This window comes from Candidatus Thiodiazotropha endolucinida, assembly GCF_001715975.1.
GTDB classification, from domain to species: Bacteria; Pseudomonadota; Gammaproteobacteria; order Chromatiales; family Chromatiaceae; genus Thiodiazotropha; species Thiodiazotropha endolucinida.
In genome coordinates this window covers 230,358-275,134 of record NZ_MARB01000002.1, presented here as the reverse complement: position 1 = coordinate 275,134, position 44,777 = coordinate 230,358, and the positions used below count along the sequence as shown (strand labels likewise).

43 protein-coding genes (1 of these 43 only partly in view) are annotated in these 44,777 nt (G+C 54.1%); 24 read left to right on the top strand and 19 right to left on the bottom strand.

The annotated features are described in order from the left end of the window. Positions 1 to 151: 151 nt before the first annotated feature. Together CODIS_RS02610 and CODIS_RS02605 are read left to right on the top strand one after the other, a co-directional pair. Positions 152 to 1,126, top strand: a complete 975-nt coding sequence (locus CODIS_RS02610; protein ID WP_154722983.1) for a hypothetical protein — start codon at positions 152 to 154, stop codon at positions 1,124 to 1,126. 404 nt (positions 1,127 to 1,530) lie between these two features. Beyond that, complete coding sequence (locus tag CODIS_RS02605) at positions 1,531 to 2,004, top strand: L,D-transpeptidase family protein (RefSeq protein ID WP_069121159.1); 474 nt, start codon at positions 1,531 to 1,533, stop codon at positions 2,002 to 2,004. Between the two features lie 114 nt (positions 2,005 to 2,118). Here CODIS_RS02605 and CODIS_RS21675 read toward each other — a convergent pair whose 3' ends face one another. The 3 genes from CODIS_RS21675 to CODIS_RS02590 all read right to left on the bottom strand — a co-directional run bounded on the left by CODIS_RS21675 (position 2,119) and on the right by CODIS_RS02590 (position 5,247). Next, positions 2,119 to 2,538: a putative iron-sulfur cluster-binding metallochaperone gene (locus CODIS_RS21675; RefSeq protein ID WP_162420091.1), complete on the bottom strand. Its 420-nt coding sequence runs from the start codon at positions 2,536 to 2,538 to the stop codon at positions 2,119 to 2,121. A 130-nt stretch (positions 2,539 to 2,668) separates the two neighbouring features. Beyond that, positions 2,669 to 3,595, bottom strand: coding sequence for a hypothetical protein (locus tag CODIS_RS02600; RefSeq protein WP_154722982.1), 927 nt, complete (start codon positions 3,593 to 3,595; stop codon positions 2,669 to 2,671). 749 nt (positions 3,596 to 4,344) lie between these two features. Further along, positions 4,345 to 5,247 (bottom strand): hypothetical protein, encoded by a 903-nt coding sequence (locus tag CODIS_RS02590; RefSeq protein WP_069121156.1) that lies wholly within the window; start codon positions 5,245 to 5,247, stop codon positions 4,345 to 4,347. Between the two features lie 710 nt (positions 5,248 to 5,957). On the opposite strand from CODIS_RS02590, the gene CODIS_RS02585 reads away from it, so the two are divergent. From CODIS_RS02585 to CODIS_RS02545, 9 genes are all read left to right on the top strand, one after another. Beyond that, complete coding sequence (locus CODIS_RS02585; protein ID WP_069121155.1) at positions 5,958 to 6,800, top strand: alpha/beta fold hydrolase; 843 nt, start codon at positions 5,958 to 5,960, stop codon at positions 6,798 to 6,800. A 252-nt stretch (positions 6,801 to 7,052) separates the two neighbouring features. Next, positions 7,053 to 7,805, top strand: coding sequence for a ceramidase domain-containing protein (locus tag CODIS_RS02580; RefSeq protein ID WP_069121154.1), 753 nt, complete (start codon positions 7,053 to 7,055; stop codon positions 7,803 to 7,805). A 192-nt stretch (positions 7,806 to 7,997) separates the two neighbouring features. Beyond that, positions 7,998 to 8,423 carry a thioesterase family protein gene (locus CODIS_RS02575; protein ID WP_069121153.1) on the top strand — a complete coding sequence of 142 codons (426 nt, stop codon included), beginning with the start codon at positions 7,998 to 8,000 and terminating at the stop codon, positions 8,421 to 8,423. A 74-nt stretch (positions 8,424 to 8,497) separates the two neighbouring features. Next, positions 8,498 to 8,812, top strand: a complete 315-nt coding sequence (locus CODIS_RS02570; RefSeq protein ID WP_069121152.1) for a hypothetical protein — start codon at positions 8,498 to 8,500, stop codon at positions 8,810 to 8,812. Between the two features lie 162 nt (positions 8,813 to 8,974). Continuing rightward, complete coding sequence (locus CODIS_RS02565; RefSeq protein WP_069121151.1) at positions 8,975 to 9,361, top strand: hypothetical protein; 387 nt, start codon at positions 8,975 to 8,977, stop codon at positions 9,359 to 9,361. A 224-nt stretch (positions 9,362 to 9,585) separates the two neighbouring features. Beyond that, a complete protein-coding gene (locus tag CODIS_RS02560) occupies positions 9,586 to 9,963 on the top strand; it encodes a VOC family protein (RefSeq protein WP_069121184.1) in 378 nt (125 codons plus the stop codon). A 71-nt stretch (positions 9,964 to 10,034) separates the two neighbouring features. Then, a complete protein-coding gene (locus tag CODIS_RS02555; RefSeq protein WP_069121150.1) occupies positions 10,035 to 11,054 on the top strand; it encodes a metal-dependent hydrolase in 1,020 nt (339 codons plus the stop codon). Positions 11,055 to 11,199: 145 nt separating this feature from the next. Then, the gene (locus CODIS_RS02550) at positions 11,200 to 11,622 is read left to right on the top strand and encodes a hypothetical protein (RefSeq protein WP_069121149.1); all 423 of its coding nucleotides are present in this window, start codon (positions 11,200 to 11,202) and stop codon (positions 11,620 to 11,622) included. 9 nt (positions 11,623 to 11,631) lie between these two features. After that, positions 11,632 to 12,138 (top strand): GNAT family N-acetyltransferase, encoded by a 507-nt coding sequence (locus CODIS_RS02545; RefSeq protein WP_083220508.1) that lies wholly within the window; start codon positions 11,632 to 11,634, stop codon positions 12,136 to 12,138. A gap of 287 nt (positions 12,139 to 12,425) precedes the next feature. On the opposite strand, the gene CODIS_RS02540 is transcribed toward CODIS_RS02545, so the two are convergent. Both CODIS_RS02540 and CODIS_RS02535 read right to left on the bottom strand, forming a co-directional pair. Next, positions 12,426 to 15,647 carry an efflux RND transporter permease subunit gene (locus CODIS_RS02540; protein ID WP_069121148.1) on the bottom strand — a complete coding sequence of 1,074 codons (3,222 nt, stop codon included), beginning with the start codon at positions 15,645 to 15,647 and terminating at the stop codon, positions 12,426 to 12,428. Continuing rightward, positions 15,640 to 16,689, bottom strand: a complete 1,050-nt coding sequence (locus tag CODIS_RS02535) for an efflux RND transporter periplasmic adaptor subunit (RefSeq protein ID WP_069121147.1) — start codon at positions 16,687 to 16,689, stop codon at positions 15,640 to 15,642. The genes CODIS_RS02540 and CODIS_RS02535 overlap by 8 nt, the downstream gene beginning before the upstream one ends. Before the next feature lie 177 nt (positions 16,690 to 16,866). Between CODIS_RS02535 and ubiD the strand changes: the two genes are divergently transcribed. Then, the gene (ubiD, locus tag CODIS_RS02530) at positions 16,867 to 18,333 is read left to right on the top strand and encodes a 4-hydroxy-3-polyprenylbenzoate decarboxylase (RefSeq protein ID WP_069121146.1); all 1,467 of its coding nucleotides are present in this window, start codon (positions 16,867 to 16,869) and stop codon (positions 18,331 to 18,333) included. A gap of 46 nt (positions 18,334 to 18,379) precedes the next feature. After that, positions 18,380 to 19,006, top strand: a complete 627-nt coding sequence (locus CODIS_RS02525) for a nucleotide-binding protein (protein WP_069121145.1) — start codon at positions 18,380 to 18,382, stop codon at positions 19,004 to 19,006. 193 nt (positions 19,007 to 19,199) lie between these two features. On the opposite strand, the gene CODIS_RS02520 is transcribed toward CODIS_RS02525, so the two are convergent. Next, positions 19,200 to 20,060, bottom strand: a complete 861-nt coding sequence (locus tag CODIS_RS02520; protein ID WP_069121144.1) for an SDR family oxidoreductase — start codon at positions 20,058 to 20,060, stop codon at positions 19,200 to 19,202. Positions 20,061 to 20,196: 136 nt separating this feature from the next. Between CODIS_RS02520 and CODIS_RS02515 the strand changes: the two genes are divergently transcribed. Continuing rightward, positions 20,197 to 21,222: a CDP-6-deoxy-delta-3,4-glucoseen reductase gene (locus CODIS_RS02515; protein WP_069121143.1), complete on the top strand. Its 1,026-nt coding sequence runs from the start codon at positions 20,197 to 20,199 to the stop codon at positions 21,220 to 21,222. A 6-nt stretch (positions 21,223 to 21,228) separates the two neighbouring features. On the opposite strand, the gene CODIS_RS02510 is transcribed toward CODIS_RS02515, so the two are convergent. Continuing rightward, the gene (locus CODIS_RS02510; RefSeq protein ID WP_069121142.1) at positions 21,229 to 21,687 is read right to left on the bottom strand and encodes a rhodanese-like domain-containing protein; all 459 of its coding nucleotides are present in this window, start codon (positions 21,685 to 21,687) and stop codon (positions 21,229 to 21,231) included. Positions 21,688 to 21,809: 122 nt separating this feature from the next. Between CODIS_RS02510 and CODIS_RS02505 the strand changes: the two genes are divergently transcribed. Both CODIS_RS02505 and CODIS_RS02500 read left to right on the top strand, forming a co-directional pair. Continuing rightward, a complete protein-coding gene (locus tag CODIS_RS02505) occupies positions 21,810 to 22,148 on the top strand; it encodes a TraR/DksA family transcriptional regulator (protein WP_069121141.1) in 339 nt (112 codons plus the stop codon). Between the two features lie 77 nt (positions 22,149 to 22,225). Next, positions 22,226 to 22,699 carry a discoidin domain-containing protein gene (locus CODIS_RS02500; protein WP_069121140.1) on the top strand — a complete coding sequence of 158 codons (474 nt, stop codon included), beginning with the start codon at positions 22,226 to 22,228 and terminating at the stop codon, positions 22,697 to 22,699. A gap of 178 nt (positions 22,700 to 22,877) precedes the next feature. Here CODIS_RS02500 and CODIS_RS02495 read toward each other — a convergent pair whose 3' ends face one another. Continuing rightward, the gene (locus tag CODIS_RS02495) at positions 22,878 to 24,002 is read right to left on the bottom strand and encodes a class I SAM-dependent methyltransferase (RefSeq protein WP_069121139.1); all 1,125 of its coding nucleotides are present in this window, start codon (positions 24,000 to 24,002) and stop codon (positions 22,878 to 22,880) included. Positions 24,003 to 24,268: 266 nt separating this feature from the next. On the opposite strand from CODIS_RS02495, the gene CODIS_RS02490 reads away from it, so the two are divergent. Continuing rightward, on the top strand, positions 24,269 to 28,111 hold the full coding sequence (locus tag CODIS_RS02490) for an ATP-binding protein (RefSeq protein ID WP_069121138.1): 3,843 nt from the start codon (positions 24,269 to 24,271) through the stop codon (positions 28,109 to 28,111). Between the two features lies 1 nt (position 28,112). On the opposite strand, the gene CODIS_RS02485 is transcribed toward CODIS_RS02490, so the two are convergent. The 9 genes from CODIS_RS02485 to CODIS_RS02445 all read right to left on the bottom strand — a co-directional run bounded on the left by CODIS_RS02485 (position 28,113) and on the right by CODIS_RS02445 (position 37,602). Further along, complete coding sequence (locus tag CODIS_RS02485) at positions 28,113 to 29,795, bottom strand: sensor domain-containing diguanylate cyclase (protein ID WP_069121137.1); 1,683 nt, start codon at positions 29,793 to 29,795, stop codon at positions 28,113 to 28,115. Next, positions 29,792 to 30,445, bottom strand: a complete 654-nt coding sequence (locus CODIS_RS02480; RefSeq protein WP_069121136.1) for a c-type cytochrome — start codon at positions 30,443 to 30,445, stop codon at positions 29,792 to 29,794. The genes CODIS_RS02485 and CODIS_RS02480 overlap by 4 nt, the downstream gene beginning before the upstream one ends. 244 nt (positions 30,446 to 30,689) lie before the next feature. Beyond that, on the bottom strand, positions 30,690 to 31,973 hold the full coding sequence (locus tag CODIS_RS02475) for a heme biosynthesis HemY N-terminal domain-containing protein (protein ID WP_069121135.1): 1,284 nt from the start codon (positions 31,971 to 31,973) through the stop codon (positions 30,690 to 30,692). Beyond that, the gene (locus CODIS_RS02470; RefSeq protein ID WP_069121134.1) at positions 31,970 to 33,139 is read right to left on the bottom strand and encodes a uroporphyrinogen-III C-methyltransferase; all 1,170 of its coding nucleotides are present in this window, start codon (positions 33,137 to 33,139) and stop codon (positions 31,970 to 31,972) included. Before CODIS_RS02470 ends, CODIS_RS02475 begins: the two co-directional genes overlap by 4 nt. A gap of 79 nt (positions 33,140 to 33,218) precedes the next feature. Further along, positions 33,219 to 33,980 (bottom strand): uroporphyrinogen-III synthase, encoded by a 762-nt coding sequence (locus CODIS_RS02465; protein ID WP_069121133.1) that lies wholly within the window; start codon positions 33,978 to 33,980, stop codon positions 33,219 to 33,221. A gap of 38 nt (positions 33,981 to 34,018) precedes the next feature. After that, entirely contained in the window at positions 34,019 to 34,948 is a 930-nt protein-coding gene (hemC, locus tag CODIS_RS02460) for a hydroxymethylbilane synthase (RefSeq protein WP_069121132.1), read from the bottom strand. Positions 34,949 to 35,081: 133 nt separating this feature from the next. Beyond that, positions 35,082 to 35,717, bottom strand: coding sequence for a c-type cytochrome (locus CODIS_RS02455; RefSeq protein ID WP_154722981.1), 636 nt, complete (start codon positions 35,715 to 35,717; stop codon positions 35,082 to 35,084). A 26-nt stretch (positions 35,718 to 35,743) separates the two neighbouring features. Then, entirely contained in the window at positions 35,744 to 36,475 is a 732-nt protein-coding gene (locus CODIS_RS02450; RefSeq protein ID WP_069121182.1) for a LytR/AlgR family response regulator transcription factor, read from the bottom strand. Positions 36,476 to 36,522: 47 nt separating this feature from the next. After that, positions 36,523 to 37,602: a sensor histidine kinase gene (locus CODIS_RS02445; protein ID WP_083220507.1), complete on the bottom strand. Its 1,080-nt coding sequence runs from the start codon at positions 37,600 to 37,602 to the stop codon at positions 36,523 to 36,525. 53 nt (positions 37,603 to 37,655) lie between these two features. On the opposite strand from CODIS_RS02445, the gene argH reads away from it, so the two are divergent. Together argH and CODIS_RS02435 are read left to right on the top strand one after the other, a co-directional pair. Continuing rightward, entirely contained in the window at positions 37,656 to 39,050 is a 1,395-nt protein-coding gene (argH, locus tag CODIS_RS02440; protein WP_069121130.1) for an argininosuccinate lyase, read from the top strand. A gap of 7 nt (positions 39,051 to 39,057) precedes the next feature. After that, positions 39,058 to 39,441 carry a VOC family protein gene (locus tag CODIS_RS02435; RefSeq protein ID WP_069121180.1) on the top strand — a complete coding sequence of 128 codons (384 nt, stop codon included), beginning with the start codon at positions 39,058 to 39,060 and terminating at the stop codon, positions 39,439 to 39,441. 76 nt (positions 39,442 to 39,517) lie between these two features. On the opposite strand, the gene CODIS_RS02430 is transcribed toward CODIS_RS02435, so the two are convergent. Further along, on the bottom strand, positions 39,518 to 39,826 hold the full coding sequence (locus CODIS_RS02430; RefSeq protein ID WP_069121129.1) for a hypothetical protein: 309 nt from the start codon (positions 39,824 to 39,826) through the stop codon (positions 39,518 to 39,520). Positions 39,827 to 39,950: 124 nt separating this feature from the next. Here CODIS_RS02430 and CODIS_RS02425 point away from each other — a divergent pair, with 124 nt between their 5' ends. From CODIS_RS02425 to CODIS_RS02405, 5 genes are all read left to right on the top strand, one after another. Beyond that, a complete protein-coding gene (locus CODIS_RS02425; RefSeq protein ID WP_154722980.1) occupies positions 39,951 to 40,964 on the top strand; it encodes a zinc metalloprotease HtpX in 1,014 nt (337 codons plus the stop codon). A gap of 33 nt (positions 40,965 to 40,997) precedes the next feature. Continuing rightward, entirely contained in the window at positions 40,998 to 41,357 is a 360-nt protein-coding gene (locus CODIS_RS02420) for a nucleotide pyrophosphohydrolase (protein WP_069121128.1), read from the top strand. Positions 41,358 to 41,482: 125 nt separating this feature from the next. Then, positions 41,483 to 41,653: a rubredoxin gene (locus tag CODIS_RS02415; protein WP_069121127.1), complete on the top strand. Its 171-nt coding sequence runs from the start codon at positions 41,483 to 41,485 to the stop codon at positions 41,651 to 41,653. A gap of 84 nt (positions 41,654 to 41,737) precedes the next feature. Further along, entirely contained in the window at positions 41,738 to 42,895 is a 1,158-nt protein-coding gene (locus CODIS_RS02410) for an FAD-dependent oxidoreductase (protein WP_069121126.1), read from the top strand. Positions 42,896 to 43,122: 227 nt separating this feature from the next. Further along, positions 43,123 to 44,232 (top strand): PilT/PilU family type 4a pilus ATPase, encoded by a 1,110-nt coding sequence (locus CODIS_RS02405; RefSeq protein WP_069121125.1) that lies wholly within the window; start codon positions 43,123 to 43,125, stop codon positions 44,230 to 44,232. Here CODIS_RS02405 and CODIS_RS02400 read toward each other — a convergent pair. Then, a protein-coding gene (locus tag CODIS_RS02400) for an antibiotic biosynthesis monooxygenase (RefSeq protein WP_069121124.1) crosses the window boundary here: on the bottom strand, positions 44,223 to 44,777 show its 3' portion. It continues 6 nt past the right edge of the window; 555 of the gene's 561 nt are visible here — the last part of the coding sequence; the start codon falls outside the window, past its right edge; its stop codon occupies positions 44,223 to 44,225. The two genes, CODIS_RS02405 and CODIS_RS02400, sit on opposite strands and share 10 nt — an antisense overlap.

Genomic DNA, 44,777 nt, shown 5'->3' with positions numbered 1-44,777 from the left:
TTCATCGATCATCGACTGTGGTTCTCCTACAGGGGACTTCCACCCCATCAGTTCATGCCCATGCTGGGCGTACACAAGCAAAGGCAAGCAACGCCATAAGGCGGCGCGCCTGCTTTGAGCGTAGCTGCAAACAATAAGAAGGATATCGAAGATGGGATGGAAAGGAACAGTTCGCTCAGTTGGTGCAGCAGTTCGCGCTGCGGAACGAGATGCGAAAAGGAGGCAAAGGGAGCTTGAATGGCAGCAAAAACAATATGAGAAAATGCAGGAACTAGAACAAGCTGCATACGAAGTGGAAGTTTATGAAAATCATATTGATGTCATTCAATCAATCCACAAAGAATGCAGCCCTCCAATAGACTGGAATAAAATTTTTTCATCTAAGCAGCCTACAGAACCCCAAAAGAATAATGATAATGAATCGGAAGCACGTCAATTATTAGAAACCTATAAGCCTGGATTTTTAGATCGCCTATTCAAACGAGAGGAAAAGAAAAGGGCGTTGCTTTCCCAAAATATTGATGATGCCGTTAAGACAGATAAGGCTCATTACAAATCTAGGATCTCAAAATGGGAGAAAGAAACAGAGGAGTGGAAAGAAAGTGTAGCAATAGCTAAAGCTCTTTTAGATGGTAAGGCAGAAGCCAAAATAAAAGCAATTGAAAATCTTCAGCCATTCTCAGAAATTTCTAATCTCGGATCAAGTTTGTCAATCTCTGTCTACGACAATGGTATTTTAGAGGCAAAAATAAACGTTCACGGCAATGAAATAGTACCAAGCGAAACAAAAAATTTACTAAAAAGCGGTAAGTTGTCTGTTAAGAATATGCCAAAAGGTAGATTCAATGAAATATATCAAGACTATGTCTGTAGCTGTGTATTGCGGGTAGGCAATGAACTATTTTCAGCCATCCCTGACAATCTGGTTATTGTCACGGCTGTAGACGAATTGCTTAACTCTCAGACAGGCCACTTAGAAGAAGCCCCTATTTTATCCGTAGCAGTGTCACGTAGCACAATAGAACGCCTTAACTTAGAGGCAATTGACCCATCAGATTCCATGGCTAACTTTAAACACAATATGTTGTTCAAAAAACTAAGGGCTTCGATCGAGTTGAACGTATAGATCCAGAGGAGCTAGGGCGCACAAACCAGACACCCACTCTAAAGTGCCCACTCTAAAGTGTACCAATTACATTAGACACACGACCATTTCTATCAGGCCTGCATCAATCAATTAGCATTGAAATTCTTTGTTTCTCGGAGCAGATTTCCCTGTCAATCACTCTGAAACTGAAATCCTAAACAACCTCGACCCTCTGACACAAACAAGACACCCACTCTAAAGTGGGCCAATTACATTACGCAGCTTCAAATCTAGGGTGGGTGTCTCATTAACCTTAAACTTTAAACTATTTCTGAACCTTCTGGCAAATGTTGTAAAAACCATGAGATCAATTGTTACAGAAGATGTTAGTCTATCTTATTCCCAAATAGCACCGCTCCCCAAATCAGCAAACGTCTGTCAACATGAGAATTTTCGCACTACTCTTACTCACCTATGCAACTCGCTTGTCAGCAGATGTTGATCTGGTACGCATCGATAAATCTGAACGTAGTATGTTCCTCATGCAGGGAAAAACAGTTATAAAACAATATCAAGTGGCATTAGGCGCAAACCCTAAAGGACACAAGCAGAAGGAGGGAGACGAAAAGACACCGGAGGGCCTCTACACTCTCGACTATACAAAAGAAGACTCCTCTTTCTACCGAGCCATGCATATCAGCTACCCGAATCAGCAAGATAAAAACAGCGCTCGAAAACTGGGTGTCTCACCTGGGGGATTTATCATGATCCATGGACAAAAAAACTGGCTGGGCTGGTTAGCCCCTGTAACCCAACAGTTCAACTGGACCAACGGCTGTATTGCAGTAACCAATGCAGAGATGGACGAGTTTTTGGGTTTGGTAAAAGTAGGCACCCCCATTCTGATTGAATGGTAGGTGGAGCTTCATATCTTGAACAGTAATTAAGGAAATTAAGCGAGACACCCACCCCAAAGATTACCAATTTATAAATACACAGATGTCCTGTTTATCGATCGGCAATACGGTAGTTCACGGAAAGGTCTTGAGGCAGCAAACTCCAGCGGGATTAGATGTTTCACAGCTGCATACGCCGAGCTTGGTTTGACGGACAATGTACGCCCTTATACCCGGATCGCTGTCCGCGTCGCGCTTAGTTACCCCAAAGCAGTAGCACAGCATTGCATCATCGGATTGGTCCTTCACGCCCACCCTGGTTCTGACTTGTGCTTGCGAGATTACTGAGTCGTCGTCCCCGAAATAAACCACATCGCAAGTCGGATCGTCACAGAAATAGTATTGTTTTGTGTGACCGTCCAATAGCCAAGGTCTGCGTACATGGTGTGCAACGGTTTTGACGGATACCTCCGAGTACTCGATCCCATTGACCGGACAGCGGTGTTTGCCGGGCCGATTAATATTGCAGCCGGGTTCTGAGCAACAATGTGACATTATGGTTTATCTGAAACGATTGAAATAGCAGCATTAGATATTCTTAGTCTGTCAGAAGATATCGAAATATGCGACTTGCAGTGTCAGGTTGAGTCTGATTATCTACAGCCAGTTCTTCCAATTCTTTTCGCTAAAACTCAACCTCGACAGACCACTTCAACGTCGTATCAGGCGTGTTGTCATTGATACCGAACAACAATCCCACGCCGATTGAGACGGATGATTCTTCGTCGGACGGATCACCTCCCAGGCCTCCAATGTAATAGAACACAGGTCCGAGGCGATGTTGATTGTGATCGCCAAACAATTGCGCCTCCTCGCCTGCACTACCTGTATCACCTATCCGATCCACTGTTCCATAGGCCTCCAACGCGAGCTGCCAATCCTGATTCAGCTCAAAGCCGAATTGGGTCGCATAGGCGAAGTCGACCTTCTCGTCTCGTGGTTGATCTCCACCCAGGTGTTTCACCAGATAGAGATTGATGATGCTCCACCATTCATTCCGTTCTATTTGAAAGATTGGCCCGACAAGCAACAGGCTTGCCTCCTCGTCCTCCAGCGGATGCTCATATTCGGCCACCAGACCAAAACCCCATTTGTTCTCTTCGACAGGATCAACCACCCATATGATCTCTGCACCGATTTCAGACAAATCCAGTTCACTAAATTCATTCACCTGATCAGGATTATCCGGATCATCCAGACGTTCTTTCTCGTATTCGATACCGATGCGTGATTTAAATCGACGGCTAATACCAAACTCAAGCTCGAGAGCGTGGCGTTGCTTCGCCACACTGTTGTCGTCGTACTCGAACTCTCCACCGACATTTCTCAGTTCACGTTTTGGATTACCAAACATATGGGCATTCTGGGATTGGAACTCAATCTCTCCGGGTGTGGCGTTGAGATTCTTGACTTCGAACTGACCAATGGCGGGCCCAGCTACAGCGGCTGACCCGGCAAACAGCACTCCTATGACAACAGGGATAACCCTGGCCAGGCCTTTCCAGTCAGATTTACGCCACGTTGAACAAGCGTGATTTGAGTTTTTTTGCATCTATATATCCAATGCCGGCACAATTGAATGCTGTGTATAGCGAAGAATACCGAAATCAAAGCGAATCTATCCTTTAAGAAACTAATTTTCCTAAAGGATGCGGTAAATAAATGGAGACAAACCCCATTTAACTACACATAATTTAATCTTCAGGTTCACTCACCCAAACAGATAACACCACATACGCTTCAATAGGCCCTGCAATCGGTGTACCAGGGACAAAATACCCTGCACAGGCCTGTTTTAAGATCTGAATAATCCGACTTATGACGCAAATATTGTCGTTTGTGTAGCAAAATGCCCCATAACCGAAGCAAGTAATCCTGGTTCACGTAACCATTTCATTCGTCATCGAACCTAAGGATCTCCATAAACGCCCCAAATTGAGGAGCCGTCGAAGCAATAAGCCTTGTCAATGAAGTAAAAAGTATCAGCGGTGAGGATGAAGGGGTCGTGAAGGAGGTAAATAACGATGGATGCGAAGGTCAGAGGGAGGCACATGCGCCTCCAGCCCCGTCACCCCTTCGGTGAGATTGAAATAGGCGTAGACATCGAGCGCCGCCGGTTAGGCATTGCTGCCCACCGCCATCTGGGTACTTCCCACCAGCTCGATGAGCTTTCTCAGCGCCTCGCTGACTGGATGCAGCGCCTAACAAAAACTGGGGACCTAATATATTATGACATGGCCAAGAATGAGTCTGGCTTGATCACTCAAGACTACTCGTTTCACCCACCGGGTCTTTATCTGTTTAAGCTTTCCATCGCTTGAATTGCTCACACAACCCCAAGTATTCCTCGGTGCTGCTCGGCATTGAAGTTCTCGCACGGGTGATGTCCGCAATCAGCTCGACACCCTGTTCGAGCATGTAGCGGCTATCGAATTCATCGAGGATTCCTTTGCCGGTTTCAACTTCCGTTTGCCCTGATGTATACCCGGTAATCGCCTCCCCCGCCACGACAAACTCAACCCAGGCGTCGAAGATATCAGGGTCGGTTCTGAGAATTTCGCACTTGCGCCGGGCCATGCAGGCGTAGTGCCTGATCAGTGCTTCCATCTCCTCGCCCCCCTGGTTGTTACGCACGCATCCGATCATGTGTTCGGCAACCTCGTCGATATTGCGCATGGTCATCGCGATCTTGACGTAGCGAGACTGGTAGAAATCCTCGATCGACATGACGAAGGCCTTGAACGGCTCGCCCCATAGTTCGTCGATTCCGGCGCTGCCATTACGGTGACGGACCAATTTGCCGAGTTCCAATGCCTCCTGCAGGCACTGGCCGCAGGTGCGCATCAGATCATTGTCTGATTTTATCTGCACACCGCTGGCTTCCAGCTCGACCAGCTGATTGAAGATATCCGCAGCGCGATTGAACAACGCGCCTGCCAGCATCGCGCCCCTGATCCGCTTTTTGCCGGGATCGGTTTCAGACTGATAATCGTCCCGGACCTTGTCTAGCAGGCGCCCCGGGATATTGATGCCGTGCTCCATGTGGTTGAACAGGCGGCGAGTGAGTGATTGGATCAGCAGTTTTTTATCGGTCAGGCTGTCGACCGGCGCATGGTAACGCTTGATCCAGTAACCGTCGTAGAAAATGCGCTCCACGCCGTCTATGACGCTCAGGCTGCCGTTTTGCGGAATCTCGTCATTCATGCTGATTGCAAAAAGTAATCTCTTACGATGAAAAGCATATAAAGTGCAGGGGTGTAAAAATTATAGAATATTTCAATAGCGTCTGTTGACCCGGGCGTGAAAAATAAGGGACACCCAATAACACTCTAGAGAGGATCGGATTGAATCCGGATGCCTGACTACAAAGCATCAACTACTATAATCGAAAATCCTCTCAGTATTGGTTGCGATCGACCGAATCAAAGCCTTTGCCAAGGAACAGAATAAGCGCTGGCATAGAGGTCAACGCGCAGCATTGCGTAGTTATAGTCTAGTCATGACTTAGCATACTGACTGATACCGCAAGAGGGAATGATATCTGTACAATTGATGGATTACCTCATCGATTGATTGTGAGTAATCGACATAACAAGCAAAGAGGCAATCCGATAGATATACACTAGAATTCAAGTAATCGTTATGTAGCTGGCATACCTCCCTGGCGTTATAACTAAGGATGTTGCAGAACACTCTGGCCTGATCCGGACATGAAATATCAATGGCAAAGCGACAAATTGGATCTATCCCCAATTATCAAAGCGTTAGGTGTCGTAAGGATGATGGATTAATCGAATTTACATCAGGGTATGGTGATATTGTTTTAGTGAAGTCGTCACAAGTTCAATTGTGTTTTTTAGCAGTCCTTACAGCTTTGTATTACGCAGTAGCGGAAACGATGAGAGGATGACGCAATGAGCAATGAAGACAACGAAGATCTCTTTATCGAGGCAGGGGGAGTGAATTGGCGTTACCGACGAAGTGGTCACGGGGCTACTGTGCTTTTACTGCACACGCTTCGCACACAACTCGAATACTTCGACCAGATTGTTGAAATACTTGATAATGTTGACGTAGTGATCCCTGATCTTCCAGGTCACGGTGAATCATCTGCGCCGGAGGTCACCTACTCCGCATCCTATTTTATAGACTCCGTTGCTTCGTTGATCGATCGCCTTCAGCTCAGGGAGATAGTTGTCGTGGGAGAGTCAATCGGAGCTGTTATCGCTTTGGGACTTGCTGCAAGGCAGCACCCGTCCGTCATCGGCGTGATTGCGCTCAACCCATATGACTATGGCATCCGAGGTGGTATTCGGCGTAGTTCTGGACTTGCTAATCTCATATTCAGCGCAATGCTCATACCTGGTTTGGGCTGGATCGTCGCAAGGGCGGGTCCGCCACCGATCCTTAGAAAGATCATGGAAGGAGGTTTTGAAAACCACACAAAACTTAAGTCAGATTTTATTCAGCTACTTTTCCGCAGTGGAATCAAGCAAGGACACCCTCGAGCCTTTAGGTCACTTTGTCTTGAGTGGCAAAGCTGGATAGAAGCGAGAAACGTTTACCGGAATATTGCTGTTCCTACCTGGCTCGCTTACTCAGATTCTGATTGGTCGAGATTGGACGAGCGCCAGGCAAACAAACAATTGCTTCCAGATGCTCATCTGATTGAACTTGGTCGAGCGGGACATTTCTCCTGCCTTGAGGTTCCTTCTCAGATCGCGAAACTAATCACCGATGCTGTTAATGAACTGTAATCTTGCAACACCGGGGTCAAATAAAAACTATTACTAATATTAGAGTTTGTTGCTATCTAAACCGGATTAATTCAACGAATAGATGGTGCAACCCTTTTTACTTATGAGAAATCCTTGACTTACCTCTTCCAGCGAACACCAAGAACTTCAGTGACAGGATATGGCGTCAAATGAAAGGAAGTATACACAACATACAGCCTGGAAATAATGCGTCTAGCAGTTAGCTGAATATAATATTCAATCGAGGTTAGGATGAGCACCAACCCGTCACACGATTTCACTTGGAGGCACGCTGTACTGGTGTTTCTCTTGCTCTTTCCGCTCGTCTTGCTACTGATGTTTGAACCGATTCCTCAAGATGTGGCCTATCACCACTTTGTTGATACGAGCCGCTTTCTGTGTGTCCCGAATTTTTTCGATGTAATCTCCAACCTGGCCTTCCTGCTCGTCGGTGCGGTTGGCATTGCATTCTGCCTGAAAAATGATACAGGCCCCAGCCATAGCGCGTGGCTTGTGCTATTTATCGGTGTCAGCCTGGTGAGCGTTGGATCGATCTACTATCACTGGAGCCCTAGTAACGAGACCCTCGTCTGGGATCGCTTGCCGATGAGTATTGGATTTATGGGTTTTCTTGCGGCACTTCTGAGCGAGTATGTCGATCGCCGCTTGTCCTGTCTGCTGATCCCGCTTGTCCTCGTGGGTATCGGCAGTGTCCTCTACGGGTACTTATTCGAAGACCTGCGTCTCTACGTGTGGGTACAATTCATCCCGCTGTTGACATTACCCTTCTTTTTGGTGTTATTCAGCAGTCGCTTTACACATCAGGGATTGCTCTTCGTCGCACTTGTGTTGTACGCCCTGGCAAAAGGCGCGGAGGTATACGATATTGCCGTGTTCCAGATGACAGGAGAGGCAATTAGTGGACACACGGTCAAGCATCTTCTGGCAGCTGCCAGCTGTTACACGATATTGATGATGCTGCAAAGACGAAAACTTAAACTATGAGGCCCGATAACAAACAACCGGTTGCAAAAGGATGGCGGTAACTTCGTGTCCACTATCCCTGAGCCTTAGCGACAATATCAAATCATAGTTAAAAAAGCTGATAAGCTGATCCACACTACAGATGTCGCGACTGATAAAACGGAGTCAGACCACTGCTTACAAATTTGTCGTTTTACAAAACAGGAAAACAGAATGAAAGACACTCTTAAACCCGGCATATATTATGAGCATAAATTCTTGGTTCCAAGGACAAAAACGGTTCCCAATCTCTATCCGGAATCAGAAGAGTTCCTGCTCATGCCGGAAGTGTTTGCCACCGGATTCTTGGTGGGCTTCATTGAGTGGACCTGTATCAAAGCCATAAAACCGTATCTTGATTGGCCTTCTGAACAGACAGTCGGCATACATATTGATGTAACTCATGAAGCGGCCACCCCGCCCGGATTAGAGGTAACCGCTATGGTTGAGTTGATAAAAGTGGATGGAAGAAAGCTATTTTTCAATGTTGAAGCTCATGACAATGTCGACCTCATTTCTAAGGGAACCCATGAAAGATATGTCATTAATAGAGATAAATTTGACGCTAGAATCTTAGACAAATCGGCCCATATCACTTAGTCATCACGTCCAGCCGACGCATTCATATCTGACGCTCCACCTGTTCGGCTGGCGTTAAACGAAATGAGGCAATCATGGAATATCGAGTCAGGGCAAAATTCGTACTCAAAAAGCTACCGGCCTTCTATCAGGTTTTGGTTGACGGAACGGTAGCCAATCAAAAACCGGACGGCGCAGAAATTGTGTCATCGATGAAGCAGGCCAAGATCACCGGCCCAAACACAATCGAATGGTTTGAAACCTGTTACTGTCCGTCCCCTTTGAAGCATGAGCGAGAGACAGTATATGATAAATACCTGGTAGAAATTGAAACCAATCTCGTGGAGGAACGGGGAGCAATCGAAGGCGATTCATTCTGGTCTTTTTTGGAAAACCATAGTAAGACATAATTTTTTCGCCTTACAAACCATGAATACATGAGATCAGCAACAAGCGGTCATCCATCGTTTTTTTATCACGTACTCCTTTTAATACCTTAAACGTTAAACACTCTGATATGTTCGCACCATAGTGATACTATCTAGCTTTAATCTCTCTCAATTTAGAAAAAGATGGCAAAACAAATCATATTAGTGCGACTGAGTTACTGGATTGCGGCGTTAGCGGATTTTGCAATCGCAATTCTGACATGGATGCCGGAAAGAATGGGTGTAGACGAAGTTGTTTATCCGGGCGGTCTTGCATCAGTCATTGCATTTTCATGGGGTGTGATGTTGCTGATAGCCGATAGAAAACCTATTGAGCGAAAATGGATCCTGATCCCAACAATACTTGTCGTCGCATTGATCGCGGCAATTAGAACAAAATTTTCTCTAGACGGGACAATTGAATTCAGTTTTCCTTTGCTTCTTTTTGCAATTACTCTGATTATCCTGATGGCCTTTAGCTACTACTACGCATCTAAAATGCAAATGAGCAAGAACAAGAGGGATCGCTGATAAATAATAATCATTCATATTCTTAATTTGTCAGCGATCCCTTTAACACGAAAGTGGATTTATGCCGGCCACTAACAGGCCCATTCCAGGATGATTTTGAGGAAAGGATAGAATTCACCTACAAAGCATTACACTATTCCAGAGAGCCGAACATATACAATATCTGATCGAGGAAGATTGTACGCCTTAAGACACTCAACATAGCCATTGAGGAGGAGATGATCATGGGTAATCCTGTTGCTTGGTTTGAAATATACGTCGATGAGATGGCGAGAGCACAGAAGTTCTACGAAACTGTTCTCGACGTTAAACTGGAAAAAATAAATGACCCGACCGATTCCGGTCTTCAAATGCTGTCGTTTCCTTTCACTATGGAGGAATATGGTGCCGCCGGCGCTTTAGCCAAGATGGATGGGATGAATGCGGGTGGCAATAGTACGCTGGTCTACTTTTCGTGTGAGGACTGCTCAGTCGAAGAATCCAGGGTTGAATCCGCAGGCGGTACAGTCCATCAGACAAAGACGTCGATTGGCGAATATGGTTATGTTTCACTGGCGGTAGATACAGAGGGCAACATGTTTGGGCTTCACTCTCAACACTAGGACAGAGCCGAGGCCAGAGAACGATTTTTCCACTATTGGAGTTTATTGCTCTCTAACTCGAATCAAATAGTATGGATCCGTTCACGCAGATTTTGCTCGGTGCAGCCGTCGGCCACGCGACGCTAGGTGCACGTGTCGGCCGCAAAGCGCTCTTCTGGGGAGCCGTATTCGGCGGGATCCCCGATCTCGACGTGCTCCTACCCCACCCGGACGAGGTGGCGGCCGTGACCAATCACCGCGGCTTCAGCCACTCCCTTGTCACGCACACCATCGTCGCGCCGTTTTTGGGTGCGGGGCTCGCAGGCCTGCATGCAAGAGAGGGTGCGTCAATCGCTCGCTGGACCCTGCTCGTGTGGCTCGCGCTCGCAACACACGCCCTGCTCGACGCGATCACCATCTACGGTACACAGCTCTTCTGGCCGAGCACGGGGCCACCGGTCGGGCTCGGCAGCATCTTTATTATCGACCCCCTGTATACGCTGCTGCTGCTTGTCGGGGTGCTTTGGGCTGCACTCGCCAGGCGCAAGCCGACCGTCGGACGACGCGCGAATAGGATCGGCCTTGGCCTGAGTACCGTCTATCTCGCAGGCGCCATCTTCATCCAGGCGCAGGTTCGTGATGTCGCCGAGAGTGAACTGGCCCGCAAGGGTGTTGAGTATGATCGGCTGATGACGACGCCGACACCCTTCAATCTGTTGCTCTGGCGTGTGGTCGCGATGGCGCCACATGGCTACCGGGAAGGTTACTATTCGCTGCTCGACCCGTTGCCCGAGATCCGATTCGCACAGTATCCAAGCAACGAAAGCCTGCTCTCGTCGGTCGATGATGCGCCTGCAGTGACGCGGCTGCGCTGGTTCACCAAGGGCTTCTATCGCGTGCGGGAGATCGACGGTCGATTGGAGATCACCGATTTGCGTATGGGCTTCGAACCACGCTACATCTTCTCATTCGTGGTCGGTCACCGACAGGAAGGCGTCATACGCCCGTTGATGCCACCCGAACGCGCCCCCGCCGAACGCCCCGACGCCGAGGCATTGCTGTGGGTGTGGCGACGCATGCTTGGCGAGACGAATCGGGCTGACCCGCATTAAATAAACACTAATTCATTTCAGGAATTGATTGCATACCAATCAATCTCTATCGTGGGTAGGCAGATTTAAACACCGACATGAAATCGAATTAACAACCCGCCATCGCCGGATCGCCTTGGCACTACCACAATGAAAGGACTCACGCATGGATATCAAACAAACGCTCGCCCTCACCCTGGTCTCGATCCTGATACTCAGCACGCCAATTCCCGCCCAAGCCAGAAACTGCATCAAGGGCAAACCCTGCGGCAAAGGATGCATTGCACTCAACAAAACCTGCCGTATCGACACAAACCCAAGCAGTCATGGCAACACCTTGAGATACAGCCCTAACTATCATCCAGGTTCAATCATCCGCAGAACGAAACATCGATTGCCTACGGTACACGTGATTACCGCAAAATCCATAGCGGCTGCCGAGGCACCCAATTCGAACAGGACCAGCAGCCATTACAAACAGGGGCAGCGGGTATTTGTTTATGAAATCTATAATGCCTGGGCGCGTATCAGTAATATGCAACCGGAAGAGTGGCTTGAACTAAAATACCTCAAAAGAGCGGGAGAGTGATCGAACCTTGTGTCAGTCAGTAAAATTAATTTAGACAGATTTGAGATCGCCTCCGGGAATGAGTCTCACTACGACGGTATCGTTTCGTTGCTCACCTCCCCGGATGAGTTCTATCTTATCTATCCCTCGGGAAGCTGGCCTTTTGACAAGGTACAGCTGGAAAGGCTCGCAAAGGCGCGTAGCGATTTCACCGTTGTGCTGGACAATAAACAGGTCATCGGTTTCGCCAATCTCTATACCAGCATCGCCGGCGACAGGTATTTCATCGGCAATGTAGTCATATCGGATACCTACCGGGGCCAGGGCATCGGCAGGCGCCTGGTCCGCCACATGTGCGACAGGATCTTCGACCGCTACGCCTCAACCGTCTACATTTCGGTGTTCACCGACAATACCCCGGCACTGCTGCTCTATGCCTCGCTCGGCTTCATGCCTTTTGACATTGAACGGCGCACCACGCCGAAGGGCGACAGTGCTGCACTGCTGCATATGCGTCTCGATGCGCGGAGTTGGTGAGTTCATCGGTGCGGCAAGCCGCACCCTACAGCCGATGGCACGCATGGCTGTATTCAGGAGAACTACCAGTTTAAGTCCGCAATTGAACGCTAATTAACGCAAATCATATTTCCTGCGTAGGGTGCGGCTTGCCGCACCGTCAAACTATCAGGATAGGTTTGTGCCATGCTGGCCTTACAAATTGGTGTAGCAGGACCCCACCCTACAGCTCAATGCCAGGAGAGGGACCTATCAGTGTTCATTCGCCTCCTGATAAGACCTCCCGTCAAGAGTACTCCAGTCAAGCATCACTCCCCGGCACGGATGAACTCGACCCGGTTGCGCATCGCCGCATAATAGACCACCGGGATCACCACCAGGGTCAGCACCGTGGAGACGAACAGGCCGAAGATCAACGAGACCGCCAGGCCGCTGAAGATCGGGTCGTCGAGGATGAAGAATCCACCTGCCATCGCAGCCAAGGCAGTCAAGGCAATCGGCTTGGCGCGTACCGCCGCCGAATCGATTACAGCCTGTTCCAGTGCCATCCCCTCCCTCACCTGCTGGTTGATGAAATCGACCAGCAGGATGGAGTTGCGCACGATGATGCCCGCCAGGGCGATCATGCCGATCATGGAGGTGGCGGTGAACTGGGCCCCGAGCAACGCATGCCCCGGCAGGATGCCGATCACGGTGAGCGGAATCGGCGCCATGATCACCAATGGCACCAGGTAGGAGCGGAACTGGGCCACCACCAGCAGGTAGATCATCAACAGGCCCACCGAGTAGGCGATGCCCATGTCGCGGAAAGTATCGTAGGTGATCTGCCACTCCCCGTCCCACTTCAGACTGTAGGCGTAGGGATTTTCCGGCTGCTGCAGGAACCACTGCTCGATGCCGCCCTCGCCCTGCAGCTGATCCGAGATCTCGAACAGGCCGTAGAGCGGGCTGTCAGTCTCCCCCGCCATGTCACCGGTGACATAGACCACCGGCAGCAGGTCCTTGTGGTGAATCGAGTACTCCCTCACCCGCGGGATCACCTGCACGATCTCCGACAGGGGAACCAGCTTGCCACTCTGTGCGCGTACCCGCAGGGCAAGCACCTGATCCAGATCGGCCTTATCTTCTTCGGCGTATTCGATACGAATCGGCACGGCATACTTCAGGTTCTCTCCATGGAGATAACTGGCATCCTCGCCTGCGAGCACGGTCGACAGTGCTTCGGCCACCGCGCTCTGAGGCACACCCAGCCGGGCAGCCTTGGCCCGGTCGACCTGGACCACGAACTTGGCGGAGGGATACTCCACGCTGTCGTCCACATCGATGATGTCTGGGGTGTTCTCGAACACCTTGCGCACCTCCCAGGCCGCCTCGGTCTGACCCTCGTAATCGAGGCCGTAGACCTCGGCCACCAGGGGCGACATTACCGGTGGTCCGGGGGGTACCTCCACCACTTTCAGATTGCCGTTATACTCCCGGGCAATGGCTTGCAGCGGTCCCCGCACCGCCAAAGCCACTTCATGGCTCTTGCGTTCACGGTGTTGTTTGTCCACCAGATTGACCTGGATGTCGCCCAGGTTAGCCCCTTCACGCAGATAGTACTGCCTGACCAGACCATTGAAGCCGATGGGGGAGGCGGTGCCGGCATAGACCTGGTAGTCGGAGACCTCCTCGACGCCGCCCAGGTAGTCCCCCAGCTCATCCAGCACCCGCGCGGTCTGCTCCAGGCTGGTCCCCTCGGGCATATCGAGCACCACCTGGAACTCTGACTTGTTGTCGAAGGGGAGCATCTTCAGCACCACCGACTTGGTCGCCACCAGGGCGAGGGAGGCGGCGATCAGCAGCAAGATCGATCCCAGCAGCACCCAGCGCATGCGATTGCCTCGTTTACCCGTGAGGAAGGGGGCCATCACCCGGCTGAAGAAGCGGCTCAGCGCCGTCTCCTGACTCTCGTCATGGGCATGGTTGGCGATCCGTTCCGCCTGACTGGCCAGAATTCGGTTGGTCATCCAGGGGGTGAAGACAAAGGCCACCACCAGGGAGATCAACATGCCGGTACTGGCATTGATCGGGATCGGGCTCATATAGGGTCCCATCAGCCCGGTGACGAAGGCCATCGGCAGCAACGCCGCGATAACGGTAAAGGTCGCCAGGATGGTCGGGCCGCCGACCTCGTCCACCGCCTTGGGGATCGCCTCCAGCAGATGTCTGGAACCCATCTGCAGGTGGCGATGGATGTTCTCCACCACCACGATGGCGTCATCCACCAGGATGCCGATGGAGAAGATCAGGGCGAACAGGGAGACCCGGTTGAGGGTGAAGCCCCAGGCCCAGGAAGCGAACAGAGTGATCGCCAGGGTTACCACCACCGCAGCGCCGACGATGAACGCCTCGCGCCAACCGATGGTCAACAGCACCAGTCCCACCACCGAGAGGGTGGCGAAGGCGAGTTTGCTGATCAGCTTGTTGGCCTTGGCCTCGGCGGTCGCACCATAATTACGGGTGATGGTGGCGTGCACACCTTCAGGAATGAAAATGCCGTCCAGTTGTTCGAAGCGCTTGATCACCGACTTGGCGATATCCACCGCGTTGGTACCCGCCTTTTTGGCGACCACCACCGTGACCGCGGGAAACTTCCCTCCCTTGGGCAGCTGTTTCTGCTCTCCTTGCGGCCCGACCCCCATCCAGACATAGTGCTGGGGCTGATCCGGCCGATGGACCACCTCGGCGACATCCCGCAGATAGACGGCCTTGCCTTCTCTGACCCCGACCACCAGGCTGCCGATCTCATCGGGGGAGGTGAGGAAGGTGCCCGCCTGCACCAGCAGCTCCCGGTTTTCGGCAGTGACCTCGATGTTGTCGCGGATATGATTGCCCACCTGCAGGGCGGTGCGCAGATCACTCAAATCGATGCCGTGTCCCGCCAGCGACTGGGGATCGAGCAGCACATGCACCACCCGGTCCGGATTGCCGATGGTATAGATATCCCGGGTGCCAGGCACCCGCTTCAATTCAGACTCGATGGCATGGGCGACCTGACCCAGTTCGAAGGCGCCGATTGCCGGGTCCTCGGACCAGAGGGTTGCGGTGACGATGGGCACATCATCGATCCCCTTCGGCTTGATGATCGGCTGTCCAACCCCGAGTCCCTGGGGCAGCCAGTCCTGGTTTGCGTAGACCTTGCTGAAGAGCCTTACGATGGCATCCTCCCGATCCTCGCCCACCAGAAACTGCACGGTCAACACCGCCATACCCGGCCGGGAGGTGGAGTAGACATGCTTGATGCCGTCGATCTCCGACAGCACCTGTTCCGCCGGCGTCGCCACCAGATTCTCGATCTCGGTGGCGGTGGCGCCGGGAAAGGGGATGAAGACGTTGGCAAAGGTGACATTGATCTGCGGCTCCTCCTCCCGCGGCGTCACCAGCACGGCAAACACCCCCAGCAGCAGCCCCACCAGGGCCAGCAGCGGCGTGATCTCAGTGATCAGGAAGCGCTTTGCCACGCCGCCCGAGATACCCAGCTTACTCATTGCGACTCTCCGCCAGCTGCTGTTTCAATCGTGTGGCCGCCGCAACGGGATCGGTTGCCACTGTTTCACCTTCGGAGAGACCTGCGATAATCGACAGCATGCCGTCGACTGGATGTTCTGCGGCCCGAATCAAGCGGAAACGGACCCTCCGGTCTTGGTCGACCACATAGACCGCCGTCACTTCGGAACGATAGACCACGGCCTCTTGCGGCACCACCAACTCCTTTTTCACGCCGGTCATGAAAGCGGTCTTGACAAACATGCCGGGAAACAGATCCTTCACTCTTTCCGGCAGATCGACTCTTACCTTGAATGTGCTGCTGCTCTGGTCGGCAAAGGGAAAGATGGTCAATCTGACTCCCTGGATCGCCTCGCCGTTCGGCAGCAAAACCCGCGCCTTACCCTGCGCCCGGATCACCGGGATCAGGCTCTGGGGCAGTTCCACGCTGACCCGCAGCTGGTCGAGGGAGATACCGCTCATCAGCTTCTGCCCCGGGGATGCGATCTCACCCACCTCCACATGGCGATGGGTCACGATGCCGCTGTAGGGCGCCTTGATCCGGGTGTATTCAAACTGTTCTTTGGCCTGGTCCAGGCGCGCGTCCGCCGCCTCCTTTCTCGCCTTGGCAGATTTCAGCGCCGCAGTGGATTTATCCAGCTGCGACTGGGACGCAAGCTTGCGTCCGAACAGGTCCTTGGTGCGTTTGAAATCGTCCCGTGATTCCTGCAGACGTGCCGCGGCCTCCTTCAGGTCAGCCCGGGCCTGATCCAAACCGGCTCTCTGCTCGGTATCTTTCAGTTGCACGATAACTTGACCCTTCTCCACATAGTCATCCACATCGAACAGGATCGCTTCCACCTGGCCCCGGGTCTGGGCTGAGAGGGTGGTCTGATTGATTGCCTCGACCACACCGTCGAGCCAAAACTCCCTGACCGTCTCACGCTTTACCACGGCAACGCTGTCTAACTCGGGCATTTCAGCCACCGAGAAACCGGGCAACAGCGCAAGGCCAAGTATTAATGGAACCAGTAAACGCCTCATTTTAAGGACTCCGATAAGTATATTAGATTTCTCTTATATTAGTGCCTCGTTAATATTTTTCAACCACATACATCAATGGTGGCGCCTATTTCTGACGCCGATCACATGGCTGGTACCGCTTGACCTCGATGCTGCCTCTGGTAATGTCTCAGGCAGAGATAATCAACAACTAGACCCATGAAGTACAAAGATTTACGTGATTTCATTCAACAGCTTGAATCCCGCGGTGATCTGAAGCGTATTCACACCGAGGTTGACCCCAAGCTGGAGATCACCGAAATCTGTGACCGTACACTGCGCCGCGGTGGTCCTGCCCTGCTGTTCGAGAAGGTCAAAGGCTCCCCCTACCCGCTGCTCGGAAACCTGTTCGGCACCCCCGAGCGGGTCGCCATGGGGATGGGAGAAGAGCGGGTAGACGCCCTGCGGGAAGTGGGCAGGCTGCTCGCATTTCTTAAAGAACCCGATCCCCCCAAAGGCATGAAGGATGCCTGGGACAAGCTGCCGGTATTCCGCAAGGTGCTCGATATGGCCCCCAAAGAGCTGCGCAACGCACCTTGCCAGGCCGTTACACAACAAGGGGACGAGGTTGACCTGACCCGGCTGCCGATTCAAACCTGCTGGCCCGAGGATGCCGCTCCGCTGATCACCTGGGGCCTGGTCATCACCCGCGGCCCCAACAAATCGCGCCAGAATCTCGGTATCTACCGCATGCAACTGCTCGGCCCCAACCGTCTTATCATGCGCTGGCTGGCCCATCGCGGCGGGGCGCTCGATTTCCGCGACTGGCAGTCTTCGCATCCCGGAGAACCCTTTCCGGTCTGTGTCGCCCTCGGGGCCGATCCGGCCACCATCCTGGGCGCGGTGACCCCGGTGCCGGATACACTCTCGGAATATGCCTTTGCCGGATTGCTGCGCGGCAGCCGCACCGAGGTGGTGAAATGCATCGACTCCGAGCTTCAGGTCCCCGCCTCCGCGGAGTTCGTGCTGGAGGGTCATATCCACCCCGACGATATGGCGATGGAAGGTCCTTATGGCGACCACACCGGTTACTACAACGAGGTGGAGCACTTCCCCGTTTTCACCGTATCGCGCCTGACCCATCGCGAGGAACCGATTTATCACAGCACCTATACCGGCCGTCCCCCGGATGAACCGGCGGTGCTCGGTATGGCATTGAATGAGGTTTTCGTACCGATCCTGCAGAAACAGTTTCCGGAGATCGTTGATTTCTATCTTCCCCCCGAAGGCTGTTCCTACAGGCTTGCAATTGTCAGTATGAAAAAGCAGTATCCCGGTCATGCCAAGCGCGTCATGATGGGGGTATGGTCTTTCCTGAGGCAGTTTATGTACACCAAGTTCGTGATCGTCGTCGATGATGATGTCAATACCCGGGACTGGCAGGATGTCATATGGGCCATGACCACCCGCATGGATCCGGCACGGGACACCACCATCGTGGAGAACACCCCCATCGACTATCTCGACTTCGCCTCGCCGGTATCGGGCCTCGGATCAAAAATCGGGCTTGATGCGACAAACAAAATGCCCGGCGAGACCGACCGGGAGTGGGGACGGCCGATCACCATGACACCGAGCGTCAAGCAACGCATCGATCAGATTTGGGATCAGCTGGGGATCGACTAAACTAAAGCCTGATAAGACTAATCCACAAAGAGGGTAGGGAAGTATAATGCGCACAATCATGTTGATGAACGCCAAGGGGGGTTGTGGCAAAACCACCATCGCTACCAACCTGGCCACCTGGTACGCCGATGAAGGCAAAAAAGTCGCCTTGGCAGACTTTGATACACAGCAGTCGACCATCGACTGGCTGGAAGCCAGAAAAGATTACGAAGGTATCCCCGATATCCAGGCCATCAATGCGGTGAACGAGCCGGTCAGACCCGCCAAAGGGACTGATCTGCTGATCATGGACGCACCTGCCGGTGTGCATGGCAAGGCTATCAATAAAATGTTGCTTCGCGTGGACACACTGATTTTGCCCGTGCTTCCCTCCCCCATCGATATGCGCGCCTGCAGCCGTTTTCTCACCGAACTGCTGTCCAGCGGCCGGGTCTCGAAAAATCAGACACGTATCGGTATTGTCGCCAACCGGGCCAAGGAGCAGACGCGTATCTACCACGACCTGGAGACCTACCTGGGTCATCTCAAGATCCCCTTTATCACCCATCTGCGGGAGAGCCAAAACTACATCCGCTCCGCGGAAAAGGGCTTGGCCATATTCGAACTGGCCCCGTCACAGGTCTACAAGGATGTCATTCTCTGGGATCCGCTGTTCAAATGGTTGAAGGTTTAACCCAGGGTATTACCGTTCAACCGGCGACTCCGGCGGTTGACGCTTAGCATTCGCAGTAGCGGCAGGGATGCCGCGTGAGCCCCATCAGTATGGAGATCTGAACAAAGGAACTGCCTTTGCAGTATGTTGATGGGATATCGGAGAAAGATGCGCGTGCTCCACCTGTATTAATTTCAAGCGAAAGCACGAAAGGCTATACACAGGCCGATAGACCCTTCTCCAGATCCGGATAGTCCAACACAACTCCCAGCTTTTCAAGCAGTTTACGATTGCTCAATCTGCGTGACTCTTTCAGATAGGAGAGCATCCCCGGTGATAGCCTCTGTTGCGCCTCCTCAAGGGAGATGACCGGTGGCCGCGGCAAGCCGAGAAAATCGGCAACCTGATTGAAATAACGGGTCATCGGTTCAGGGACGCCATCGCAGACGTTGTACACCTCCCTTGAGACGCCACGTTGCATGGCAGTCCGTGCAATCTTTACCAAGTCGATGCTATGGATATGGTTGGTGATGGGGGCATCCTCCTCGGCCACCATGGGTTGGCCACTACGTAATCGTTCAACCGGCAGTTTCCCGGGACCATAGATACCAGCCACCCGCAATATCACCAGTTCGCGCCCGGTTCGTTCACTCCATGCGCGCCAGCGCAGTTCTGCATCGAGACGTCGTTTCGCCCGATCCGCAATCGGGGCAGGCGGGCGGGTCTCATCCACCCACGCCCCCTGGCAGTCACCATAGACGCCACTGGTGCTCAGATAGACCACTCTTTGTGGCGAAGGCCCCTCCATAAACTGCTCGATGAGGCGGCCGACCCGTCCATCTTGCTGACCGCGAGGCGGTGGTGGCGCAAAATAGAATAGCTGCCGAGACTCAATCAGGTTTGCTGCCGTGAAAGGCTGATCCAGATCGATCTGAACCGCTTCGATACCAGCATGTTCGAGTCTTTCGATACTCTGTTGCGTGCGCACGATCCCGGTGACAGTTATTCCCTCGGCGGAATATGCCTGCGCCAACCTGGTACCGATATCACCGCAACCAATTATGGCCACACCCATAACCCAATGGACTCCCGGTTTAATTCCTGACAAAAATAGGAGAGAATTCCACTCCAACCCAATAATTACAGAAGGTCGATTGAGGATAACGTATTGTTATGCCGATTGTATCGACTCATGAATGAGAAACTACCCCATGAGTTTTAAAGTGCATGTTGAGCCAAGCGGCCACGAATTCTCAGTCGAAACGGGTGAGACCATACTCGATGCCGCGATCAGGCAGGGCGTCAATCTACCCTACGGCTGCCGCAACGGCTTCTGTGGCGACTGTCTGGCGACCCTTGCAGCGGGCCAGGTCGACTACCCCAACGGGAAACCACCCGTGATGGCCGATGACAGCAATGGCGAATGCTATATTTGCCAGGCGGCTCCCGCCTCGGACCTCACCATCGCAGTCAGAGAGATCGTCCAGTCAAAGGATCTTCCGGTCCGTACCATGCCCTGTAAGATCGACCGCATTGAGCGACTCAATGAAGATGTCATCAGACTCTACCTGAAGCTGCCCGAGGGAGAACGTCTTCAGTTCCTGGCCGGCCAATACCTCAATTTTATCCTTCAGGATGGTACCAAACGGGCCTTCTCCATCGCCAACGCCCCCCATGACGACGACTTTATCGAATTGCATATCCGTCATGTCGACGGCGGTCTCTTTACCGACGTACTCTTCAACGGTATGGAGGAGAAGACCATCATGCGTATCGAGGCCCCCCTCGGCAGCTACTATCTGCGGGAAGATTCTACCAAACCGATTATCCTGATGGGCGGAGGCACTGGCTTTGCCCCCCTCAAGGGCATCATAGAGCACGCTTTCCAGATCGGTATCCGACGACCTATGCATCTCTATTGGGGCGTACGTTCCAAGAGCGATCTCTATCTGCCGAATCTGCCTGAGAAATGGGCCGCCGAATACCCCCATTTCAGCTACACGCCGGTGCTTTCAGAACCTGATGACGACTGGTCCGGAAGAGCGGGCTGGGTGCACGAGGCCGTTATCGCGGACCACCCTGATCTGAGCGGCCACGAGGTCTATATGAGCGGTCCACCGCCGATGATTGAAGCCGGCAAAGAGGCATTTCTCAGCCATGGCCTGGCCGGGGAAGAGCTCTATTCGGACTCGTTTGAATACGGAGCCGCCGCAACCAGGCAAAAGACAGGGACCTAATACTGTTCAAAGATTTGACTCCATGGCATGGGCGTGCGCATCGAATCCGCCTCTTGCCTGCCATTCGCGCATCCCGCCCTGCAGGATTCTCACATTCTCATGGCCCGCCAGGCGGAGAGCGAAACCGGCCTGAGCCGACAGTGATCCGGTATTGCAGTAGACCAGCACCGCCTTGTCCCGCGGTAACTCCGAACGCCGGGCCAGGATCTGACGCCATTCGATATTGACCGCCCCGGGAATATGCTCCTGCTCATACTGGGACGCACTGCGCGTATCGACAACGAAGAAGTTACCCCAATCCTCGGCGGGTATCTGTTGAGAAAAGATGGTTGCGCCGCCGTAATCGACGAACTCGAGATACTCCTCCATCGCCTCGACTATTTCACTCCCTTCATCTGCCTCTGCATTGTGGGCGCTCAGGATCAGGCAGAGTACCAGTATTCTCTTCATCGGATATCGTTTCATGGGGAAGTGCTCTTAATTCTATTCTGTCATCCGCAAGCGACGGACAGATCGGCAGCATGCTTGAGGTAGACTATACAGATAACGCACTTACCCAATAACCCCGTGACAACTAAGATAATATAATGACACCGGATGAAATCACGCTGATCAGAGAGAGGTTACTGCAACTGCAAACAGCGTTGCGTGCAGTGGATGAAACATCCCGGTCGGCGGGAGAGACCGTTGCACTGGACCAAAGCCGGGTCGGACGTCTCAGCCGCATGGACGCCATGCAGGCACAGCAAATGGCGCAGGAAACCGCTCGGAGGCGTCAACATCAACAATTGATGATAGAGGGGGCCTTGCGTCGAATCGAAACCGGTGAATATGGCTACTGCTTCATCTGCGGGGAGGAAATCGATGCCCGTCGACTTGCAGCCGACCCGACGAATACACGCTGTATCGCTTGCGCCGAGGCGTAAAACAGCCGATCAACTTCAGTTCTGATGCCATGGGGCTCAATACCATACACCCACTCTTGTGCTCAGGAGTCATTTCGATGCGTAAACGAATCATCCCGGATAGATTGCAGGATAGCCACTCTCACAACCATGACTGGCTGAATCTGAATGAGATTGCCGAGGTTGAAATAACCTCTGAGGATAGCGAGCACCCAATCGAGTCGGCACTGCTGTTCAAAGAGACCTCAGGATGGCGTGCCTCCCACCCCGGGAAACAGACCATCCGGCTACTCTTTACCGAACCACAGAGCATCAGGCTGGTTCGGCTCAAATTCACGGAGCATCAAACTCAACGCACCCAGCAGTATCAGCTGCGCTATTCGCTGGACGGCGGACGGTCGTTCCAGGAAATCGCCAGACAGCAATGGAATTTCAGCCCTCAAGGATCCACATCGGAGACGGAAGAGCATCAGGTCGACCTAACAGCGGTCACACTGCTTGAGTTGGTCATTATCCCGGAGATAAGCGGCGGTGACGCGATTGCGTCCTTGTCTCAGCTCAGGCTTGCTTAAAGCGAGCGCAGGCCGGAATCCAGGAATACCGTCACCATCAAGCATTCTGGATCCCGGCCTGCGCCGGGATGACGAAAATCCTAAAATTCGTCTTAAGTAAATACCATTCGACTAGGGCCTATTAACACCAATCCAATAGGCCCTAGTACCACTCATACTTCGCAGAAAAAGCGCTCCATCAATTCAATGAATCGCCGACCTGACCTGACATTTTTCGGATGATATAGAAATAGTTCTGAAAATCGTGATCCAACTCCTTGACTATAACATCATTGAAGCCGGCTTCATTCAGCATCTTTAAGGCAAGCTCCCTGCCCCACACAGTACCCAGGCCGGCGCCGTCCTGAGCCAATGAAACCGTCATACAGTGCATGGTCGAAAGGGTATAGAGCAGTGGTCCGATCGGGTGCTCAAGATTGTTGTGCAGATGACTTGATCCCTTTATGTCCTGCATCAGATAGATGCCGTCTTCTCGCAGCGCACCATGAATGGCGGATAGCACCATATCCGGTGATTTCTGATCATGGATGGCATCGAAGGTTACGATCCAATCATAAGCCCCTTGTTCATCCAGGGTGGCGACATCCTTGACTTCAAACAGTAGGTTGTTCAATCCTTGCCGGTCCGCCTCTTTGCGCGCCCATTCGATGGCCTCCTGCGAGAAGTCATAGCCTGTGAAGCGGCTTTTCGGAAAGGCTCTCGCCAATTGCAGCAGCGCCTGTCCGCGGCCGCAGCCCACATCCAATACATCGATGCCCCGTTCCAGACGCGAAAGATGCCCGTCGATCAGCGGCAGGATATGTTCAAACAGGGCACTGACCACTGTCTGACCGCTATCCTCGGCCATCACTTCATGAAAGCGTGTATAGCGTTCGTAGGGAACGCCGCCGCCATTGTAAAAGCAATCAATGACTTCCTCTTCCACCTGCCCGAGCAAAGGAATGTATTGAGCAAACACTGCAACGTTGTCCGGGCTGGCATCTCTGGTCAATAGACCCGCATGGGCCGGAGGCAGGGTATAGCAACCAGAATCCGCATCATAGATAACGATAGCGGCAGTCACCATGGCACCCAACCACTCCCGGACATAACGTTCATTCAATCCAGCGGACTCAGCGATCCCTTGACTATCACTCGGCGGGATCCTGGCCATCGTATCGAACAGTCCAGTGCGGTGACCGATGGAAATCATCAATGCGATCGCTCCATGATTGAGTATCTGTAATAATTCTTCGGCAAAAATCGCGGCTTGGCCATTGGGCTCTGACTGGCCGACGGGGGGTAGATTGACGGGTTGGCACATAACTTGTCTCCTTTGGTGCATTGTTGTGTCAGTTGAAATACGCTTTTTCCAAGACGTTATGTGCTACTTTAATTAGCAAGCGTCACAGTAGCCGGCTGCTATCCGTCAAAAGAACGTCAAAAACAATCGAATGGTTATTTTTTTAGGGCATGTACCTAATTTTTTCATTTGGGCCTGCATGTATGGCTATGACGACACCTCCCACGCTTGCAAGTATCTCTGAATTGAACAAACACAGATAACAGAGTCAACACCGGGAACCCTGTATGGAACTGTCACTTTTCGGCGGCTTTCAACTGATTGACAATAGCGGCACTGCTGTCGATTTGAGGTCGCGCAAAGCCAAGGCACTCCTGGCCTGGCTGGCCTTGCACCAGGAGAAGCCTCAACCCAGGGACAGGTTGGCGCTGTTATTATGGGAGGAGAGCAATGATGCCCAAGCCCGGCACAGTCTGCGCCAGGCTCTCAGCGGATTGCGCAAGGTCTTGGGCGATCATGCCGATGCGCTTGCTGCCGATCAGGAGAACGTGTTACTTAAAAGCGGTCATATCGATACCGATACCGGAACGTTCGATAGCCTGTTGCAGCATCAGCAGTCTCCAGAGAACCTGATCAAGTTGGCATCCCTCTACAATGGCGAGTTCCTGGAAGGCTTCAACCCCCGCTCGAACAACTATGAAGAGTGGCTGATGACCCAACGCAGCCACTATCGGGAACATGCCATCAGCAGTATGTCTAAACTGCTGGATCACTACCTGGATACCGCTCAGTTTGAGTCGGGAATCCGTCTGGGGATAAGACTGCTCGGCAGCGACCCCCTCCAGGAGCAAGTCCATCGCACCCTGATGCAGCTCTATGCCCGGTTTAACCGGCCCGCCGATGCCCTGCGACAATATCGCCAATGCCGCCGTTTGCTGATGCGCGAACTCGGCCTCCCTCCGCAGCCGGAGACAGAGCAACTGTATAGTGATATCCGCCGTCAACGCAGTGGGGATGAGCGTGACAACGAAGCTGTCGAACTGAACAGTCCACCAACCCGAAAACCATACCGTCAGCAACCCTTATCCAAGCAAACCGCTCAGCCGCAACCCCAGCTGTTGCGCACGGTGGCCGTTGCCCATCTCCATCTGAGACACTATCTTGATTTGATGGCTGCAGGTGATCCTGAGAAATTGCACTGGGCGAACAAACAGTTGCTTGCCCACCTGGACCCCCTGATCAGCCATTATGGCGGAATCCTCCATCACCACCATGGGGATGCCTTGGTCATACTCTTCGGCCTTGAAAAAGCCCATGGCAATGAGTGTGAAAAAGCGCTTCAAATGGTGTTCGAACTGATAATGAGAACCGAGCGGGCCAGTGATTGGCCGCATGAACTGGGGATTCAGTGCGGTATCGCCACAGGTTCCGTGTTGAGCGATCCCGGCGGAGCCGTATCCGGAGCGGTATTTGCCCAGGCGGAACAGTTGGCGCGCTCAGGTGCACCCGGAGACCTTCTGCTTACCGAACCGGCCTATCTGGGTCTTCGTCTGAACATCGAGGCGACAAGACGGGAGGAAACGGCATGGCGTGTCGCGGCAGTCAGATCAGGGGAAGCGCAGCAGACAAACTGGCCCCCCTTCGTCGGACGAACCCGGGAGTTGAGGCAATTCAATGCCGCCCTGGTGGCCTGCACCGAAGATTTGGCGGGCGAGACCTATCTGCTTCGTGGAGAAGCGGGGATAGGCAAAACACGTCTCGTGGGGGAGATCTGTCGACATGCGGTTCAGATGGGCGTCATTCCTCACCGGACATTGGTGCTTGACTTCGGTATGGAGTCAGCGACAGAACCTATTCCCTCACTGCTGCGTCAACTATTGGGACTCAGCAATAGCGCCAAGGCTGAAGAGATAGAAGTTTCGGTAAAGCAGGCAATGGGGCAGGCGTGGAACCCTGCCATCTACCCAAGCATACTGCAACGCTTGTTTCACCTGACCATCGATGAGGAATCGGCCGCCTCGATCGACAGCATCGGCGACGAGGCACAGCTCCGAGGGGCTCAACAAATCCTCCGATTCATTCTCGCATATGCCACTCAGTCAGCCCCGCGACTGCTGATTGTGGAGGATATCCACTGGGCCGATCAGACGACCCTTAACCATATAGCCGAACTCACGGATAGTGTCAGTCGAAATGCGGCCCTGCTGCTCATTACATCCCGAGTCGAAGGTGAACCCCTCGATCCGGCATGGCGCAGCGCTATGCATGGGGCACCCTTGACCACGCTCGATCTAAACCCACTATCCAAAGAACATGCAAGAAACCTGGCGCAACAGATCACCAACCGGGATCAGGCGATCGTTACCGCATGTATCGACCGTTCGGGAGGCAATCCTTTATATCTCGAGCAGCTGCTTCTGGGAACCACCGATCCAGGGAAGAACGTACCGGACTCAATCCACAGCCTGGTGATGTCGAGACTCGATCTGCTCGCCGATGAGGACCGGCTGGCCGTTCAAGCCGCATCAGTGCTGGGGCAAAGATTCAGGCTGGATGCCGTGCTCCAGCTCCTCGGAATAAGCGATTATCGACCCGACGCCCTGCTCAATCAACGCCTGCTGCAACCCGAAAGAGAAGGCTACCTCTTTGTCCACGCACTGTTGCGCGACGCTATCTATGACTCATTACTGGCATCCCATAGGCGCGCCCTGCATCTACGGGCAGCGGCATGGTACCGACAACGTGACGCCGCCCTGCATGCCCGGCATCTCGATCTTGGTGGCAGTGAAGATACGGCGCAAGCCTATCTGCAGGCGGCCCAGCAGGCGGTACGCATGGCTGACTTCGAGCAGGCCTTGTCACTGGCCTCCCGTGGTGCCGAAATTGCACAATCAACGCCTATGGGCACCCAGCTAAACTGCCTGCAAGGCGATCTGCTGATTCAGGCAGGCGCCATCTCATCCGCCATCCATGCCTTCGCCGCTGCCGCAGACTCGGCAAGCGATGACCAAATCCGATGTCGTGCATTGATCGGCCGGGCCACCGGCCTGACGGTACAGGACAAACTGGATCAGGCGCTGGAGATACTTGACCATGCCGCACCCCTGGCGGAGACGAGCCAAAACAACGCCTTGCTCACAGAACTGCACTATCGAAGGGGTGATATTCTTTTCGCCCTGGCGCGCACTGATGAGTGTCTACAGGCCCACCAACAGGCTGAGACCCTGGCCAGAGAGTCCGCCAACCCGCTGCTTGAGATTCGCGCCCAGGCTGGGATGGCTGATGCCTGTTACGCCAAAGGGCTGATCATGACGGCAAGGGGTTACTTCGAGCGATGCCTGGAACTGGCGAGGACAGAAAAGCGCCTGCCCCAGGAAGTCGGCAGCCTGTCCATGTATGGTTTGACCCATCTCTATACCGGCTCGGTAACCGAAGCATTGGCGACCCTGCAGGAAGCGGGAAAACTCGCTGCGGAGTATGGCAATCTCAGGGCCGAGATGACGGCCTATATGAATCTCGGCCTGGTGTTACTGTTTACCGAAGATATCGATTCCGCGGAACGTTACGGTCATTTCGGCCTGAAGCTGGCGCAGCGGCTCCGCGCCAGTCGTTTTTATGGTGACAACCTTGCGCAAATCGGTGAAGCCAAGGTACTGAAGGGGGAGATTCAAGCGGGCCTCCGCTACCTGGAGCGCGCCTACCAGGCGGCGCTTGATTCCGTACCAACCCACATCGCTCCCTATATTCTCGGGGTGTTGGCGCGCGTGACCAGGAATGAGAAGCAGCGCCAGGATGCGATTCGCGAGGGGCAGCGTTACCTTGACCAGGGCAGCCTCAGCCACAACTATCTCCATTTCTATCAGAATATGATTGAGGTCTATCTGCACAAGGCGGAACCGGAAAGGATGCACTATTACGCGGATGCCTTGGCGGAATACACCCGGGCCGAACCACTCCCCTGGAGTGATTTCTATATCGAACGGGGTCGCCTGTTGGCGCTGAACCTTACAGGGAAATGCGATCGGGAATCGTCACGACAAGCCGAAAGACTGCTCGAGGCGGCAGCCAAGGCAGGCATTCACACGGGCACGCAGGAGCTGAAGACCATTGCCGCGCCCGGAACAAAATAGATTATTCGTTGACTACCGCAAGGCGCGAAATGCATTCGCCAGCGGTTGAGATCACCACCTGATTGCGACCCCTTTTCTTTGCCTCGTAGAGCGCTTTATCGGCGCGGTTCAACAGATCGTTGAAATCGATATCACCATCCTCGATCTCACTGGCGCCGACACTGACCGTGATGGAAATCAACTGCTGTCCCTCTTGATAGGGCATCGCGGCGATCTTATCACAAATCCGCTGCGCCAATTTACTACCGTTCTCGATATCCGTTTCCGGCAGCAGAATCGTGAACTCCTCTCCACCGTAACGGGCCATAAAATCCTGCCCTCGGATCGAACCCACGCAGATATCGGCCACATGCCTCAGCACACTATCCCCGATATTGTGGCCATATGTATCGTTAATCGACTTGAAATGGTCGAGATCCAGCATCAATACGGAGAGATGTCTGGTGAAACGGGTCGCGCGCTTGAACTCGCGCAATGCGACCTTGTCCAGTTCACGCCGATTGGCCAGCCCGGTCAGATCATCGGTGGTGGCATATTGCTGAAGCTTCCGGAAGGCCTGTTTTTTCTGCACGCTGTTCTTGGCAAACAGGACGCTGATCACCCCGGCAACCAAAAACAGCAGCAGATAGGTAATGGTGGCAACGATCATGCGTTTGGCTGTAAGGTCTTCAATCAGGTTATTGGAGATATGAGAGAGAAAGATCCAGTATCGCTTCTCCGCCCTGTTAGGGGATGGGACGATCGATTCATCGACATTTTCCAAGGTTCCCAGCCTTTTGCGTACTAACGGATAGGCCCTCTTGAATATATAAACGCCGTCATCGGTAAAGAATGAACCTTTTTCACTGCTGGTGACGGAAGACCAGACATCGGGTTTTTGTGTAGCGAATGTCTCGTCGCGACCATACATAAAACCCCACAATTGCTCCTCGGGCACCCCCTGCAGCCAATGGCCCTGACTATTGAGCATCACCGCATCACCGCGCAGGGTTTCGAAATTGTCGGCGATCCGTTGCAACAGTTCATTCGGAGTATAATTGATGATGACGATACCGCGCTTTCCCCCATAACCGTCGGATACCGGTGTCGCAAAGCGGACCGTGGGCTTGACCGGCTGCTCTATCACGCCCCGTTCCACATTCAGATCCAGGGGAGAGATATAGATCTCACCCAACGCCAGCTTCATCGCCTCCTTGAAATAGTAGCGATCCGCCTTATTTTGCATCTCGCTCTGGGGAACGATCTCCTGCACATTGTCGTCACTGTTGATGCGAATGACTTCCATGCCGCTGTTATCGATGTATCGCAGCTGAAAATATTTCGGTTTCCGTCTTGCGAAGAGTGAGAACTCACGTGCGACACGTACCCAGTTCTTCAGGCTTGGATCATGGATGTAACTTCTGAGCACTTCCCCTTCCGCCAGCACCATGAGGTCCGAGAGCTTCTGCTCAAACAGCAGCGATGTCAATTCGCTGGCACTGTTCAATGCCGCCTCCTCGCGAATCAGTGTCGTCTGCAGTTCATACTTTTCCGTCTGGGTGGAGAAGGCATAAAAAATCGAGGCCAGCAGCAGGGAGGCCGGGATGAACAGCATCAGGAAACTGAGTATCAACTCCTTATGTTCAGAAAATCCGTTCTCTTCAACCTCGCCGCCGCTCTCGACAGGTGGCACGGGAATACTCATCTCTCCTGCAACCCGCGATCTTTCCAGGTACGCTCGGAACGCCTCTCTGCAACCGGCAGCATCCTGGATACATAGTCCGATATCGCTTTGAAATCCCGATTGTCAAAGGTTCCGATGACTTTAACCATCTCTTTATTGCTGTTGCGCCGCTTGCCGTTCTGTATCCAGATCAGCTGGCGCAGAAGATAGTTGTAGTGTTGACCATGGATGGCCGGATAGGCCTTTTCGAATTGTCCTTGACCTTGGTCGCCATGGCATTCTATGCAGTACTGTTTGTAGAGCTTTTCACCATGCTCGAGGTCACTGCCGTCACCCTTGCCGGTGGCGGTTGTCATCTTCAGCGATTCGATATAGTGAGCCACATCCGCAATGGCTTGAGCGCCACCTATCTCTTCCGGTATGGCAAATGGGTACATGGAGGGATTATCGCGATTTTTAGCGCGAATATCGGCCAGTTGCTTGATCACGACTGAACGGTGCTGACCGGCAATTTGCGGATAGGCGCCGTTCGGGGTTCCCCAGCCTTCCGGCATATGGCATACCGCGCAAGTCTCATACACGGCCCTGCCCCGTGCATGGTCCGGATCCAGGCTCATGGCCTCGATACGTTCCAGATCAGCGTTATCCCATCCTGCATTGGCATTGGGCATTACTATCGATAGGGAAAAGACAATTAATTTTACCCAAGTATTGTACACGGCTCTTGAAGCCCTCACGCTGATCAGTTGTTTATCTGGTGTGCAACTCCTTTTGAACGGTTACATGTTATCGATGCATAACCCTTATTAGGTATGGGGGTATATATGAAAAATCCTGGTTGTTCAACCAACTATTTTGCTCAATTACAATTAGTTAACATTATAGTAAAGATGAATTCCGCTACAGCCAGCAAGCTCAGGATCTTGCAGGTGTATTCAAAGACTCACTGTATACAGCATCGTCGACAACCGATTTATTGCTCAATACAGGCCTGTTACCTATGGGCGGCAGGGACCGTTGCGGCTCCGCATGTTGCAAGGCCAGGCCTGCGCGGAAACAGCGTAACGCCCCATCGTCTTCACCCAGACGCTCCAGCAACAGACCGAGCTGTTGATAGGACTCTGCTGTCGCTGAAATGCCGATACTGGCTTCCAGATAGCTGCGCGCCTTACCCCACAATTTGTTCTGCAGGGAGAGCCTGGCCAACGTCAGCAGCAGTCCAGCGTCCTCCTGGCGGCTCTTAAGCCAGCCTTCCGCCATCTCCAGCTGGTGGGAGGGGTTGGCAAGTTCGATCAGACCATACAGGGTGACCAATTCGCTGTTCCACTCGCGCTGCAAAGAGGCGGCTATCAACGGTTCAATCCGGGATCCTGCGTCCAGGGCCATCATATATTCGCAATATTCAAACAATATCTCCTGCATTTGCCTGATGCCCTTGGGTATGCGCGACCAGTATTGCACCAGGCCTTCAAGGGTCGAGGATTCCTGCTTCAGGCGTTCGCGATAGACACGTATCTCCAGCTCCTGGTAGTCTGATTCGTTGATGACCTTGCGGCGTTTCAACTCCGGCAGCATCTCTTCCAATTTATTCCACTCACCGAGATTCTCATACAGTTTCTTCAGTAAGGTCAGCACATAATTGTGTTTTGGCGACAGTGATCGCACATGCATCAGAGTCGCCAGGGCCTGCTCGTACTGCTGATGAGCCAACTGCAATTCAGCCTGGGTGAGCCCCACCGCCACGTCGGCCGAGGGCATGCTCTCGTGGGCCAGGTGGAGATAGTCATCCCGCCGGGTATGTTCGCCCTGCAGCTGAGCGGCGCGGGCTGCCGCCAGATAGTTGAGCAAAGGGGTTTCGGATTGAGCGACATTACGTGTCAGATGCCTCTCCGCAACCTTCCAGCGCCCTTCAGCAAGTTCCACCAGCCCACGGGTCAGGGCCTGTCTGGCCTTGAGGCTTCGGCGTTTTCTCCGCCACTCGGCCACACGCTCCGGCATTTGCCAGATTCGTGAAGCCGTCCTGATGGCAATATAGGCAACCAGAAACAGCGCCAACATGGCCAGGCTGAACAGCGCAAGGCTGCCTTCGATGGTCCAATGACCATAACCGATCAGGATATAACCGCTATCCTGCCTAACCAGCAGTGTGATCGCTACTGCGGCGAACAGCGCAAGAAAAGCTGCGATCAATGTTCTCACCGGAGACCCTCCCGGTTCATCGTTTGCCGCCTCTTCTGCAGCGCACGCAAGGAGCCGGAGATGTCCGGCAGTTCAGGTGCGATCACCCTTGCCGCCAATCCCTCCAGTTGTGACTTGAACCCGACCACTTCAGGTGCCGTTGCCTGGAAATAGTGATCGACCCACTCTGCCGCACTGGTCAGGTTGTCGGTATAGAGGGCCTGGTTTCGTCCCATCATCGCCGCTTTCGCATTCTCGATTTTGAGGCTTAGGTTCTGCAGCAGAAAGTAGCGCTGCTCGGGTGGCAGCATGGCGCTTACAGGACGATCATGATGACGTATCACCATCATCGATTTGAATCCCCGCCAAAAATCGTCAAGCAGTTTTTGCGGTGAGAATTCCCCATTGTCGGCAACATCCGGCAAGGAATCCGGCTGAGCCGAGATAGGCCCCTGAACCAGCCCTGCATCCCGCAGGGGAAGCGTTTCAACTCGCTTCGCAAGGGCGGTCAGTTCGGCGCTGATTCCGGCACTGTCCAGTTTCGGCAGGGCTGTCAACCGAGTGATCTCAGCGGCAATTTTCTCCCGCACTCCCGACCAACCGGGATCACCGCTTGCAGTCAGTCGCTCATCCGCAGATTTCAACGCCTCCAGGGCCGTATCCGGGTCGCCCATGAGGGTTAGCCGATGATTGGCGACACGCATCAGATATTCGGCCTCTGCGACCCGCCATTGCCCCTCCCTGCCTCCCATACGGGTTTGAATCTCCGCCAGCGAGCGGTAGAGTTGATCGCCCTGTTGCTGTGATGCCTCCCTTGCCAACCGGATTGTCTCGGCCTGCTTCTCCAGGGCACTCTTTTGTGCCGCAATCGCCTTTTGCTGCTGTTCGAAATGCTGTCGTGTCTGCGCCAGTTGCCGCTCAAATTGAGACTGCTCCTGATTGGCCTTTACCAGATCATCATTGAGTGAGACCAGGGTCTGTTTCATGTCAAGCCAATAGCGGTAGCCAAGCAGCAGGCCCACTGCCACCGTCAACAGCGCTACAACCGCCAGTAGGATAGGTAGACGGGTGGAACCGGATCTGCCTGCGGATTCATCGATTCGCTCCACCTCACCCTCGATGGTATCCGTGAATTCCGCCTCAGTTTCTGCCCGGCTGCTGCCAGATTCATCGATTTTTTCACTCATATCCAGTTCGCTCTCAACTCCCGTATCAGCTATCCCGCAACGCCAGTCCTACCCTTTCGGCCTGATCGTACAGACTCATTCAGGAAGTACGTTCCACCCAATTCTGAATCGCCGACATGATGGCATCATCGTTCGCGCCAGCGGCGAGCAGGACGGTCTGAAATCCCCTGCTTTCAGCATGCCTGAGCATTCGCTCGCTGATCACCAGGAGTGGCGTATGCTGTAACAGGGGCCAGCCTGAATCTCCCACCAGCGCGATCAGATTTTCCATGACTTCGATACTGGTGACAGTCACCAGATCGACCTGCTCCTGCCATTGCGCCAATAGCGGGTAAGGGTCGACTGCCGGTCTGACGCGCCGATAGACTTCAGCATAACCTACTTCAGCACCTCTCGCCTGAAGGCCCTCGCCCAATAGAGCCCGACCCCCTTCGCCACGAACGACCAGCACCTTTTGACCGGTCATCTCCTGCAACGGGGCCAGCATCAGCAGTCCCTCGCTGTCATATCGATCCGCGGGCAACAGATCGATACTATACCCGGACTGACGCAATGCTGCCGCTGTCGCCTCTCCGACCGCCCCCAGGGTAGCCTGAAGCCGATTGCCCGCTAACAATTTCAAGGCATGGAAGACGGCATTGGGACTGACAAAGATGATCATGTCCCAGCTCCGCTGCAACAGGTCACGCACCGGACCGGGTTGTTCGCAGGCAAGGATTTCCAGTGCCGGAAAGCGAATCGCCCTCCCCTGGCTGGTCTGAATCCGCTCTACCAGGTCATCCGCCTGATGAGCAGCCCGCGTAACCAGGATACCTCTGCCTTTCAAGTCAAGATCCGACATGCTTCTCCAATCGGGAAAAGGGACATCGCCGCCAACCTTCAGTGGGTATCATAGAGGGCCTTCAGAATCTCATCAGCCCCCCACTCCAGCAGCCGATCCGCCAACCCTTCGCCCATTGCACGGGCCTCCTGGGTTTTACCCTCGACCTCGCCGCGGATGATGCGGCTGCCATCAGGCTCACCCACCAGGCCCCGCAACCAGAGATTACCCGATTCCAGCATGGCATAACCGGCGATGGGAACCTGGCAACCCCCGTTCAGACGCTGATTCATGGCCCGCTCGGCCCCCACGCAATAGGCGGTTTCCACATGGTGCAGTGGTGTGATCAGGTCATTCACCCGCGGATCGTCCACCCGGCATTCGATACCCACCGCACCCTGTCCGATGGCGGGCAGACTCTGTTCGGGACCGATCAGGGCGGTTATTCGATCCTCGAAACCCAGTCGTTTCAAACCGGCGGCAGCCAGAATGATGGCATCATATTCTCCATCATCAAGTTTACGCAGACGGGTGTTCACATTGCCGCGCAGGGATTTGATCACCAGATCAGGTCTTACTTCAGCCAGCTGGCATTGACGCCGCAGACTGGAGGTACCGACACAAGCCCTCTGTGGCAATTGGTCGATGCTTTGATAGCGATTGGAAACAAAGGCATCCCGTGGATCTTCCCGCTGCATGATCACCGGCAGATGCAACCCCGATGGCAGCTCTACCGGCACATCCTTCATCGAATGCACCGCGATATCCGCCTCGCCACTGATCAGACCCTGCTCCAGCTCCTTGATGAATAATCCTTTGCCCCCGATCTTGGCCAGTGGGGTATCAAGGATCTTGTCACCCTGGGTGGTCATTCCCATCAGCTCTACCCGAATATCCGGGTGGACCCTTTTCAATTCAGCGGCGACATGTTCGGCCTGCCACATGGCCAAAGGTGATTTACGGGTGGCGATGGTTATCGTCTGGGACATGGATGGGGGGCCTCAAAATTCAGAGCGGGTACAACGGAGCGCCTGTCGGCTGATTATCATTCTCACTAGTCGGCTGCCTATGCTAAAGCCTGCAAGAGATCCACGCAATCAACCATCAGCTGGCCGCTGGCAATCATGGCTCCCCGTTCGCATAGTAATGCAGCAATGCTTCAACACCCTTGGTGCCGTGTCTGCGCATAAGCAGGGATAACTGATCCGCCATCTCATCATCCCCCTGATTGACCCCCACCAGATAGTCCCATAAGGTCCAGCGCAGATAGTCCATCCAGCCTCCATGCAAATGTGGCACACCCGCTTCAGACGGCGTCTCGGGGTCGCCATGACAATCTCGACAATAGCGACGATGCAATACGCGCCCGCGATCGACAAGGCGCCAGTCCGTGGTCTGCCTGGGAATGGTAAAGGACTGCTGACTGAAGTAGTCGGCCATAACTATGAAGTCACCTTCGTCATAGCCCTGGACCAGGCGTCCCATCACCGTGCCGAAACGGCCGCCATGACTGAAGGATCGCAACACCTTGAGCAGATAATCTCTCGGCAGGCCAGCCAGGGAAGGTATCGCCGGGGAGCGGCTCTGGCCTTGCGGACCGTGACATGGGAAACAGGACTGCACAATCAATGGGAAGGCTTGCGGCCGCTCTGTTTGTCCGTCTGCACCCTCGCTGGCCAGGCTACCCGTTGGATACTGCTGCAACAAAACCCAGACCAATAGTAATAGGTGCCACTTCCACAGCTTGCCTGATCTCATTATGTCGCGCAGGATACGAGCCCCGGTCACCCCTCCCCCCGCAATACACGCCTCACTTCAGGCAGATGTCGCCGACTGACTTCCAGTGTCTCGTCACAACCGCGCAGGATCACTCGCGGAATACCGTCGCTTCCCTTTTCAAGTCCCACCAGATGGCGTCTCACCACCAAGGCATTACGGTGGATGCGCAACAACCAGTCGCCATAGCGCTCCTGCAATCCTTTCAGGCTCTCCTCGAGCAACAGCTCACCCTCCTCGTGCCGGGCCATGACATATTTCGAGTCTGCACGCAGATAGATCACCTGATCCAAAGGCACCGTCCTCAATCCGCCCCGATAACTGGCGTGCAGTTTCGGGGCCTGCCGTTGCTCGACGTTTGTGGAAGTGAGCTGGCTTCGGGTAACACGCTGGCTGCGTTGCAGTGCGGTCAACAGCCGTTCACGGCGTACCGGTTTCAACAAATAGTCCTGTGCGGATGACTCAAAGGCCTGCAGTGCGTGTTCCTCATAAGCCGTGGTGAAGATAACTGCCGGTGGCCGATCGCTTTCAGCCAGCCGCCGCGCGGCCTCCAATCCATCCATCCCCGGCATGCGTATATCCATCAATACCAGGTCAGCGCCTTGCTCCTTGAACTGCTGTAATGCCTCTTCCCCGTTGGCCGCCTCACCCACCATCTGATAGGGGCTGCCAAGCTCTTCGATCAATGCCGCCAGGCGCTGTCTTGCCAGGGTCTCGTCATCCACTACCAATATCTTCAAAGCTCCATCCTCCATAGGGCCTGTTCACACTCATCCAATAGCCTCTGTCACTCCCACCAGGGATGCGGAATCGCCAGTCTGACCTGATGCTCTCCATCGATATTCGATTCGGTCAAGCTCGCTTCCAAGTCGTATACACCCGCAAGGCGTGCGCGGATATTCTCCATTGCCAATCGATTACCTTCACGATGACTCCGCTCATCGGCTTCCGGCAGGGTATTGCGGATACTCAAATTTATCCGATTGCGCCGGTAACGGCCCGTAATGGTGATCGTGCCGCCCTTTGCGGCAGGCTCGATACCGTGGTAAACCGCATTCTCCAGCAACGGCTGTATGATCATCGGCGGGATCTTGGCCTGTTCCGGCAGGTCATTGAGATCCCACACCAGCTTCAACCGTTCGCCCAAACGATAGTGTTCGATACTGAGATACTGGCGGGCCAGATCCAGCTCTTTACCCAGACTGGAGAGCTGGCTGGCATCACCGAGAGAAACCCTGAACAGATCGGCAAGATCCTCCACCACCTCCTCGGCCATCGCAGGGTCACTCCGGGTGAGGCTGGCAATGGTGTTCATGCTGTTGAAGAGGAAGTGGGGGCGAATGCGGGAGTAGAGGGCCTGCAACCGGGCGCTGTTCTCAGCCTCCTCCTGTCGCCGCCACAGATATTGCAGATAGAGGTAGTGGAGTACCAAAACACCTACGATGGCACTGATACCCAGGGTACGCCAAATCAAGTCGGCGTGATTATGGGGCAACATCGCCAGCTGCATGCTGCTGTTCATCCAGACAATCAGGTGAGACACAAGCCACGCCATTCCAAGCAGGATGAGGAACACACTCATGCCTGCCCACCAATTCCCCAGTCTGTTGAGATGCGGACGCAGCAGACAGATCAGTACCGCCGTGCTCAGCCCGACCCACTGCACCAGTAACGAAATCAGACTCAGGACCGAAAAAAAGCCACTCAATCGCTCGGTCACTGCCAGGGACAACAGGATGGCAAGCAGTTCACCGATCACGACCACAGCGAACACGGCCCGCATGGCACACAGATTGGGGATAAAGATCACCCTGCCATCAGAATCTGATGGTCGTTTCCTATCAGGTTGTGTCTCACTCTGCTGCATTCATCCTCTGCCTGCTATAATCCGGCCTGCTTACAAATTCAGGACAATCCTACATGAGCGACAGTCACGCGCCTACGAAACCCTGGTCAGGCCGCTTCAATGAACCGACCGATGCCTTTGTCGAGGCATTCACCGCATCTGTCGGCTTTGACCGGCGACTCTACCAATATGACATTCAAGGCTCCATCGCCCACGCCACCATGCTGGCCCGTCAGGGCATTCTGAGCGATAGCGAACGCGATGCCATCGTGCACGGCCTGAAGCAGATCCGCAAACGCATTGAACAAGGAGATTTCACCTGGTCCGTCTCCCTGGAAGATGTACATATGAATGTCGAATCCGCCCTCACAGAGGCTATCGGCGATGCCGGTAAAAAACTTCACACCGGCCGCTCTCGCAATGATCAGGTTGCCACCGATATCCGACTCTGGCTGCGAGACGAAATCGAACAGATCAGAGACGCCATTCTCCGTTTGCAAACCGCCTTGCTGGATAAGGCCGAACTGGAGGCTGATACCATATTACCAGGCTTTACCCACCTGCAAACGGCGCAACCGTTATCCTTCGGTCACCATATGATGGCCTGGTTCGAGATGCTGGAGCGCGACCGGGAGCGCCTGGCCGACTGTAACAGGCGGCTCAATGTGATGCCTCTGGGTGCCGCCGCGCTGGCCGGTACCACCTACCCGATCGACCGCCACATGACCGCCGAACTGCTGGGCTTCTCGAGACCGGCGGAAAACTCTCTGGACGCCGTCTCGGACCGGGATTTCGCCATCGAATTCAGCGCCGCAGCGAGTATATTGATGATGCATCTGTCGAGATTCTCCGAGGAGCTGATCATCTGGTCCTCCGCACAATTTGGTTTTATCGAACTCTCCGACAGTTTCTGCACCGGCTCGTCGATCATGCCGCAGAAGAAGAATCCGGATGTCCCTGAGCTGATTCGGGGCAAGAGCGGCCGCATTTTCGGTCATCTGATCGCATTGCTGACCCTGATGAAGAGCCAGCCCCTGGCCTATAACAAGGACAATCAGGAAGACAAGGAACCCTTGTTCGACAGCGTGGACAATGTGAAGGGATCATTGAAGGTTTTTGCCGATATGGTCCCCGCCATCAACTGCCGCAAGGAGGCCATGCGACAGGCGACCATGCAGGGATTCGCCACCGCCACCGACCTGGCCGACTATCTGGTGCGCAAGGGTATCCCCTTTCGCGACGCCCATGAGGTGGTAGGCAGGGCGGTTGCATTCGGTGTTGCCGAAGGGCGCGATCTCTCGCAGATGAAACTGCAGGAGCTGCAGCGTTTCTCAAGTGAGATCGAGGCGGATGTATTCGATATCCTCACCCTCGAAGGTTCACTCGCCGCGCGAGACCATATCGGCGGTACCGCCCCCAATCAGGTACGCCGTGCGATTGCCCGCGCCAGAGAACGTCTTGCATCCTGAAATCGGCATGATCCGACTGCACCATGTCAGCCTGCTCGTCGCCGATACCCGGCGCTCGTTGTTGTTTTACCGGGACCTGTTGGGCTTGGAGGTCGATCCGGCCCGTCCCGATCTGGGTTTCCCCGGGGCCTGGCTGAAGGTGGGTGACCTGCAGATCCACCTGCTGGAGCTGGATAATCCCGATGCCCTTGCCGGACGCCCCGAACATGGCGGGCGGGACCGCCATACCGCCTTTGTGGTTGATGATATCAAGGCCATGCGTGAAAAACTTGACCTGGCAGGCGTCGAATATACGTTGAGCCGCTCAGGTCGTGAGGCGCTGTTTTGCCGGGATCCGGATCAAAACACGATCGAATTGATCGCCGGGCAACGACACTCAACAGGCACTTAGGGCCTCAGCACGACTGCCCGCTTAAAACACAGCCGTATACTGTCCGAGCACACCATCACCCATGGAAATACGACGCTCATACCGGATAGAGCATGACTAAAATCAAAAGCGTGGCATAGGTCAGACCCGCTGTCGTCAATCCCGCGATGAGCATCTTTCCAGGATATGCCGCTCTGTCCCAGTTACGGACACAGTAAACGACGCTGAAGAGCGGGATGAACAAAACACTCACCCCCCACCAGATACTCTGTCCGAAGGCATAGACAATGGCGAACAGATTGCCGACGAACAGCAATGTACCTGCCAGGCTCACCAAGAGTATGACCAACATCATCATGTATTCATGATGACTTAGCCATGTGAGCAATCCGTGAATTCCCAGCATCGCTGCTCCGCCTGTGAGAGAGTTTCTGTTGAACGATCGAAAAGAGCCTGTCATTGTCGCACATCTTCCACAGACGCACGTCTCAATTATCGTACTCCCGGTGCCGCAAGCAGGGTGATAACCTATGCGGGGGATTATGCCCCATCGGATTGTCGAACTTGAACCCGTGACTGGGAACACAATCATGGAACCGGCCACCTATCTGCAGCATAAGATCAAAAACACACTGCAATCCCTGTTACTGATCATCAGTCTGGGTGGTCTTTGCGCCTGGCTCGCCTGGTTTCTCGGTGGTCTTCCGATGGCCGTCGCAACAGCCTTGGTGATCCTGATTTCGTATCAGATCAATCCGGTTGCCAGCCCTGAGTGGGCAATGCGTCTCTTTCGCGCCCGCCGGCTCTCCCCCAATGAGGCCCCGGATCTCTACCGTCTCATGGCACAGCTGACCCGGCGTGCCGGGCTGGAACAGATTCCGCAACTCTATTATCTTCCGTCCGATGTCATGAACGCATTCACCACAGGCGATCGCCGCAACGCCGCCATCGCCATTTCGGATGGCTTGCTGCGTCGCATGGCATGGCGGGAGATGGCGGGTGTGCTGGCGCATGAGTTGATGCATGTGGTGAACCAGGATACCCGACTGATGGCATTTGCCGATCTCACCAGTCGTGTCACCGGTTTTCTCTCCATGATCGGGCAACTGTTGCTGCTGGTCAATCTGCCGTTGATGCTGTTCGGCCAGACCACCCTGCCCTGGATCCCCATCCTGTTGCTGCTGGTTGCCCCCACATTGAGTGCCCTGGCGCAACTCGCCCTGTCACGCAGCCGTGAATACGAGGCCGACCTGGGCGCGGCAAAGCTGACCGGAGATCCCCTGGGGCTGGCCTCCGCCCTGAACAAGCTCGAGCCCCCCCGGCACCGCCTGCTGGAGCGCCTGCTCCATCCCGGCCCGCGTATTCCCGATCCATCGCTCCTGCGTACCCACCCACCGACCGACGATCGGGTAGCGCGATTGATGGCACTTACCCATCTGGGCAGCACGACTTCAGATGAGGTTTTATCAGCCAGCGATATACGGAATCTGCTCGCCCACAACCCCTACCGCCCACGCTGGCACCGCAACGGCATGTGGTATTAAATATCCGTACACTCATTTCAAAGATAACTGACAATGCCTAAAGATAGCCTGGATGATCTGAATAGCCGCTTAAAGGCCTTTGCCCAAACCCGTAACTGGGAGCAGTTCCACAATCCGAAGAATCTCACCATGGCGATGATCGCCGAGTGCGCGGAGTTGGTGGAGCATTTCCAATGGCTGACACCGGAACAGAGCATGAATCTGACTCAGGAAAAGCACGATGAAGTCACGCTGGAAATGGCGGATATCCTGATCTACCTGATCCGCTGCGCCGAACGTCTCGATATCGACCTGATCGGAGCCGTCGAACGTAAAATCGCCATAAACGAGGCACGTTATCCGGTGGAAAAGGTCTTCGGTGATGCACGGCGCGCCTCGGAATACGAAGATTAGGGGCACCGGCCTAACCAGTCAACGCAACCCCTTTCCCCAATCTTTACAGGGTGGAGTCTTCTCTGGACAGACGCTATCTTTGTGAAAAACCATTACGACGACTCAGTAATTGACCGGGGAATGAGATGAAGAAGTATCAATGTATAGTTTGCGGATTTATCTATGATGAGGCAGAAGGCCTTCCCGAGGAGGGCATTGCCGCCGGCACCCGATGGACGGATATCCCGGAAGACTGGGAGTGTCCGGAATGCGGTGTCAGCAAGTCTGATTTCGAAATGGTGGAATTGGTCGCCTAGTCAAAGTCCGATCCAGCATACTTGATGTCGCGGCAACTGCCGTAAGCGAACCGGCTCAGCCGGTGTGAAACCATAATAAAAACCATGGATAGAGTACTGATACTGGGTTCAGGCCTTGCCGGATATACCCTGGCGCGGGAGATCAGGGTACATGACCAGGGGCTTGCATTGCATATGATCACCGCCGACGCGGGTGATTTCTACGCAAAACCGATGCTCTCGACCGGCCTGCAAAACGGCAAGCAGGCCGAGGCGCTCGTCAATGCCAGCGCACGGGAGATGGCCGATACCAATGGCCTGAGCATCGAGACAGATTGCCGTGTCACTCGGATAGACCGCCAAGCAAAGCGAGTAATCACCGCTGCCGGCGAGCGGCAATACGACAAACTGATACTGGCATTGGGCACACATCCCATCATCCCCGCGATGCGCGGCGACGCCATCGAACAACGCATAACCATCAACAGCCTGTATGACTATGCCGGATTCCGCCGGCGACTCCCCGCTCCACCCGCCCATATCGCTGTCATCGGCCCTGGCTTGATCGGATGTGAATTCGCCAACGATCTTCTGCTCTCCGGCTACCGGGTCACCCTGATCGGCCCGGACCCCTATCCGATCAGCGGCCTTCTGCCTGAGCTTACCGCAAAGGCGTTGCAACACAGCATGCAGCAAGCCGGGGCTGAGTGGCGCCTGCAACAGACCGCCAGCATCATGGAACAGGATGGCACGGGATATCGCCTGATCCTGACCGATGCCACGAGTGTCGCCTGTGACCTGGTTCTGTCCGCGGTCGGCCTCTATCCGGACACAGGGCTGGCGGAAGCCTGCGGACTGCAAGTCGCCCGAGGCGTGGTCACCAACCGCATGCTGCAGACCAACGATGAGAAGATCTACGCCTTGGGTGATTGTGCCGAGGTCTGCGGTTATAACCTGCCTTATGTGATGCCGATCATGCACGGAGCCCGGGCTCTGGCCAAAACACTTACCGGAGATCCGACCGAGGTGGTCTATCCCGCCATGCCGGTCATAATCAAGACCCCACTCCACCCGATTGCCGTCGCACCACCCGATCGCAAGGCGCAGGGTAGCTGGCTCTGCGATGAGGATAGGGAGGGCACCCGCTGCCTCTACCGTGATCAATCCGGAAATCTGTTGGGTTTCGCCATCAGCGGTGGATTTATGGCCGAAAGACAGGCCCTGACAAAAGCGCTTCCACCTATCATGGCAGCCAGGGCGTAGCTGGCACAATCCCACCCCTATGTACCCCGCATGAGGTACTTCACCACCCTTTCACATGTCTGGTGACCGCCTCTGTTCCACCAGGCATGCACAACAACACCATATTTTTGTAAATTTTAGCGCCTGGACTACATTCTTCGGCCCGTCTGCCGATAGAGAAGGCTGAACATAATTATTAATCGTCCGCCGACGGACTGAAATTCAAGAAAGATTCGAGGAATGACTTAATGGATATCGTGCCCTATCTCAAGCTGATGGTGCAAAAAAACGGCTCAGATCTCTTTTTCAGCACCGGTGCCGCCCCCCACCTGAAAACCGAAGGTGAAACACGTCCGATAGGGTCTTCCCCAATGCAGAGCGGGCAGGTCAGGAAACTCGCTTACGGCATCATGAACGACGACCAGATCAAGGAATACGAAGCTACTTTCGAGTGCAATCTGGCGATTTCCGTCAACAACCTGGGGCGCTTCCGCGTCAATGTCTATAAGCAACGGGGCGATGCGGCAATGGTCATCCGCTATATCAAGGGCGTGATACCCCCCGTCGAGAAACTCAACCTGCCGATTATCCTGAAAGACCTGATCATGGAACCCCGTGGCCTGATACTGGTCGTCGGCGCAACCGGTTCAGGCAAATCGACCACCCTGGCATCGATGATCGAGCACCGCAACCAGACTTCAACCGGGCATATATTGACCATTGAGGATCCCATCGAGTATCTCTATACCCACAAAAAGTCGGTGGTCGATCAACGCGAGGTCGGGCTCGACACGCTCTCCTACGAAAACGCCCTTAAGAATGCCATGCGTGAGGCCCCCGATGTGATTCAGATCGGTGAGATCCGAGAAATGAGCACCATGCAGCACGCCATCGCCTATGCGGAAACAGGCCACCTTGCACTCTCGACGCTGCACGCCAACAACTCAAACCAGGCACTCGATCGCATCATCAACTTCTTTCCAGACAGCGCCCATCACCAGCTGTTTATGGACCTCTCTCTCAATCTTCGGGCAGTCATATCCCAACGCCTGGTCAAGGGTATCAACGGTCAACGCATCCCCGCGGTCGAGATCATGCTGTTATCGACCTACATCTCCGAACTGATTCAGAAAGGGGATATTCACACCATCAAAGAGGTCATGGAACAAGGCACCGAACGCGGCATGCAGACCTTCGATCAATCCCTCTACAAGCTCTACAAAGAGGGTAAGATCTCTATGGAAGAGGCACTCTCCCATGCGGATTCACGCAACAATCTGTCGTTGAAGATACGCCTCTCCGACACCGAGGGCGTGGAAGCCCCGGGCGGCCTGGGTGTGGCAGAGGATCATTTCTGATCCTTGCCTGCATAGAGCCAGCCTGAGAAAAGCCGGGTCAAGAGCGGCATCACAGCATAGGTCAGGCAGACAACGACCAGTGCGGTCAGGACGATTGTCTGCAGCAGCTTGGGCCAGGCTGACATCAACGGACCGAGCAGGCTGCTCAGCAGGGTCACCAGGCTGAACACACCCATCCACACCACCAGGGCCATTTTGTATTTGGGCGGATGTACATTTATCGCGCAGTCCGGCAGGGTGAACCAGGCTTCAAGCCCGGAAATGGTTTCAACCTGCCTGGGCTCGCTGACCTGTTCCGCTATGGCGCGCCACTCGGCACGTTCAGCGGAGCCCTCCCAACGCTCAAGATTGCTGCGACGATCGAACTTGAAGATGATGCGGTAATTCCCGCCCGGTTTTGAAGGACGAAAGATATTCGTGCCCATGTGTCCCTGGTGCTGCAAGGCCGCCTGGGTAATACCGGCAAGATAGTCCTCGAACGCCTGCTCCTTGCCCGGCCTGGGTCGCCGTGTGACGAGCACGGTGACGGGTGGATCCACGCTTTT

Excerpts from the sequence above, each read along its gene's own strand:
- ubiD (WP_069121146.1), top strand. The coding sequence starts at position 16,867 with ATGAAGTACAAAGATTTACGTGATTTCATTCAACAGCTTGAATCCCGC.
- CODIS_RS02415 (WP_069121127.1), top strand. The coding sequence starts at position 41,483 with ATGAAGAAGTATCAATGTATAGTTTGCGGATTTATCTATGATGAGGCA.
- CODIS_RS02495 (WP_069121139.1), bottom strand. The coding sequence starts at position 24,002 with ATGTGCCAACCCGTCAATCTACCCCCCGTCGGCCAGTCAGAGCCCAAT.
- CODIS_RS02510 (WP_069121142.1), bottom strand. The coding sequence starts at position 21,687 with ATGAAACGATATCCGATGAAGAGAATACTGGTACTCTGCCTGATCCTG.
- CODIS_RS02405 (WP_069121125.1), top strand. The coding sequence starts at position 43,123 with ATGGATATCGTGCCCTATCTCAAGCTGATGGTGCAAAAAAACGGCTCA.
- CODIS_RS02525 (WP_069121145.1), top strand. The coding sequence starts at position 18,380 with ATGCGCACAATCATGTTGATGAACGCCAAGGGGGGTTGTGGCAAAACC.
- CODIS_RS02535 (WP_069121147.1), bottom strand. The coding sequence starts at position 16,689 with ATGAGGCGTTTACTGGTTCCATTAATACTTGGCCTTGCGCTGTTGCCC.
- CODIS_RS02590 (WP_069121156.1), bottom strand. The coding sequence starts at position 5,247 with ATGAATGACGAGATTCCGCAAAACGGCAGCCTGAGCGTCATAGACGGC.
- CODIS_RS02580 (WP_069121154.1), top strand. The coding sequence starts at position 7,053 with ATGAGCACCAACCCGTCACACGATTTCACTTGGAGGCACGCTGTACTG.
- CODIS_RS02480 (WP_069121136.1), bottom strand. The coding sequence starts at position 30,445 with ATGCCCAATGCCAATGCAGGATGGGATAACGCTGATCTGGAACGTATC.
- CODIS_RS02455 (WP_154722981.1), bottom strand. The coding sequence starts at position 35,717 with ATGAGATCAGGCAAGCTGTGGAAGTGGCACCTATTACTATTGGTCTGG.
- CODIS_RS02540 (WP_069121148.1), bottom strand. The coding sequence starts at position 15,647 with ATGAGTAAGCTGGGTATCTCGGGCGGCGTGGCAAAGCGCTTCCTGATC.
- CODIS_RS02555 (WP_069121150.1), top strand. The coding sequence starts at position 10,035 with ATGGATCCGTTCACGCAGATTTTGCTCGGTGCAGCCGTCGGCCACGCG.
- CODIS_RS02575 (WP_069121153.1), top strand. The coding sequence starts at position 7,998 with ATGAAAGACACTCTTAAACCCGGCATATATTATGAGCATAAATTCTTG.
- CODIS_RS02490 (WP_069121138.1), top strand. The coding sequence starts at position 24,269 with ATGGAACTGTCACTTTTCGGCGGCTTTCAACTGATTGACAATAGCGGC.
- CODIS_RS02435 (WP_069121180.1), top strand. The coding sequence starts at position 39,058 with ATGATCCGACTGCACCATGTCAGCCTGCTCGTCGCCGATACCCGGCGC.
- CODIS_RS02560 (WP_069121184.1), top strand. The coding sequence starts at position 9,586 with ATGGGTAATCCTGTTGCTTGGTTTGAAATATACGTCGATGAGATGGCG.
- CODIS_RS02470 (WP_069121134.1), bottom strand. The coding sequence starts at position 33,139 with ATGAGTGAAAAAATCGATGAATCTGGCAGCAGCCGGGCAGAAACTGAG.
- CODIS_RS02610 (WP_154722983.1), top strand. The coding sequence starts at position 152 with ATGGGATGGAAAGGAACAGTTCGCTCAGTTGGTGCAGCAGTTCGCGCT.
- CODIS_RS02600 (WP_154722982.1), bottom strand. The coding sequence starts at position 3,595 with ATGCAAAAAAACTCAAATCACGCTTGTTCAACGTGGCGTAAATCTGAC.
- hemC (WP_069121132.1), bottom strand. The coding sequence starts at position 34,948 with ATGTCCCAGACGATAACCATCGCCACCCGTAAATCACCTTTGGCCATG.
- CODIS_RS02465 (WP_069121133.1), bottom strand. The coding sequence starts at position 33,980 with ATGTCGGATCTTGACTTGAAAGGCAGAGGTATCCTGGTTACGCGGGCT.
- CODIS_RS02515 (WP_069121143.1), top strand. The coding sequence starts at position 20,197 with ATGAGTTTTAAAGTGCATGTTGAGCCAAGCGGCCACGAATTCTCAGTC.
- CODIS_RS02430 (WP_069121129.1), bottom strand. The coding sequence starts at position 39,826 with ATGCTGGGAATTCACGGATTGCTCACATGGCTAAGTCATCATGAATAC.
- CODIS_RS02605 (WP_069121159.1), top strand. The coding sequence starts at position 1,531 with ATGAGAATTTTCGCACTACTCTTACTCACCTATGCAACTCGCTTGTCA.
- CODIS_RS02420 (WP_069121128.1), top strand. The coding sequence starts at position 40,998 with ATGCCTAAAGATAGCCTGGATGATCTGAATAGCCGCTTAAAGGCCTTT.
- CODIS_RS02565 (WP_069121151.1), top strand. The coding sequence starts at position 8,975 with ATGGCAAAACAAATCATATTAGTGCGACTGAGTTACTGGATTGCGGCG.
- CODIS_RS02500 (WP_069121140.1), top strand. The coding sequence starts at position 22,226 with ATGCGTAAACGAATCATCCCGGATAGATTGCAGGATAGCCACTCTCAC.
- CODIS_RS02410 (WP_069121126.1), top strand. The coding sequence starts at position 41,738 with ATGGATAGAGTACTGATACTGGGTTCAGGCCTTGCCGGATATACCCTG.
- CODIS_RS02485 (WP_069121137.1), bottom strand. The coding sequence starts at position 29,795 with ATGAGTATTCCCGTGCCACCTGTCGAGAGCGGCGGCGAGGTTGAAGAG.
- CODIS_RS02520 (WP_069121144.1), bottom strand. The coding sequence starts at position 20,060 with ATGGGTGTGGCCATAATTGGTTGCGGTGATATCGGTACCAGGTTGGCG.
- CODIS_RS21675 (WP_162420091.1), bottom strand. The coding sequence starts at position 2,538 with ATGTCACATTGTTGCTCAGAACCCGGCTGCAATATTAATCGGCCCGGC.
- CODIS_RS02585 (WP_069121155.1), top strand. The coding sequence starts at position 5,958 with ATGAGCAATGAAGACAACGAAGATCTCTTTATCGAGGCAGGGGGAGTG.
- CODIS_RS02445 (WP_083220507.1), bottom strand. The coding sequence starts at position 37,602 with ATGCAGCAGAGTGAGACACAACCTGATAGGAAACGACCATCAGATTCT.
- CODIS_RS02425 (WP_154722980.1), top strand. The coding sequence starts at position 39,951 with ATGCGGGGGATTATGCCCCATCGGATTGTCGAACTTGAACCCGTGACT.
- argH (WP_069121130.1), top strand. The coding sequence starts at position 37,656 with ATGAGCGACAGTCACGCGCCTACGAAACCCTGGTCAGGCCGCTTCAAT.
- CODIS_RS02505 (WP_069121141.1), top strand. The coding sequence starts at position 21,810 with ATGACACCGGATGAAATCACGCTGATCAGAGAGAGGTTACTGCAACTG.
- CODIS_RS02550 (WP_069121149.1), top strand. The coding sequence starts at position 11,200 with ATGGATATCAAACAAACGCTCGCCCTCACCCTGGTCTCGATCCTGATA.
- CODIS_RS02570 (WP_069121152.1), top strand. The coding sequence starts at position 8,498 with ATGGAATATCGAGTCAGGGCAAAATTCGTACTCAAAAAGCTACCGGCC.